Here is a 44,280-nt window from a genome sequence, read left to right on the forward strand (position 1 = left end):
GCATCCCAACGCAGGCCGTTCTGAGTCTGGAAACCGGCGGCGTACGTTTACAAGAAGCGAACCTGGGCCTGGCGGCGATTGCCGATATCCACGCGGCGATTGTTGACCTGCGTCGTTATACCCCGGTGGTTGGCATTGTGGCCGGTACCGTGGGCTGCTTCGGTGGGATGTCCATCGCGGCGGCGCTGTGTAGCTATCTGATTGTGACCCGCGAAGCGCGTCTCGGCCTGAACGGCCCGCAGGTTATCGAACAGGAAGCCGGTATTGAAGAGTATGACTCCCGCGATCGTCCGTTTATCTGGAGCATGACCGGTGGCGAAATTCGCTACCAAAGCGGCCTGGTGGAAGCACTGGTTGGCGACGGCGTCAACGCAGTCAAAGCGGCGATGCATGAGGCGCTGGCGAAAGGCGTTCCGGCGAAACATCGCACCGATAACTATGCCTGGTATCTCGACCGTCTGACGAATTTCGATACCCGCAAACAGGCGGATACCGAACAGATTCATGCGCTCTTCGCCCGGGAGGTGAAATGATGAGTAACGCAATGAGCCGTGGCGAATTATGGCTGGAAACGCTGGTTCCGAACGCCAAACGAATCGAAGGGCTGTGCCCGTCTGTGCAGGCTGCTGACGGCGAACTTAACGGTGAAACGGTGCGTTTTGTTGCCGTGGTGCCGGATGCCAATAACCACTTCCCGCGCGCAGCGAAAGGGGAAGTCGGTCTGCTGGAAGGCTGGACGCTGGCAAAAGTGGTCAGTGAAACCATCGCCGCAGACGCTGATAAAGCGGTGAAACGTCCGATTGTGGCGGTGATTGATGTACCAAGCCAGGCCTACGGTCGCCGTGAAGAAGCTTTCGGTATTCACCAGGCGCTGGCCGGTGCCGCAGCGGCGTATGCCAACGCGCGTCTGGCAGGTCACCCGGTGATTGGCCTGATTGTCGGTAAAGCGATGTCCGGTGCGTTTCTGGCGCACGGCTACCAGGCGAATCGCCTGATCGCCTTCAACGACAAAGGCGTGCTGATTCACGCCATGGGTAAAGAGTCGGCGGCGCGTATCACCCTGCGTACCGTTGACGCGCTGGAAAAACTGGCGGCGACGATTCCGCCAATGGCGTATGACATCAGCAACTACGCCACGCTGGGGCTGCTGGAAAATCTGCTGGATATCAGCAATCCGGATGCGCCATCTGCAAACGATCTGACGCTGGTGGTGAACACCTTGCAACAGGCCATCAAAGACGCTCGTCAGGACCCGACGCTGAAAAGCCGTCTGGGCGCTGACAATCGCCGCAGCTCTGCCCTCGTACGCGAACGCATGCGGGCAAGCTGGTAAGAAAAAAGAGACCTGCCGGATGTACGGCTCCATGGGCGCTTCCCAGCGCCCATGCGGGCACTTGCATCTGAAAAATAATAATCATCGCGCCAGTGCTAACTTTTTTTCATTACAGGTGAAATATGACTTACGTAATTGTTCATGCTCTTGCTCCGATTTTCGTCATCATGCTGCTGGGATTCTGGGCCGGGAAGGCCAAAATGGTCGATAACAAAAATGTCTCCCTGCTCAATATCTTCGTGATGGACTTCGCGCTGCCCGCCGCGCTGTTTAGCGCTACCGTACAAACGCCGTGGGCCGGCATCGTGGCGCAGTCACCGCTGATTGTGGTGCTGACGCTGGCAATGTGGATTACCTATGCCGCTATCTACTTTATGGCGACCAAGTTGTTCAATAAATCACCGCAGGATGCCGCCGTGCTGACCCTGACCGTGGCGCTGCCAAACTACGCTGCGCTGGGCCTGCCGATTCTGGGGAGCGTGCTGGGTGAAACCTCGTCTACATCGCTTTCCGTTGCCGTTTCCATCGCTTGTGGTTCTGTGTTGATGACGCCGTTCTGCCTGCTGATTCTGGAACGTGAAAAAGCGCGTGCGGAAGGTGGCAACTCCGGTTCTACGCTGTCTATGCTGCCGGTACTGATGTGGCGTTCAATTAAAAAACCGATCGTAATGGGCCCGCTGCTGGGGGTTATTCTCTCCGCAATTGGCATCAAAATGCCGGACCTGGTGCTGGCGGCGATCAAACCGCTGGGCCTGTCTGCGACCGCGGCTGCGCTGTTCCTGACCGGGGTGATTCTGTCTGCACGTAAATTGCAGATCAACACCGTCGTGATTACCTCAACCCTCGCTAAGCTGCTGATTCAACCGGCGATTGCCTGGGCTATCGTTCTTGTTCTCGGCCTGCATGGCTCGGTGGCGATTACCGCGATCCTGATGATTGCGCTGTCTGCCGGTTTCTTCGGCGTGGTATTCGGTAACCGCTTTGGCGTGCAGTCGCCGGATGCAGAAGCCGTGCTGCTGTTGAGCTCCGTACTGTGTATCCTGTCGCTGCCGCTGTTTATCTCGCTGACTTCAGGAATCTAAATCATGAGCACAACATTACGTCCACACGACCTTATCTGGCTGAATGCGCGCGACGCGCTTGAAGATGTCACGGAATCCTGGGTGGATACCGTCTGGCATAGCGGCTTGCCGGTAGTGGTGCGACGTGATGTTGATGCGCAGGGGCGCATTCCGGTGGGCGTCCGCGGGATGAAGCGCGACCAGCGCGCCGCCGGTTGGGTGAAAGCAGAGGCGGTCGTCCGCGTCTGCTCGCCGGAATCGCTGGTGGACCCGATGTCGCTGCTGCGCTCGCCCTTTATCTCTCAGCCACCGGTTCAGGTGGCTTTGTTATTGGCGCAGCAGGCATGGCCGTGGACGTGGGGGATTACCGGCAGTACTGGCTATGCGCTGGCGACCGGGATCCCGGTTATCCATGCCGCAAGCGATCTGGATCTGTTGATCCGCGCGCCGCAGCCGCTCTCCCGTGAAGCGCTGGAAACGTGGCAGCAGCAGCTCACCGCCGGACTTTGCCGGGCGGATACCCAGGTGGATACGCCGCGCGGCGGCTTTGCCCTCAATGAATGGCTGCGCGATGGAAAAGCACTATTAAAAACCTCGCAGGGGCCGCAGTTGGTTCGCGACCCGTGGGGCAGGGAGGAGTGATGAAAATTCTGTTTACCTTCCCGGGGCAGGGAACGCAGCACGCAGGAATGCTGCAAAACCTTCCGGGGACGGAACTGGCCCAGGCGCGTGAGGTGCTTGGCGCTGAGGTTGATACGCTGGATACCCCTGAGGCGCTCAAACATACCCGAGCCGTTCAACTGTCTCTGCTGATTGCTGGCGTTGCATGGGCGCGCGAGCTAGAGCGTCGTGGTGTAGCGCCTGATATCGTCAGTGGACTCTCCATTGGCGCGTACCCGGCGGCGGTGGTTGCCGGTGCGCTCGACTTCGCCGACGCGCTGACGCTGGTCGCGCTGCGCGGTGACTTAATGGAGCTGGCCTACCCGCACGGCTACGGCCTGACGGCAATTATGGGGCTGACGCTGAGTCAGGTGGAAAGCCTGGTAGAAGGCAGCGGCACTTATATCGCTAACCTGAACGCTGAAACGCAGATTGTGATTGCCGGTCCTGATGACGCGATGGCCGACGTGGCGAAACGCGCGATGGCCAAAGGGGCCAGTAAGGCACCTCGCCTGGCGGTGAGCGTGCCGTCGCATTGTGCACTGTTGGCCGAGCCCGCGCACAAGCTGGTTGAGGCGTTCAGCCATGTAACGCTTTCCCGTCCGCGCTACGCCTACCTGAGCGGTAGCACCGGTCGCGTGCTGTGGCAGCCGGAACGTATCGCTGACGATCTGGCGATGAATATGGCGCGCACGGTGCGTTGGCAGGAGGCGGTGATTTCCGCCAACGAACGTGAAGCACGGCTGGCGATTGAAATGCCGCCCGGTGGCATACTGACCTGCTTAACGCGTCAGGCGGCGTGGGAAGGGGAGTCGATTTCTCTGGAGCGCAGCGGCGTGGATGTGGCTGTGCACCTGGCGAAGCGTCTTCGTGCGTGATGTGATTGCCCGATGGCGCTGCGCTTATCGGGCCTACAGGCTGTGTCGTTTGTAGGCCGGTAGCATCGCCATTCGGCAATCAGGCGTTGGGGTTGAGGCTACGCGCATACATGCGGCCTTCGGCGGCCAGCGCCAGCAAGCTAGGGTCGCGTTCGCGGTTACGGGCAAAGACAATCGCAATCAGCTGCCGCATTTGATACGGGTCCGCCAGTTTTTGCAGATGCACCGTATTTTCATACATCTTTTTCATTCGCCCCGGCATCAGGGTAAACCCGACGCCTGCCTGCACCAGACTCAGCATTGAGAAAATATCGTTTACGCGGGTCACAATTTCCGGTTCGAACCCGGCGATATGAAACGCTTCCTGGAATCCGGCATAGGTGGCGAACCCTTCGGCCAGTGAGACAAACTTCTCGTTGCGATAATCGCGCAGATCCGCCGTTTTATGCGTATCCAATGTCGAAGTGATCGGCGCAGCAAGGTAAATATCATCGTGAAACAGCGGCAGTACTTCCAGGCTGTTACGATCGATTTCGCTTTCTGAAATGGAGATCAGAATCGCATCGAGGGTGCCGTCTTCCAGCATCTTCAGCAGGGCTTCATTTGAACCCATCGTGAGACCCATCTCGAGATCCGGACGACGCAGTTTCATCCCCATAATCAGCCGCGGCACCGTCTCCAGCGTCAGCGAATACAGCGTGCCAACGCGCAGACGGCCTTGTCCGACGCCTGCCGTTTTGCGAGCTTCTTCCAGCCCGCGTTCCATCAGTTGCGTCACTTCCTGACAGTATTCCAGCAGCGTCCACGCCGCCGGTTGGGCAAGCAGATTACGCCCTTTGTGCACGAACAGCGGACAACGCACGTTCTCTTCCAGCGTATGCAGCGCCCGGTGCACGCTGACGCCGCTGATATTCAGCGCCTCAGCGGTACGGGCGATGTTGCCCTTCTCCATAAAGGTCATGAAGATGGTGAGCTTGCGGAAGGTAATGTCGTCGGTGATTGACAGGTTCATCGTCCGCCCTTCTTGTCAGTCGTTTTGCATCATTTGTTCGAGCTGCTCCTGCGCCTCGAGCCACGCCATTTCGCACTCCTCCAGCCCGGATTTGGCGCTGGCCTGAAGCTGCAGGCATTCGGTCATTTCGGCTTTGCGGCTCGGATCGTAAAGGCTGCTGTCACCCAGCTTTTCTTCCGCCTGCGCCAACTGGGCATTGAGTTTCTCCATCTCTTTTTCCAGGCGGGTAATCTCTTTGCGCAGCGGCTGGGTCAGCGTGCGTAGCTCGGCTTCACGGCGCTTCTGGTCTTTACGCGATTGAGCGCTGTTGGCGTTGTTTTCTTTTGGCGCTTCGTCGGCCTGGTTTTCCTGTTTTTGCACGTCGCTCAGCCACTGCTGATAATCTTCCAGGTCGCCGTCGAATGGCTCGACCTTTTTGTCGTGCACCAGATACAGATCGTCAGTGGTGGAGCGGATCAGGTGGCGATCGTGCGAGACCACGACCAGCGCGCCTTCGAAATCGATCAGCGCTTCGGTCAGCGCCTGGCGCATATCGAGATCCAGGTGGTTAGTCGGTTCATCGAGCAGCAGCAGGTTCGGGCGCTGCCAGACGATCAGCGCCAGCACCAGACGGGCTTTCTCGCCGCCAGAGAAACGGGCGGTGTGTTCGGTCACTTTGTCGCCCTGGAAGCCGAAGCCGCCGAGGTAGTCGCGTAGCTTCTGCTCCAGCTCCTGTGGCGCCATACGCGCCAGATGCTGCAACGGCGATTCGTCCGCGCGCAGGAATTCCAGCTGATGCTGGGCGAAGTAACCGAGCTTAATGCCTTTGGCGAGGCCGATTTCGCCGTGCAGCGGCTCCAGTTCGCCCGCCAGCAGCTTAATCAGCGTCGATTTACCCGCGCCGTTGCGGCCCAGCAGGCCGATACGCGAGCCCGGCACCAGGTTCAGCTTGATGGATTCGAGGATCGTGCGATCGCCGTAACCCGCGCTGACCTTTTCCATTTTCAGCAATGGGTTCGGCAGGCTTTCCGGCGCGCGGAAGCTGAAGTGGAACGGGTTATCGACGTGGGCCGGGGCAATTAGCTCCATACGCTCAAGCATCTTGATACGGCTCTGTGCCTGCTTGGCCTTCGTAGCCTTCGCACGGAAACGGTCGATATAGCTTTGCAGATGCGCCACGCGCTCCTGCTGGCTTTCGTACATCGCCTGTTGCTGCGCCAGGCGCGTCGCGCGCTGTACTTCAAACGAGCTGTAGTTGCCGGTGTACTCGAACATCGTTTCTTGTTCGATATGAATAATTTTGTCCACCACCGGGTCGAGGAAGTCGCGGTCGTGGGAAATCAGAATCAGCGTGCCCTGGTAGCTCTTCAGCCATCTCTCCAGCCAGATCACCGCATCAAGGTCGAGGTGGTTAGTCGGTTCATCGAGCAGCAGCAGGTCGGAGCGGCAAATCAGCGCCTGCGCCAGGTTAAGGCGCATACGCCAGCCGCCCGAGAAGTCGCTGACCGGGCGGTCGAGCTGTTCGTTGCTGAAGCCCAGACCGTGCAGCAGGCTGGAGGCACGAGAGCGGATAGTCCACGCGTCAATCGCGTCCAGCTTGCCGTGAACGGTGGCAATGGCGTGGCCATCATCGCGTTCGTTAGCATCGTTGAGCTGAGCTTCAAGCTGGCGATATTCGCGGTCACCGTCAATGACATAGTCCAGAGCGGGCTGAGGCAGCGCAGGGGTTTCCTGGTTTACCCACGCCAGTTGCCAGCTGCTGGGATAGGTAAAGTTGCCGCCGTCGGCGCTTATCTCGTTTTTCAGCAGCGCGAGCAGCGTGGATTTGCCACAGCCGTTTTTCCCCACCAGGCCGACTTTCTGCCCTGGGTTGATGGTGGCCGATGCGTTATCCAGCAGGACACGCACGCCGCGACGAATTTGTAACGAGGAGAAAACAATCATAAGGCGCCGTATGTTCTGAATATGTTAAATTGTCATTGTGGTAATGTAATGTGGTAAGCGAATCGCTAGACCGGGCCGCAATGGTAGCCCAAAACGATGACTATACACAAAATCATTCAGGTTGCGTTTAGCGACCCGAAAGAGGATGTGATTGACGCCCGGGAGGGGAATAATGACGCAGACGGCGAAAGTATTGCTGATCTATGCCCATCCGGAATCACAGGACTCGGTCGCTAACCGGGTTTTGCTCAAGCCGGCTTTGCAGTTAAGTAACGTGACCGTGCACGATCTGTACGCGCACTATCCTGATTTTTTTATTGATATCCCGCGCGAGCAGGCGCTGCTGCGCGAGCATGATGTCATTGTCTTCCAGCACCCGCTTTATACCTACAGCTGCCCGGCGCTGCTCAAAGAGTGGCTTGACCGCGTACTCAGCCGCGGCTTTGCCAGCGGTATTGGTGGCAATCAGCTGGCAGGAAAGTATTGGCGCAGCGTTATCACAACCGGTGAACCGGAAAGCGCCTATCGTCATGACGGGCTCAACCGTTATCCGATGAGCGATATTCTGCGCCCGTTTGAACTCACCGCCGCTATGTGCCATATGCACTGGATGAGTCCGATAATTGTTTATTGGGCGCGACGTCAGCCGCCTAATGAACTGGCAAGCCAGGCGAAAGCCTACGCCGACTGGCTGGCGGCGCCGATAACGGCAGGAGGGCGATGATGGAAGGCTCTGATTTATTGCTTGCGGGCGTACTGTTCCTCTTTGCGGCGGTCGCCGCGGTGCCGTTGGCAGCGCGGCTTGGGATCGGTGCGGTGTTAGGTTACCTGCTGGCGGGGATAGCAATTGGCCCCTGGGGGCTCGGGTTTATTAGCGACGTTGACGAAATTCTCCATTTCTCTGAACTGGGCGTGGTGTTCCTGATGTTTATCATCGGCCTGGAGCTGAACCCGGCCAAGCTGTGGCAGCTGCGGCGGCCCATTTTTGGCATCGGGGCCGCTCAGGTTATTTTCAGCGCGGCAATCCTCGGCGGTCTGCTGATGCTAACTAACTTCTCGTGGCAGGCGGCGGCAATTGGCGGGATTGGTCTGGCGATGTCGTCAACGGCGATGGCCCTGCAGCTGATGCGTGAAAAGGGCATGAATCGCAGCGAAGCGGGGCAGCTCGGCTTCTCGGTGCTACTGTTTCAGGATTTGGCGGTGATTCCGGCGCTGGCGCTGGTGCCGCTGCTGGCGGGGGCCGGTGACGAGCATTTTAACTGGCAGACCGTGGGGCTGAAGGTGCTGGCTTTTGCCGGCATGCTGATCGGCGGGCGCTACCTGCTGCGTCCGGTATTCCGCTTTATTGCCAGCTCAGGCGTGCGCGAGGTGTTTACCGCCGCCACGCTGCTGTTGGTGCTGGGCTCGGCGCTGTTTATGGATGCGCTGGGGCTGTCGATGGCCCTGGGGACCTTTATTGCGGGCGTGCTGCTGGCGGAAAGCGAATACCGTCACGAGCTGGAAATCGCCATTGAGCCGTTTAAAGGGCTGCTGTTGGGCCTGTTCTTTATTTCGGTGGGCATGTCGCTCAATCTCGGCGTGCTTTACAGCCACCTGCTGTTGGTCATTGGCTGCGTGACGCTGCTGGTAGCGGTGAAAACGATGGTGCTGTATCTATTGGCCCATCTTAACGGGATGCGCAGCGCGGAGCGGATGCAGTTTGCCGGCGTGCTGAGCCAGGGCGGGGAGTTTGCCTTTGTGCTGTTCTCCGCGGCATCGTCGTTTAAGGTCTTTAAGGGCGACCAGATGTCGCTGCTGCTGGTGACCGTCACCCTATCAATGATGACGACACCGCTGTTGATGAAGGTGGTTGACCGGGTGCTGGCGCGCCGCTTTAACGGGCCGGAAGAAGAGGATGAAGCGCCGTGGGTGGATGACGATAAACCGCAGGTGATCGTCGTAGGTTTTGGTCGTTTTGGTCAGGTAATAGGGCGCCTGCTGATGGCTAACAAGCTGCGCATTACCGTACTTGAGCGCGATATCAGCGCCGTTAAGTTGATGCGTAAATACGGCTACAAGGTGTATTACGGCGATGCGACTCAGGTTGAGCTGCTGCGTTCGGCTGGGGCCGAGCAGGCGCAGTCGATCGTTATCACCTGCAACGAGCCGGAAGATACCATGAAGCTGGTGGAGATCTGCCAGCAGCACTTCCCGCACCTGAAAATTATGGCCCGTGCGCGAGGACGTGTGGAGGCGCACGAACTGTTGCAGGCGGGCGTGGTACAGTTTTCCCGCGAGACCTTCTCCAGTGCGCTTGAGCTGGGGCGTAAGGCACTTATCTCGACCGGTATGCATCCGCATCAGGCACAGCGCGCGCAGCTACATTTTAAGCGGCTGGATATGCGTATGTTGCGTGAACTCATGCCGGTACACAGCGACACCCAACAAATTTCGCGCGTGCGGGAAGCGCGGCGCGAGCTGGAGGAGATCTTCCAGCGTGAAATGCAGCAAGAGCGACGGCAGCTGGACGGCTGGGATGAATTTGAATAGAAGGTGAAGCATGGCGGTACGTAAACGTTTTATCGCGGGCGCAAAATGCCCGTCGTGTCAGGCGCAGGACTCGATGGCGATGTGGCGCGAAAATAATATTGATGTAGTTGAATGTGTTAAGTGCGGGCATCAGATGCGCGAGGCCGATAAAGAGGCGCGCGATCATGTGCGCAAAGAGGAACAAGTGATCGGTATTTTTCATCCGGAGTAGCGATCCGTGCTGTCTTTTTTTAAGCTTATGGGTACACGGGTGTAGAATTCCGCTACAATCTGCGCCACTAAAATATTCCCATGCTCAGGAGATATCATGAAAGTAGCAAAAGACCTGGTGGTCAGCCTGGCCTATCAGGTACGTACAGAAGACGGTGTGTTGGTTGATGAGTCTCCGGTAAGTGCTCCGCTGGACTACCTGCATGGTCACGGTTCCCTGATCTCCGGCCTGGAAAACGCGCTGGACGGTCACGAAGTGGGTGATAAATTCGACGTTGCTGTTCAAGCTAACGACGCTTACGGTCAGTATGATGAAAACCTGGTGCAGCGCGTTCCTAAAGACGTGTTCATGGGCGTTGACGAACTGCAGGTTGGCATGCGCTTCCTGGCAGAAACCGACCAAGGTCCGGTTCCGGTTGAAATCACCGAAGTGGAAGACGATCACGTTGTGGTTGACGGCAACCACATGCTGGCTGGCCAGAACCTGAAGTTCAACGTGGAAGTTGTCGCTATCCGCGAAGCAACCGAAGAAGAACTGGCTCACGGCCACGTACACGGTGCGCACGATCATCACCACGATCACGGTGAAGATGGCTGCTGTGGCGGTCACGGCCATGACCACGGTCACGACCACGGCGGCGAAGGCTGCTGCGGCGGTGGCGGTAAAGGCAACGGCGGCTGCGGTTGCCACTAAGCCGTCTGTTTGCCTGATGGCGCTGCGCTTATCAGGCCTACGGCAGGCCGGATAAGACGTTGACGTCATTATCCGGCACAAAAAAAGCGGGGAAACCCGCTTTTTTTACGCCTCAATAATGGGGCGGCGGCGTCTCTTCGGATTGAGACGCGATATTTGACGGCTGGCTGGCTTTCAGCTTTTCCGTCAGCAGGCGCAGATGCTCGCGCAGTTTGGCCATTTCCATTTCATGGGCAGTGACCGTCTGGTTGAGGTCATCAATGGTGATTTCCTGGAAGGCCAGTCGGCTTTCCAGCTCAGCCAGACGCGCCTCGATTGTCGTTTCCTGCATGATGTCTCTCTCCCCTGTTATCGGCAAAAGCGTTACCGCCGCGGCGGATTCTACGCAACTTTATCCACCCGTGCAGCACTGCCGTACGTGAGCGGAAACTTATTTAAACAAAAAGAGTCTGAAAAGGGTCGATATAAGGCGCGTTCGTATGTAGATTTCCTCTACAACGTTCTATAGTACGCTTCTCATTTTGTTAACATGGGGCGAGAGGCCCCGGCCCTGGAGAGATGGATGAAATCACTGTTTAAAGTAACGCTTCTGGCAACCACAATGGCCGTTGCACTGAATGCGCCGATGACCTTCGCGGCTGACGCGGCGGCGAAAGCAGCACCGGCAGCAGAGAGCAAAGCGTCATTCAAAAATGACGACCAGAAATCTGCTTATGCGCTGGGCGCATCGCTGGGTCGTTACATGGAAAATTCCCTGAAAGAACAGGAAAAACTGGGTATCAAACTGGATAAAGACCAGCTGATCGCCGGCGTTCAGGACGCGTTTGCTGACAAGAGCAAACTGTCCGATCAGGAAATCGAACAAACTCTGCAGGCCTTTGAGACTCGCGTGAAGGCCTCCGCTCAGGCGAAGATGGAAAAAGACGCCGCTGACAACGAAGCGAAAGGCAAAGCCTTCCGTGAGAAGTTTGCTAAAGAGAAAGGCGTGAAGACCTCTAAAACCGGTCTGCTGTTCAAAGTAGAGAAAGAAGGCACCGGCGAAGCGCCGAAAGACAGCGATACCGTGGTGGTAAACTACAAAGGTACGTTGATCGACGGTAAAGAGTTCGATAACTCCTACACCCGCGGTGAGCCGCTGTCCTTCCGTCTTGATGGTGTTATCCCTGGCTGGACTGAAGGCCTGAAAAACATCAAGAAAGGCGGTAAAATCCAGCTGGTTATCCCACCAGATCTGGCCTACGGTAAAACCGGTGTTCCGGGTATTCCGGCTAACTCAACGCTGGTCTTCGACGTTGAGCTGTTAGACGTGAAACCGGCACCGAAAGCCGAAGCGCAGCCTGAAGCTGCACCGGCAGACAAGGCCGCTGCCGCGAGCAAAAAATAATAGTCAGATTGCCGCCGCCCACTGGGCGGCGGCTTTTTATTATCGGCAGGGTATAATTAATGCTGGAAAGCGCCTTATGCGCTGTATTACTTTAGATGCCCCTAATAGTGATGAGCCTGCCCTGACAACATAACGACAGGCTCCTGAAAAGGAGTGCTTTTTTTCATGTCCAGGTCGCTTTTAACCAACGAAACCAGTGAGCTTGATTTACTGGATCAACGTCCTTTCGATCAAACCGACTTCGATATCCTGAAATCCTATGAAGCGGTAGTGGACGGGTTGGCGATGCTCATTGGTTCCCACTGCGAAATCGTGCTGCATTCACTTCAGGATCTCAAATGTTCGGCTATTCGTATCGCCAACGGCGAACATACCGGGCGTAAAATTGGCTCGCCCATTACCGACCTCGCGCTGCGGATGCTGCATGATATGACCGGGGCGGATAGCAGCGTTTCCAAATGCTACTTTACTCGCGCCAAAAGCGGCGTGCTGATGAAGTCGGTTACCATCGCCATTCGCAATCGCGATCAGCGCGTGATTGGCCTGCTGTGCATCAATATGAATCTTGATGTACCGTTCTCGCAGATCATGAATACCTTTATTCCGCCTGAAACACCGGAAGTCGGCTCTGCGGTTAACTTTGCTTCCTCGGTTGAGGACCTGGTCACCCAGACGCTGGAATTCACCATTGAAGAGGTGAATGCCGATCGCAACGTTTCCAATAACGCCAAAAACCGCCAGATCGTGCTCAACCTTTACGAGAAGGGTATCTTTGATATCAAAGACGCTATCAACCAGGTCGCCGATCGTCTGAACATCTCCAAACACACCGTCTACCTCTACATTCGCCAGTTTAAGAACGGCGATTTCCTGGGACAGGATAAGTAATGCGTTTTGCCCTGATGGTGACCGGCCCGGCCTACGGCACGCAGCAGGCCAGCAGCGCGCTGCAGTTCGCGCAGGCGGCGCTGGCGGAAGGTCATGAGATAGCCTGCGTCTTTTTCTATCGTGAAGGGGTGTATAACGCCAATCAGCTGACGTCTCCTGCCAGCGATGAGTTTGATTTAGTTCGCGCGTGGCAGTCGCTGCATGATACGCATGGCGTGGCGCTGCATATTTGCGTGGCGGCGGCACTGCGTCGCGGTGTGTCCGATGAAACGCAAGCCGCCCAGCTTGGCCTGCCCATGTTTAACCTACAGCCGGGTTTCTTGCTAAGCGGATTGGGTTCGCTGGCTGAAGCTGCGCTGACCTGCGATCGAATGGTGCAGTTCTGATGAAACGCGTTGCGTTTGTTTTTTCCAGCGCGCCGCACGGCAGCGCTGCGGGCCGTGAAGGGCTGGATGCGCTGCTGGCGACGTCGGCCTTGAGCGAAGATTTAGGCGTCTTTTTCATCGGCGACGGCGTGTTTCAGCTGCTCAGCCAGCAGACGCCTGGCGTTATTCTGGCCCGAGACTACATCGCCACGTTCAAACTGCTGGCGCTCTACGATATTGAAAACTGCTGGATTTGCGCCGCCTCGATGCGTGAGCGTGGTCTGGCGGCAGAGACGACGTTTGTCGCCGACGTTGAGCCGTTAGAACCGGATGCCCTGCGCGACCGGCTTAACGGTTACGATGTGATTCTGCGCTTCTGAGGCCCTTATGCTGCATACGCTCAGTACTTCTCCCTGGCATTCAGACATCGCGGGCATGATCCGCATGATGGCTGAAGGCGACGACCTGCTGCTGATCGCCGACGGCGTGTTGGCGGCGGTTGAAAACAGCCACTTCCTTGAAATTCTGCGCGCTGCCCCCATATCCATCCACGTGTTGAATGTAGATGTGCAAGCGCGCGGTCTTTGTGCTCAAATTTCGAGCGATGTCATCATGGTCAGCTATACTGACTTCGTCAGGTTAACGGTAAAACACCCGGTTCAGATGTCCTGGTAATGCCATACCGTTGTATATTTCTTGACACCCTTTCGGCATGGCCCTAAAATTTCGCGTCCTCATATTATATGAGGCGATTTATTACGTGTTTACGAAGCAAAAGCTAAAACCAGGAGCTATTTAATGGCAACAGTTAACCAGCTGGTTCGCAAACCACGTGCTCGCAAAGTTGCAAAAAGCAACGTGCCTGCACTGGAAGCCTGCCCGCAGAAACGTGGCGTATGTACTCGTGTATATACTACCACTCCTAAAAAACCGAACTCCGCACTGCGTAAAGTTTGCCGTGTTCGTCTGACTAACGGTTTTGAAGTGACTTCCTACATCGGTGGTGAAGGTCACAACCTGCAGGAGCACTCCGTGATCCTGATCCGTGGCGGTCGTGTAAAAGACCTTCCGGGTGTTCGTTACCACACCGTTCGTGGTGCGCTTGACTGCTCCGGCGTTAAAGACCGTAAGCAAGCTCGCTCCAAGTATGGCGTGAAGCGTCCTAAGGCTTAATGGTTCTCCGTTAAGTAAGGCCAAACGTTTTATATTAATGTCAAACTAAACTCTTTGAGTTTTGGACAATCCTGAATTAACAACGGAGTATTTCCATGCCACGTCGTCGCGTCATTGGTCAGCGTAAAATCCTGCCGGATCCTAAGTTCGGATCAGAACTGCTGGCTAAATTTGTTAACATCCTGATGGTAGATGGTAAAAAATCTACTGCAGAATCAATCGTATACAGCGCGCTGGAGACCCTGGCTCAGCGTTCTGGTAAAAATGAACTGGAAGCATTCGAAGTTGCGCTCGAAAACGTGCGCCCGACTGTCGAAGTTAAGTCCCGCCGTGTAGGTGGTTCTACTTATCAGGTTCCAGTTGAAGTTCGTCCGGTTCGTCGTAATGCCCTGGCAATGCGTTGGATCGTAGAAGCTGCTCGTAAACGCGGTGATAAATCCATGGCTCTGCGCCTGGCGAACGAACTTTCTGACGCTGCAGACAACAAAGGTACTGCAGTTAAGAAACGTGAAGACGTTCACCGTATGGCAGAAGCCAACAAGGCGTTCGCACACTACCGTTGGTAATCCCTTCGGAGTATTAGTCACCAGGCGGGCGCTTCAGCGAAGCAGCCCGCTTTGGGTTACTTAACTGAACGCCTAAAAAGATAAACGAGGAATCAAATGGCTCGTACAACACCCATCGCACGCTACCGTAACATCGGTATCAGTGCGCACATCGACGCCGGTAAAACCACTACTACCGAACGTATTCTGTTCTACACCGGTGTAAACCACAAAATCGGTGAAGTTCACGACGGCGCCGCTACCATGGACTGGATGGAGCAGGAGCAGGAACGTGGTATTACCATCACTTCCGCAGCGACTACTGCATTCTGGTCTGGTATGGCTAAGCAGTATGAACCGCACCGCGTAAACATCATCGACACCCCGGGGCACGTTGACTTCACTATCGAAGTAGAACGTTCCATGCGTGTTCTTGATGGTGCAGTAATGGTTTACTGCGCAGTTGGTGGTGTTCAGCCACAGTCTGAAACCGTATGGCGTCAGGCTAACAAATATAAAGTTCCACGCATCGCGTTCGTTAACAAAATGGACCGTATGGGTGCTAACTTCCTGAAAGTTGTTGGTCAGATCAAAACCCGTCTGGGCGCGAACCCGGTTCCGCTGCAGCTGGCAATTGGTGCTGAAGAAGGTTTCACCGGTGTTGTTGACCTGGTGAAAATGAAAGCCATCAACTGGAACGATGCAGACCAGGGCGTTACCTTCGAATACGAAGATATCCCGGCTGACATGCAGGAACTGGCTGACGAATGGCACCAGAACCTGATCGAATCCGCTGCTGAAGCTTCTGAAGAGCTGATGGAGAAATACCTGGGTGGTGAAGAACTGACTGAAGAAGAGATCAAAAAAGCTCTGCGTCAGCGCGTTCTGAACAACGAAATCATCCTGGTAACCTGTGGTTCTGCGTTCAAGAACAAAGGTGTTCAGGCGATGCTGGATGCGGTAATTGATTACCTGCCATCCCCGGTTGACGTACCTGCGATCAACGGCATCCTGGACGACGGTAAAGATACCCCGGCTGAGCGTCACGCAAGCGACGACGAGCCGTTCTCTGCACTGGCGTTCAAAATTGCTACCGACCCGTTCGTGGGCAACCTGACCTTCTTCCGTGTGTACTCCGGTGTGGTTAACTCTGGTGATACCGTACTGAACTCCGTGAAAACTGCACGTGAGCGTTTCGGTCGTATCGTTCAGATGCACGCAAACAAACGTGAAGAGATCAAAGAAGTTCGCGCGGGCGACATCGCTGCTGCAATCGGTCTGAAAGACGTAACCACTGGTGACACCCTGTGTGACCCGGATGCGCCGATCATTCTGGAACGTATGGAATTCCCTGAGCCGGTAATCTCCATCGCAGTAGAACCGAAAACCAAAGCTGACCAGGAAAAAATGGGTCTGGCTCTGGGCCGTCTGGCTAAAGAAGACCCGTCATTCCGCGTATGGACCGACGAAGAATCTAACCAGACCATTATCGCCGGTATGGGTGAGCTGCACCTCGACATCATCGTTGACCGTATGAAACGTGAATTCAACGTTGAAGCGAACGTCGGTAAACCTCAGGTTGCTTACCGTGAAGCGATTCGCGCGAAAGTTACCGATATCGAAGGTAAACACGCTAAGCAGTCTGGTGGTCGCGGTCAGTACGGTCATGTTGTTATCGACATGTACCCGCTGGAGCCGGGTTCCAACCCGAAAGGCTACGAGTTCATCAACGACATTAAAGGTGGTGTAATCCCTGGCGAATACATCCCGGCCGTTGATAAAGGTATCCAGGAACAGCTGAAATCTGGCCCGCTGGCTGGTTACCCGGTTGTTGACATGGGTGTTCGTCTGCACTTCGGTTCTTACCATGACGTTGACTCCTCTGAATTGGCGTTTAAACTGGCCGCTTCTATCGCCTTCAAAGATGGCTTTAAGAAAGCAAAACCAGTTCTGCTTGAACCGATCATGAAGGTTGAAGTAGAGACTCCGGAAGAGAACACTGGTGACGTTATCGGTGACTTGAGCCGCCGTCGTGGTATGCTCAAAGGTCAGGAATCCAACGTGACTGGCGTTGTGATCCACGCTGAAGTTCCGCTGTCCGAAATGTTCGGTTATGCAACTCAGCTGCGTTCACTGACCAAAGGCCGTGCTTCTTACTCCATGGAGTTCCTGAAGTACGACGATGCGCCGAACAACGTTGCTCAGGCCGTTATTGAAGCCCGTGGTAAATAATCCACAGGATTAAAACCTAAGTCCCGTGCTCTCTCCAAAGGGGAGAGCACTATAGTAAGGAATATAGCCGTGTCTAAAGAAAAATTTGAACGTACAAAACCGCACGTTAACGTCGGCACCATCGGCCACGTTGACCACGGTAAAACTACCCTGACCGCTGCAATCACCACCGTACTGGCTAAAACCTACGGCGGTGCTGCTCGTGCTTTCGACCAGATCGATAACGCGCCGGAAGAAAAAGCTCGTGGTATCACCATCAACACTTCTCACGTTGAATATGACACCCCGACTCGCCACTACGCACACGTAGACTGCCCGGGCCACGCCGACTATGTTAAAAACATGATCACCGGTGCTGCGCAGATGGATGGCGCGATCCTGGTTGTTGCTGCGACTGACGGCCCGATGCCGCAGACTCGTGAGCACATCCTGCTGGGTCGTCAGGTAGGCGTTCCGTACATCATCGTGTTCCTGAACAAATGCGACATGGTTGATGACGAAGAGCTGCTGGAACTGGTTGAAATGGAAGTTCGTGAACTTCTGTCTCAGTACGATTTCCCGGGCGACGACACTCCGATCGTTCGTGGTTCTGCTCTGAAAGCGCTGGAAGGCGAAGCAGAGTGGGAAGCGAAAATCATCGAACTGGCTGGCTTCCTGGATTCTTACATCCCGGAACCAGAACGTGCTATCGATAAGCCGTTCCTGCTGCCGATCGAAGACGTATTCTCCATCTCCGGTCGTGGTACCGTTGTTACCGGTCGTGTAGAACGCGGTATCATCAAAGTTGGCGAAGAAGTTGAAATCGTTGGTATCAAAGAGACTGCTAAGTCTACCTGTACTGGCGTTGAAATGTTCCGCAAACTGCTGGACGAAGGCCGTGCTGGTGAGAACGTTGGTGTTCTGCTGCGTGGTATCAAACGTGAAGAAATCGAACGTGGTCAGGTACTGGCTAAGCCGGGTTCTATCAAGCCGCACACCAAGTTCGAATCTGAAGTGTACATCCTGTCCAAAGACGAAGGCGGCCGTCATACTCCGTTCTTCAAAGGCTACCGTCCGCAGTTCTACTTCCGTACTACTGACGTGACTGGTACCATCGAACTGCCGGAAGGCGTTGAGATGGTAATGCCGGGCGACAACATCAAAATGGTTGTTACCCTGATCCACCCGATCGCGATGGACGACGGTCTGCGTTTCGCAATCCGTGAAGGCGGCCGTACTGTAGGTGCGGGCGTTGTTGCTAAAGTAATGAGCTAATTATTGCTTAATTAGCTTTGAGCTTAAAAAGGGCGCTTCGGCGCCCTTTTTGCTTTTCTGATGTTTATTACTGCGCATTTTTAACCGCTCTCTTTATCTCTTTCGTGCTGCAATTTGCATGTCGCTATTGTAATCATAATTATTCTCACTTACACTTTGTTCAGAAATTGAACGGGAGTGGGTATGTACGTTTGTTTATGTAATGGCGTCAGCGATAAAAAAATTCGCCAGGCAGTACGCCAGTTTCATCCGCAGTCTTTCCAGCAGTTAAGAAAATGTATTCCTATTGGAAATCAATGCGGTAAATGCGTTCGTGCGGCCCGTGAGGTGATGGAAGACGAATTAATGCAAATGCCAGAGTTCAAAGAGATTGCCTGAGCCCGGATTTCTTTTTTGACATCCCTGTAGTCCGTTCTACGCTTCAATATGTGGAAGCGGAGGGTCTATAAAATGAAAGGTGATGTTAAGATAATAAATTATCTCAATAAATTATTGGGAAACGAGCTTGTCGCAATAAACCAATACTTTCTCCACGCGAGAATGTTCAAAAACTGGGGCCTGATGCGCCTCAACGATATTGAGTATCACGAATCCATCGATGAAATGAAACACGCCGATCGCTACATCGAGCGTATTCTGTTTCTTGAAGGGATCCCCAATCTGCAGGACCTGGGCAAGCTGCATATCGGCGAGGACGTCGAGGAGATGCTGCAGTCTGACCTTAAGCTTGAGCTGGACGGCGCGAAAGATCTCCGTGAAGCGATAGCCTATGCCGATAGTGTTCATGATTATGTCAGTCGCGATATGCTGATCAATATCCTGACTGAGGAAGAACATCACATCGACTGGCTGGAAACCGAGCTGGATTTGATTAGTAAAATTGGCCTGCAGAACTACCTTCAGTCGCAGATCAAAGTCGAAGATTAAACCCCGACACGCCGGCAACAATAAAACCCGCAGCCCCCAGAAATGGACCGAACGGCAGCGGGTTTTTTATGCCCGCCAACGAGCGTTGCCAGCAGGCTGTGCTGAATACGTATATCGCAGCCATCGTGCTGGCCGTTAGCACTAAAACCGGCAGCGATGGCCAGCCATGCCACGCTCCCAACGCCGCCAGATATTTTACGTCGCCGTAGCCTAATCCCTCACGCCCGCGAAGCCCCCGGCATCCCCAATAAATCATGGCCATGGCACCATAGCCGGCAAAAATTCCCCATAGTGCATCATTAACGTTAGCCGGCCGCAGGCTCAGCTGAAAGAGCAGCCCCGCCCACAGGAGAGGGCAGGTGAGACGGTCGGGCAGCAACCCCGTGCGAGCGTCATGCCAGCACAGGGCGCTGCTCAACAGCACGTAGGCAATAAAGAAAGGAAAGGCGATAAGCGTCATTGTTTGGATACCGGTCTGGAAATATTGGGCGAGTGTGGCGGGAGGGGAGAAGGGTGGCAAACGGCAACATCACGCTGTGCGAGGCGTTATCCAGAAAAATTGCGCGGCTTGCCGTTTTGCAGGCTGCTTTGCGCCTCTTTCCGCAGAATAAGGTGACTATTTAATAAACGCGACTTGCTTCACATGGGCATTTGTGTATAATGCGCGGGCTTGTCTAATATTGACAGGCGGTTCAATCTGAACCAGGTACTGCGAAAGCGATACCAGACAATGTTCCCAATTGGGGAACTCTGTAAGAACGGTTACACTCTCCCATCAATCGTAATGGGTTTGAGGAGTAACTATTTCGTCTATAAAATAATTGGAGCTCTGGTCTCATGCAGAACCAAAGAATCCGTATCCGCCTGAAAGCGTTTGATCATCGTCTGATCGATCAATCAACCGCGGAAATCGTCGAGACTGCTAAGCGCACTGGTGCGCAAGTCCGTGGTCCGATCCCGCTGCCGACCCGCAAAGAGCGTTTCACCGTTCTGATCTCTCCGCACGTTAACAAAGACGCGCGTGATCAGTACGAGATTCGTACTCACAAGCGTCTGGTTGACATCGTTGAGCCAACTGAAAAAACCGTTGATGCTCTGATGCGTCTGGACCTGGCTGCCGGTGTAGACGTGCAGATCAGCCTGGGTTAATCAGGTCATCGAGCGATTGAGAGGTTGATACAATGATTGGTTTAGTCGGTAAAAAAGTGGGTATGACCCGCATCTTCACTGAAGATGGCGTATCTATCCCAGTAACCGTTATCGAAGTTGAAGCAAACCGCGTTACTCAGATCAAAGATCTGGCTAACGATGGCTATCGCGCTGTTCAGGTTACCACTGGTGCTAAAAAAGCTAACCGTGTAACTAAGCCGGAAGCTGGCCACTTCGCTAAAGCTGGCGTAGAAGCCGGTCGCGGCCTGTGGGAATTCCGTCTGGCTGATGGTGAAGAATACACCGTAGGTCAGAGCATCAGCGTAGAACTGTTTGCTGACGTTAAAAAAGTTGACGTAACCGGTACCTCTAAAGGTAAAGGTTTCGCTGGTACCGTTAAGCGCTGGAACTTCCGTACCCAGGACGCTACTCACGGTAACTCCTTGTCCCACCGCGTTCCGGGTTCTATCGGTCAGAACCAGACTCCGGGCAAAGTGTTCAAAGGCAAGAAAATGGCAGGTCAGCTGGGCAACGAACGCGTCACTGTTCAGAGCCTGGACGTAGTACGTGTTGACGCTGAGCGCAACCTGCTGCTGGTTAAAGGTGGTGTTCCGGGTGCGACCGGTTGCGACCTGATCGTTAAACCAGCTGTGAAGGCGTAAGGGGATAGCAATGGAATTAGTATTGAAAGACGCGCAGAGCGCGCTGACTGTTTCCGAAACTACCTTCGGTCGTGATTTCAACGAAGCGCTGGTTCACCAGGTTGTTGTTGCTTATGCAGCTGGTGCTCGTCAGGGTACTCGTGCTCAGAAGACTCGTGCTGAAGTAACTGGTTCTGGTAAAAAACCATGGCGCCAGAAAGGTACCGGCCGTGCGCGTTCAGGTTCTATCAAGAGCCCGATCTGGCGTTCTGGTGGCGTGACCTTCGCTGCTCGTCCGCAGGACCACAGTCAAAAAGTTAACAAAAAGATGTACCGCGGCGCGCTGAAAAGCATCCTGTCCGAACTGGTACGTCAGGATCGTCTGATCGTTGTCGAGAAGTTCTCTGTTGAAGCGCCTAAAACTAAGCTGCTGGCACAGAAACTGAAAGACATGGCTCTGGAAGATGTGCTGATCATCACCGGTGAGCTGGACGAAAACCTGTTCCTGGCTGCGCGCAACCTGCACAAGGTTGACGTACGCGATGCAACTGGTATCGACCCGGTTAGCCTGATCGCCTTCGACAAAGTCGTAATGACTGCTGATGCTGTTAAGCAAGTTGAGGAGATGCTGGCATGATTCGTGAAGAACGTCTGCTGAAGGTGCTGCGCGCACCGCACGTTTCTGAAAAAGCGTCTACTGCGATGGAAAAAACTAACACCATCGTTCTCAAAGTTGCTAAAGACGCGACCAAAGCAGAAATCAAAGCTGCTGTGCAGAAACTGTTTGAAGTCGAAGTCGAAGTCGTTAACACCCTGGTTGTTAAAGGGAAAGTTAAACGTCACGGACAGCGTATCGGTCGTCGTAGCGACTGGAAAAAAGCTTACGTCACCCTGAAGGAAGGCCAGAATCTGGACTTCGTTGGCGGCGCTGAGTAAGTCGGAGGAGTAATACAATGGCAGTTGTTAAATGTAAACCGACATCTCCGGGTCGTCGCCACGTTGTTAAAGTGGTTAACCCTGAGCTGCACAAGGGCAAACCTTTTGCTCCGCTGCTGGAAAAAAACAGCAAATCCGGTGGTCGTAACAACAATGGCCGTATCACCACTCGTCACATTGGTGGTGGTCACAAGCAGGCTTACCGTATTGTTGACTTCAAACGCAACAAAGATGGTATCCCGGCAGTTGTTGAACGTCTTGAGTACGATCCGAACCGCTCCGCGAACATCGCGCTGGTTCTGTACAAAGACGGCGAGCGCCGTTACATCCTGGCCCCGAAAGGCCTGAAAGCTGGCGACCAGATTCAGTCTGGCGTTGATGCTGCAATCAAAGCAGGTAACACCCTGCCGATGCGCAATATCCCGGTTGGTTCTACCGTTCATAACGTAGAAATGAAACCAGGTAAAGGCGGTCAGCTGGCACGTTCCGCTGGTACTTACGTTCAGATCGTTGCTCGTGATGGTGCTTATGTCACCCTGCGTCTGCGTTCTGGTGAAATGCGTAAAGTCGAAGCAGACTGCCGTGCAACTCTGGGCGAAGTTGGCAATGCTGAGCATATGCTGCGCGTTCTGGGTAAAGCCGGTGCTGCACGCTGGCGTGGTGTTCGTCCGACCGTTCGCGGTACCGCGATGAACCCAGTCGATCACCCACATGGTGGTGGTGAAGGTCGTAACTTTGGTAAGCACCCGGTATCCCCGTGGGGCGTTCAGACCAAAGGTAAAAAGACCCGCAGCAACAAGCGTACTGATAAATTCATCGTACGTCGCCGTAGCAAATAATTTTAGAGGATAAGCCATGCCACGTTCTCTCAAGAAAGGTCCTTTTATTGACCTGCACTTGCTGAAGAAGGTAGAGAAAGCGGTGGAAAGCGGAGACAAGAAGCCCCTGCGCACTTGGTCCCGTCGTTCAACGATCTTTCCTAACATGATCGGTTTGACCATCGCTGTCCATAATGGTCGTCAGCACGTTCCAGTCTTTGTTACCGACGAAATGGTTGGTCACAAACTGGGTGAATTCGCACCGACTCGTACTTATCGCGGCCACGCTGCTGATAAAAAAGCGAAGAAGAAATAAGGTAGGAGGAAGAGATGGAAACTTTAGCTCAACATCGCCATGCTCGTTCTTCTGCTCAGAAGGTTCGCCTTGTTGCTGACCTGATTCGCGGTAAGAAAGTGTCGCAGGCACTGGAAATTCTGACCTACACCAATAAGAAAGCGGCTGTACTGGTCAAGAAAGTTCTGGAATCTGCCATTGCTAACGCTGAACACAACGATGGCGCTGACATTGACGATCTGAAAGTTACGAAAATTTTCGTAGACGAAGGCCCGAGCATGAAGCGCATTATGCCGCGTGCGAAAGGTCGTGCAGATCGCATCCTGAAGCGCACCAGCCACATCACTGTGGTTGTGTCCGATCGCTGAGACTCTGGAGACTAGCAATGGGTCAGAAAGTACATCCTAATGGTATTCGCCTGGGTATTGTAAAACCATGGAACTCAACCTGGTTTGCGAACACCAAAGAATTCGCTGACAACCTGGACAGCGACTTTAAAGTACGTCAGTACCTGACTAAGGAACTGGCGAAGGCGTCCGTATCTCGTATCGTTATCGAACGTCCGGCTAAGAGCATCCGTGTGACAATTCACACTGCTCGCCCGGGTATCGTGATCGGTAAGAAAGGTGAAGACGTAGAAAAACTGCGCAAAGTCGTAGCTGATATTGCTGGCGTTCCTGCCCAGATCAATATCGCCGAAGTGCGTAAGCCTGAACTGGACGCAAAACTGGTTGCTGACAGCATCACTTCTCAGCTGGAACGTCGCGTTATGTTCCGTCGTGCTATGAAGCGTGCTGTACAGAACGCAATGCGTCTGGGCGCTAAAGGTATCAAAGTTGAAGTTAGCGGCCGTCTGGGCGGCGCGGAAATCGCACGTACCGAATGGTACCGCGAAGGTCGCGTACCGCTGCACACTCTGCGTGCTGACATCGACTACAACACCTCTGAAGCGCACACCACTTATGGTGTAATCGGCGTTAAGGTATGGATCTTCAAAGGTGAGATCCTGGGTGGTATGGCTGCTGTTGAACAACCGGAACCGGCTGCTCAACCTAAAAAGCAGCAGCGTAAAGGCCGTAAATAAGGAGCGTCGCTGATGTTACAACCAAAGCGTACAAAATTCCGTAAAGTGCACAAAGGCCGTAACCGCGGTCTGGCGCAGGGTACGGATGTTAGCTTCGGCAGCTTCGGCCTGAAAGCTGTTGGCCGTGGTCGTCTGACTGCCCGTCAGATCGAAGCAGCACGTCGTGCAATGACCCGTGCAGTTAAGCGTCAAGGTAAGATCTGGATCCGTGTATTCCCGGACAAACCGATCACCGAAAAACCGCTGGCAGTGCGTATGGGTAAAGGTAAAGGTAACGTGGAGTATTGGGTTGCCTTGATCCAACCGGGCAAAGTCCTGTATGAAATGGACGGTGTTCCGGAAGAGCTGGCCCGTGAAGCATTCGGCCTCGCTGCAGCGAAACTGCCGATCAAAACCACCTTTGTAACTAAGACGGTGATGTAATGAAAGCAAAAGAGCTGCGTGAAAAAAGCGTTGAAGAGCTGAACGCTGAGCTGCTGAACCTGCTGCGTGAGCAGTTCAACCTGCGCATGCAGGCTGCAAGTGGCCAGCTGCAACAGACTCACCTGCTGAAGCAGGTTCGTCGTGATGTTGCACGCGTTAAGACTTTACTGACTCAGAAGGCGGGTGCGTAATGACCGATAAAATCCGTACTCTGCAAGGTCGCGTAGTTAGCGCAAAAATGGAGAAATCCATTGTTGTTGCTATCGAACGTATGGTGAAACACCCGGTATACGGCAAATTCATCAAACGTACGACCAAACTGCACGTACATGACGAGAACAACGAATGCGGCATGGGCGACGTGGTTGAAATCCGCGAATGCCGTCCGCTGTCCAAGACTAAATCCTGGACGCTGGTTCGCGTTGTAGAGAAAGCGGTTCTGTAATACAGTACTCGTTCTCGATACGAATAAACGGCTCAGCGATGAGCCGTTTATTTTTTCTACCCTTATCGTTGAAGCGGTGTTATAATGCCGCGCCCTCGATATGGGGCTTTTTAACGACCTGAATTCGGGTCTCAGTAGTAGTTGACATTAGCGGAGCACTAAAATGATCCAAGAACAGACTATGCTGAACGTCGCCGACAACTCCGGTGCACGTCGCGTAATGTGTATCAAGGTTCTGGGTGGCTCGCACCGTCGCTACGCAGGCGTAGGCGACATCATCAAGATCACCATCAAAGAAGCAATTCCGCGTGGTAAGGTCAAAAAAGGTGATGTGCTGAAGGCGGTAGTGGTGCGCACCAAGAAGGGTGTTCGTCGCCCGGACGGTTCTGTCATTCGCTTCGATGGTAATGCATGCGTTATTTTAAACAATAACAGCGAGCAGCCTATCGGTACGCGTATTTTTGGGCCGGTAACTCGTGAACTTCGTAACGAGAAGTTCATGAAAATTATCTCTCTGGCACCAGAAGTACTCTAAGGAGCGAATCATGGCAGCTAAAATCCGTCGTGATGACGAAGTTATCGTGTTAACCGGTAAAGATAAAGGTAAGCGCGGTAAAGTAAAAAATGTTCTGTCTTCCGGCAAACTTGTCGTTGAAGGTATCAACCTGGTTAAGAAACATCAGAAGCCGGTTCCGGCCCTGAACCAACCGGGTGGCATCGTTGAAAAAGAAGCCGCTATTCAGGTTTCCAACGTTGCAATCTTCAATGCGGCTACCGGCAAGGCTGACCGTGTAGGCTTTAGATTCGAAGACGGCAAAAAAGTCCGTTTCTTCAAGTCTAACAGCGAAACTATCAAGTAATTTGGAGTAGTACGATGGCGAAACTGCATGATTACTACAAAGACGAAGTAGTCGCTAAACTCATGTCTGAGTTTAACTACAATTCTGTCATGCAAGTCCCTCGGGTCGAGAAGATCACCCTGAACATGGGTGTTGGTGAAGCGATCGCTGACAAGAAACTGCTGGATAACGCAGCAGCTGATCTGACAGCAATCTCCGGTCAAAAACCGCTGATCACCAAAGCACGCAAATCAGTTGCAGGCTTCAAAATCCGTCAGGGCTATCCGATCGGCTGTAAAGTAACTCTGCGTGGCGAACGCATGTGGGAGTTCTTTGAGCGCCTGATCACTATTGCTGTACCGCGTATCCGTGACTTCCGTGGCTTGTCCTCTAAGTCTTTCGACGGTCGTGGTAACTACAGCATGGGTGTCCGTGAGCAGATCATCTTCCCAGAAATCGACTACGATAAAGTCGACCGCGTGCGTGGTTTGGATATTACCATTACCACTACTGCGAAATCTGACGAAGAAGGCCGTGCTCTGCTGGCTGCCTTTGACTTCCCGTTCCGCAAGTAAGGTAGGGTTACTGAATGGCTAAGCAATCAATGAAAGCACGCGAAGTAAAGCGCGTAGCTTTAGCTGATAAGTACTTCGCAAAACGCGCTGAACTGAAAGCTATTATCTCTGATGTGAACGCGACCGACGAAGATCGTTGGAACGCAGTTCTCAAGCTGCAGTCTCTGCCGCGTGATTCCAGCCCGTCTCGTCAGCGTAAACGCTGCCGTCAAACAGGTCGTCCGCATGGCTATGTGGGCAAGTTCGGGTTGAGCCGTATTAAGCTTCGTGAAGCCGCTATGCGCGGTGAAGTACCGGGCTTGAAAAAGGCTAGCTGGTAATTACCAATTGAATCACGGGAGTAAAGACAGATGAGCATGCAAGATCCGATCGCGGATATGCTGACCCGTATCCGTAACGGTCAGGCCGCGAATAAAGCTGCGGTCACCATGCCTTCCTCCAAGCTGAAAGTGGCAATTGCCAACGTGCTGAAGGAAGAAGGTTTTATTGAAGATTTTAAAGTTGAAGGCGACACCAAGCCGGAACTGGAACTGACTCTTAAGTATTTCCAGGGTAAAGCTGTTGTAGAAAGCATTCAGCGTGTCAGTCGCCCAGGTCTGCGCATTTATAAGCGTAAAGACGAGCTGCCGAAAGTTATGGCAGGCATGGGTATCGCAGTTGTTTCTACCTCTAAAGGTGTTATGACTGATCGTGCAGCGCGCCAGGCTGGTCTTGGTGGCGAAATTATCTGCTACGTAGCCTAATCGGAGGAAAAAATGTCTCGTGTTGCTAAAGCACCGGTCGTTGTTCCTGCCGGCGTTGATGTAAAAATCAACGGTCAGGTTATTACGATCAAAGGTAAAAACGGCGAGCTGACTCGTACTCTCAACGATGCTGTTGAAGTTAAACATGCAGATAATGCTCTGACCTTCGGTCCGCGTGATGGTTACGTAGACGGTTGGGCTCAGGCTGGTACCGCGCGTGCCCTGCTGAACTCAATGGTTATCGGTGTTACCGAAGGCTTCACTAAGAAGCTGCAGCTGGTTGGTGTAGGTTATCGTGCAGCGGTCAAAGGGAACGTAGTAAACCTGTCTTTAGGTTTCTCTCACCCGGTTGAACATCAGCTGCCAGCAGGTATTACTGCTGAATGTCCGACTCAAACTGAAATCGTGCTGAAAGGCGCTGATAAGCAGGTGATCGGTCAGGTTGCAGCGGATCTGCGCGCCTACCGTCGTCCTGAGCCTTACAAAGGCAAGGGTGTTCGTTACGCCGACGAAGTCGTGCGTACCAAAGAGGCTAAGAAGAAGTAAGGTAACACTATGGATAAGAAATCTGCTCGTATCCGTCGTGCGACCCGCGCACGCCGCAAGCTCCAGGAGCTGGGCGCAACTCGCCTGGTGGTACATCGTACCCCGCGTCATATTTACGCACAGGTAATTGCACCGAACGGTTCCGAAGTTCTGGTAGCTGCTTCTACTGTAGAAAAAGCTATCGCTGAACAACTGAAGTACACCGGTAACAAAGACGCTGCTGCAGCTGTGGGTAAAGCTGTCGCCGAACGCGCTCTGGAAAAAGGCATCAAAGATGTGTCCTTTGACCGTTCCGGGTTCCAATATCATGGTCGTGTCCAGGCACTGGCAGATGCTGCCCGTGAAGCTGGCCTTCAGTTCTAAGGTAGAGGTGTAAGATGGCTCACATCGAAAAACAAGCTGGCGAACTGCAGGAAAAGCTGATCGCGGTAAACCGCGTATCTAAAACCGTTAAAGGTGGTCGTATTTTCTCCTTCACAGCTCTGACTGTAGTAGGCGATGGTAACGGTCGCGTTGGTTTTGGTTACGGTAAAGCGCGTGAAGTTCCAGCAGCGATCCAGAAAGCGATGGAAAAAGCCCGTCGCAATATGATTAACGTCGCGCTGAATACTGGCACCCTGCAGCACCCGGTTAAGGGTACTCACACGGGTTCTCGTGTATTCATGCAGCCGGCTTCCGAAGGTACCGGTATCATCGCCGGTGGTGCAATGCGCGCCGTTCTGGAAGTCGCTGGAGTTCGTAACGTTCTGGCTAAAGCGTATGGTTCCACTAACCCGATTAACGTGGTTCGTGCAACTATCGACGGTCTGGAAAATATGAAATCTCCGGAAATGGTCGCTGCCAAGCGTGGTAAATCCGTTGAAGAAATTCTGGGGAAATAAACCATGGCAAAGACTATTAAAATTACTCAAACCCGCAGTGCAATCGGTCGTCTGCCGAAACACAAGGCAACGCTGCTTGGCCTGGGTCTGCGTCGTATTGGCCACACCGTAGAGCGCGAGGATACTCCTGCTGTTCGCGGTATGGTCAACGCGGTTTACTTCATGGTTAAAGTTGAGGAGTAAGAGATGCGTTTAAATACTCTGTCTCCGGCCGAAGGCTCTAAAAAGGCGGGTCGCCGTCTGGGTCGTGGTATCGGTTCTGGCCTCGGTAAAACCGGCGGTCGTGGTCACAAAGGTCAGAAGTCTCGTTCTGGCGGTGGCGTACGTCGTGGTTTCGAGGGTGGTCAGATGCCTCTGTACCGTCGTCTGCCGAAATTCGGCTTCACTTCTCGCAAAGCAGCGATCACAGCGGAAATCCGTCTGTCTGACCTGGCGAAAGTGGAAGGCGGTATTGTTGACCTGAACACGCTGAAAGCAGCTAACATTATCGGTGTCCAGATCGAGTTCGCGAAAGTGATCCTGGCTGGTGAAGTTTCTACTCCGGTAACTGTTCGTGGCCTGCGTGTTACTAAAGGCGCTCGTGCTGCTATCGAAGCTGCTGGCGGTAAAATCGAGGAATAAGTAGCAGATGGCTAAACAACCGGGATTAGATTTTCAAAGTGCCAAAGGTGGCTTAGGCGAGCTGAAACGCAGACTGTTGTTTGTAATCGGTGCGCTTATTGTGTTCCGTATTGGCTCTTTTATTCCGATCCCTGGTATTGATGCCGCTGTACTTGCCAAACTGCTTGAGCAACAGCGAGGCACCATCATTGAAATGTTCAACATGTTCTCTGGTGGTGCTCTCAGCCGTGCTTCTATTTTTGCTCTGGGGATCATGCCGTATATTTCGGCGTCGATCATTATCCAGCTGCTGACGGTGGTTCATCCAACGCTGGCTGAAATCAAGAAAGAAGGGGAGTCTGGTCGTCGTAAGATCAGCCAGTACACCCGCTACGGTACTCTGGTGCTGGCGATATTCCAGTCGATCGGTATTGCTACCGGTCTGCCGAATATGCCTGGTATGCAGGGCCTGGTAATCAATCCAGGCTTTGCATTCTATTTCACCGCTGTTGTAAGTCTGGTTACAGGGACCATGTTCCTGATGTGGCTCGGCGAACAGATCACTGAACGCGGTATCGGTAACGGTATCTCGATCATTATCTTCGCTGGTATCGTTGCGGGACTCCCGCCAGCCATTGCCCATACTATCGAGCAAGCGCGTCAAGGCGACCTGCACTTCCTCCTGTTGCTGTTGGTTGCAGTATTAGTGTTTGCAGTGACGTTCTTTGTTGTATTTGTTGAACGTGGTCAACGCCGCATTGTGGTAAACTACGCGAAACGTCAGCAGGGTCGTCGTGTCTATGCTGCACAGAGCACACATTTACCGCTGAAAGTGAATATGGCAGGGGTAATCCCGGCAATCTTCGCTTCCAGTATTATTCTGTTCCCTGCGACCATCGCGTCATGGTTCGGGGGCGGTACCGGTTGGAACTGGCTGACAACAATTTCGCTGTATTTGCAGCCTGGGCAACCGCTTTATGTGTTACTCTATGCGTCTGCAATCATCTTCTTCTGTTTCTTCTACACGGCGTTGGTCTTCAACCCGCGTGAAACAGCAGATAACCTGAAGAAGTCCGGTGCATTTGTACCAGGAATTCGTCCGGGAGAGCAAACGGCGAAGTATATCGATAAAGTAATGACTCGCCTGACACTCGTTGGTGCATTGTATATTACTTTTATCTGCCTGATCCCGGAGTTCATGCGTGATGCAATGAAAGTGCCGTTCTACTTCGGTGGGACATCGCTACTGATCGTTGTTGTCGTGATTATGGACTTTATGGCTCAAGTGCAAACTCTGATGATGTCAAGTCAGTACGAGTCTGCATTGAAGAAGGCGAACCTGAAAGGCTACGGCCGTTAATTGGTCGCCCGAGAAGTTACGGAGAGTAAAAATGAAAGTTCGTGCTTCCGTCAAGAAATTATGCCGTAACTGCAAAATCGTTAAGCGTGATGGTGTCATCCGTGTGATTTGCAGTGCCGAGCCGAAGCATAAACAGCGCCAAGGCTGATTTTTTCGCATATTTTTCTTGCAAAGTTGGGTTGAGCTGGCTAGATTAGCCAGCCAATCTTTTGTATGTCTGTACGTTTCCATTTGAGTATCCTGAAAACGGGCTTTTCAGCATGGTGCGTACATATTAAATAGTAGGAGTGCATAGTGGCCCGTATAGCAGGCATTAACATTCCTGATCAGAAACATGCTGTGATCGCGTTAACCTCGATCTACGGCGTCGGTAAGACCCGTTCTAAAGCCATTCTGGCTGCAGCGGGTATCGCTGAAAATGTTAAGATCAGTGAGCTGTCTGAAGGACAAATCGACACGCTGCGTGACGAAGTTGCCAAATTTGTCGTTGAAGGTGATCTGCGCCGTGAAATTAGCATGAGCATCAAGCGCCTGATGGATCTTGGTTGCTATCGCGGTTTGCGTCATCGTCGTGGTCTCCCGGTTCGCGGTCAGCGTACCAAGACCAACGCACGTACCCGTAAGGGTCCGCGCAAACCGATCAAGAAATAATCGGGGTGATTGAATAATGGCAAAGGCACCAATTCGTGCACGTAAACGTGTAAGAAAGCAAGTCTCTGACGGCGTGGCTCATATCCATGCTTCTTTCAACAACACCATCGTTACCATTACTGATCGTCAGGGTAACGCGCTGGGTTGGGCAACAGCCGGTGGTTCCGGTTTCCGTGGTTCGCGTAAATCCACTCCGTTTGCAGCTCAGGTTGCAGCAGAGCGTTGCGCTGACGCCGTTAAAGAATACGGCATCAAGAATCTGGAAGTTATGGTTAAAGGTCCGGGTCCAGGCCGCGAATCTACTATTCGTGCTCTGAACGCCGCTGGTTTCCGCATCACTAATATTACTGATGTGACTCCGATCCCTCATAACGGTTGTCGTCCGCCGAAGAAACGTCGCGTATAACGCTTCGTTTTCCAGGTTTGTTGGAGAAAGAAAATGGCAAGATATTTGGGTCCTAAGCTCAAGCTGAGCCGTCGTGAGGGCACCGACTTATTCCTTAAGTCTGGCGTTCGCGCGATCGATACCAAGTGTAAAATTGAACAAGCTCCTGGCCAGCACGGTGCGCGTAAACCGCGTCTGTCTGACTATGGTGTGCAGTTGCGTGAAAAGCAGAAAGTTCGTCGTATCTACGGCGTGCTGGAGCGTCAGTTCCGTAACTATTACAAAGAAGCAGCACGTCTGAAAGGCAACACCGGTGAAAACCTGTTGGCTCTGCTGGAAGGTCGTCTGGACAACGTAGTATACCGTATGGGCTTCGGCGCCACTCGTGCAGAAGCACGTCAGCTGGTTAGCCATAAAGCAATCATGGTAAACGGTCGTGTTGTTAACATCGCTTCTTATCAGGTTAAAGCGAATGACGTTGTTAGCATCCGTGAGAAAGCGAAAAAGCAATCTCGCGTTAAAGCCGCTCTGGAGCTGGCTGAACAGCGTGAAAAGCCAACCTGGCTGGAAGTTGATGCTGGCAAGATGGAAGGCACGTTCAAGCGTCAGCCTGAGCGTTCTGATCTGTCTGCGGACATTAACGAACACCTGATCGTCGAGCTTTACTCCAAGTAAAGCTTAGTACCAAAGAGAGGACACAATGCAGGGTTCTGTGACAGAGTTTCTAAAACCGCGCCTGGTAGATATCGAGCAAGTGAGTTCGACGCACGCCAAGGTGACCCTTGAGCCTTTAGAGCGTGGCTTTGGCCATACTCTGGGTAACGCACTGCGCCGTATTCTGCTCTCATCGATGCCGGGTTGCGCGGTGACCGAGGTTGAGATTGATGGTGTACTTCATGAGTACAGCACCAAAGAAGGCGTTCAGGAAGATATCCTTGAAATCCTGCTCAACCTGAAAGGGCTGGCGGTGAGAGTTCAGGGTAAAGATGAAGTTATTCTTACCTTGAATAAATCTGGCATTGGCCCTGTGACCGCAGCCGATATCACCCATGATGGGGATGTCGAAATCGTCAAGCCGCAGCACGTGATCTGCCACCTGACCGATGAGAACGCCGCTATTAGCATGCGTATCAAAGTTCAGCGCGGTCGCGGTTATGTGCCGGCTTCTGCCCGAATTCATTCGGAAGAAGATGAGCGCCCGATCGGCCGTCTGTTGGTCGACGCCTGCTACAGCCCTGTAGAGCGTATTGCCTACAATGTTGAAGCAGCGCGTGTAGAACAGCGTACCGACCTGGACAAGCTGGTCATCGAAATGGAAACCAACGGCACAATCGATCCTGAAGAGGCGATTCGTCGTGCGGCAACCATCCTGGCAGAACAACTGGAAGCTTTCGTTGATTTACGTGATGTACGTCAGCCGGAAGTGAAAGAAGAGAAACCAGAATTCGATCCGATCCTGCTGCGCCCTGTTGACGATCTGGAATTGACTGTCCGCTCTGCTAACTGCCTCAAGGCAGAAGCTATCCACTATATCGGTGATCTGGTACAGCGTACCGAGGTTGAGTTGCTGAAAACGCCGAACCTGGGTAAAAAATCTCTTACCGAGATTAAAGACGTGCTGGCTTCACGTGGTCTGTCTCTGGGCATGCGCCTGGAAAACTGGCCGCCGGCAAGCATTGCTGACGAGTAACCGGATCACAGGTTAAGGTTTTACTGAGAAGGATAAGGTCATGCGCCATCGTAAGAGTGGTCGTCAACTGAACCGCAACAGCAGCCATCGCCAGGCTATGTTCCGCAACATGGCAGGTTCTCTGGTTCGTCATGAAATCATCAAGACGACCCTGCCTAAAGCGAAAGAACTGCGTCGCGTAGTTGAGCCGCTGATTACTCTTGCCAAGACTGATAGCGTTGCTAATCGTCGTCTGGCATTCGCCCGTACTCGTGATAACGAGATCGTGGCAAAACTGTTTAACGAGCTGGGCCCGCGTTTCGCGAGCCGTACCGGTGGTTACACTCGCATTCTGAAGTGTGGCTTCCGTGCAGGCGACAACGCGCCGATGGCATACATCGAGCTGGTTGATCGTGCTGAGCCGAAAGCAGAAGCAGCTGCAGAGTAATTTGCAGTAAAGTAAAAAAACCCGCCTCGGCGGGTTTTTTTATATCCCCTCTTCCCCCATCCTATCTACAATAGCCGTATTGTTTTTGTTCAATTCAACGGAGTCGAATGATGTGGCTACTGGACCAATGGGCTGAACGTCATATCAGCGATGCCCAGCGTAAAGGCGAATTTGATAACCTTCCTGGTCAGGGTGAACCTCTGAGCCTAGATGATGATTCCGCCGTACCGGCAGAACTGCGTTCCGGCTACCGGCTGTTGAAGAATGCAGGCTGTTTACCTCCTGAGCTTGAACAACGTAAAGAGGCGATGGCGCTGGCCGACCTGCTGAAAGGCATTCGTCGGGAGGACGGGCGTTACCATGAGCTGAGCCGTAGGCTGGCGCTGATGGAGCTAAAGCTCCAGCAGGCGGGACTGAGCACCGAGTTTTTGCGCGGTGATTATGCCGATAAACTCATGCAAAAAATTAACGAGGAGTAGCAATGTACCGAATTGGCGAGCTGGCAAAACAGGCAGGCGTCACGCCTGACACCGTCCGTTATTATGAAAAGCAGCAGATGATGAGCCATGATGTACGCACCGAAGGCGGGTTCAGGCTCTATACTGCCGACGATCTTCAACGTCTGAAGTTCATTCGTTATGCGCGGCAGCTTGGTTTTACACTCGAATCGATCCGCGAATTGTTGTCGATCCGTGTGGATCCGGAACACCATACCTGCCAGGAATCTAAGAGCATTGTCCAGGCCAGACTCAGCGAAGTGGAGTTGCGTATTGAAGAGCTGCAGTCGATGCAGCACGCGCTCAAACAGCTGAATGATGCCTGCTGTGGAAGCGCGCACAGCAGTGAATTTTGCTCCATTCTCAGTATTCTTGAACAGGGCGCTGGGGCGTCGTGAAATCATTGTTGAATTTTTGAACCATGAGATCTACACTCGCCGCGTATCAATAACCCCAACTGGAGATATTTTATGAGCCGCTATCAGCATACGAAGGGGCAGATTAAAGATAATGCGCTTGAAGCGCTGTTGCATGACCCGCTGTTTCGTCAGCGCGTTGAGAAAAACAAAAAAGGGAAAGGGAGCTACTTACGTAAGGAAAAACACGGTAAACAATATGGTTGGGAGGCCAGTGGCAAACAAGCAATGTGCTTTTTTACCACTGGCTTTCTGCTTTCTGCGGCCTGATTAAGAACGGTTATTCTGTTCTTTCAGCAGATCGCGAATTTCGGACAGCAGCACTTCTTCTTTTGTTGGCGCCGGAGCGGCAGCCGGTTCTTCTTTCTTACGGTTAAGCTTGTTCATCAGCTTAATGGCCATAAAGATAGCGAAAGCGACAATAATAAAATCAAATACGTTCTGGATGAATACGCCGTAATGCATGACCACGGCAGGAATATCACCCTGTGCGTCACGCAGCGTCACTGCAAACTGTTTGAAATCAATCCCACCGATTAAAAGACCCAGCGGCGGCATGATGATGTCTGCGACGAGAGATGACACAATCTTGCCAAACGCCGCACCAATAATGACACCCACTGCCAAATCAACAACATTTCCCCGCATCGCGAATTCGCGAAACTCTTTAATAATGCTCATTTTATTCTCCCTTGTGCTAGCTGACGTTTATAAGTTTAACAAATGTTTATCTAATTTCCATTGGTGATAATAAATATGACGGCATTAATTAACCCTGAAATATGAGAGGGTTAATAAAAAGGCGCCCTTTTGAGCGCCTTTGGAAAATTAAAGGAAGAAGGGGCTGGGCTGGAACAATCGCTCTACGTCGGAAATATATTTTTTGTCGGTCAGGAACATAATGACGTGATCGCCTTGTTCAATGCGCAAATTATCATTGGCAATCATAACGTCATTCCCGCGGACCACTGCGCCGATAATCGTACCCGGCGGCAGTTTGATTTCGTCAATCACGCGCCCAACCACCCGCGATGTGCTTTCATCACCGTGAGCAACGGCTTCAATTGCCTCGGCAACGCCACGACGCAGTGACGAGACGCCAACAATATCCGCTTTGCGCACGTGGCTCAGCAGCGCAGAGATCGTGGCCTGCTGTGGCGAGATCGCAATATCGATAACGCTGCCCTGAACCAGATCGACATAGGCGCGGCGTTGGATCAACACCATCACTTTTTTGGCGCCCATCCGCTTGGCCAGCATTGCGGACATGATATTCGCTTCATCGTCGTTGGTGACGGCGATGAACAGATCAACTTGATCGATATGCTCTTCCGCCAGCAGCTCTTGATCCGATGCATCACCAAAGAAGACGATGGTATTTTGCAGCTTCTCTGCCAGTTCGGCCGCGCGCTGCTGATTACGTTCAATCAGCTTCACGCTGTAATCTTTTTCCAGACGGCGTGCCAGGCCGGCGCCGATATTGCCGCCGCCAACCAGCATGATGCGCTTATACGGTTTTTCCAGCCGCTGAAGCTCGCTCATGACCGCGCGAATATGCTGTGATGCGGCAATAAAGAACACTTCATCCCCGGCTTCCACGATAGTGGAACCCTGCGGACGAATAGGGCGATCATGACGGAAGATGGCCGCCACGCGGGTATCAATGTGCGGCATATGCTCGCGCATAGTCGACAGGGCATTACCCACCAGCGGGCCACCGTAATACGCCTTCACTACTGCCAGGCTGACCTTGCCTTCGGCGAAATTGACGACCTGCAGCGCACCCGGGTATTCGATCAGGCGGTAGATGTTGTCAATGACCAGCTGCTCAGGCGCGATGAGATGGTCGATCGGTACGGCGTCGCTCTGGAACAGCTTATCGGCGTCGCGCACATAGTCCGGTGAGCGGATTCGTGCGATACGGTTAGGCGTATTGAATAATGAGTAGGCGACCTGGCAGGCGACCATATTCGTTTCATCCGAACTGGTCACAGCAACCAGCATATCGGCATCGTCAGCACCCGCCTCGCGCAGCACGCGAGGATGTGAGGCATGGCCTTGCACAACGCGGAGGTCGAATTTGTCCTGCAGGCTGCGCAGGCGCTCGCCGTTGGTGTCAACGATGGTGATGTCGTTGTTTTCCCCGACCAGGTTTTCCGCCAGCGTGCCGCCGACTTGTCCGGCGCCCAGAATGATAATTTTCATCAGTTGCTACCCGTTATCTCATTACTTTTTGATTAGCTTAGCGTAGAAGAAGCCATCACCTTCTTCGGCACCGGGTAAATTCTGGCGGCCTGGCTGCTCGGGCGTGCCGGTCTCGCAGAGTACGGCATCCGGCGTACGGGCCAGGAATGCGGCAATTTGCTGTTGGTTTTCTTCCGGCAGAATGGAGCAGGTGGCGTACACCAGCGTACCGCCTGGTTTCAGATGCGCCCAGGTGGCATTGAGTATTTCGGCCTGTAGCTGGGCCAGCTCGGCGATGTCTCGATCCCGGCGCAGCCATTTAATATCAGGGTGGCGGCGAATGACGCCGGTCGCAGAACACGGCGCATCCAGCAGAATACGATCGAACTGCTGCTCGCCGCACCATTGCTCAGGATAACGACCATCGCCTTGTTTTACCGTCGCTTTCATTCCCAGGCGCTTCAGGTTGTCATAAACGCGTGAAAGCCGCTTTTCATCGACGTCCACCGCCATAACATCGGCCTGTGGTGCGACTTCCAGAATATGAGTTGTTTTACCGCCGGGCGCACAGCACAGATCGAGGATCTGTTCGCCGTTTTCCGGCAGCAGATAGTTTATACACCCTTGAGCGGACGCATCCTGTACGGTCACCCAGCCTTCGTCAAACCCCGGCAAGGCGTGCACGGGTGCTGGCGTTTCCAGACGCACGGCATCCGGATACTCTGGATGGGGGTAACCCGTCATGCCGGCTTCCGCGAGCAGGCCAAGCCAGGCGTCACGCGTATGATGGTTGCGGTTGACGCGCAACCACATTGGCGGGCGCTGATTATTGGCCTCGAGAATGGCTTCCCACTGCTGGGGATAGGCAGACTTAATACGCTTCACCAGCCAGGAAGGATGAAGGAAACGCAAATCGCTTTGCGCGAATTCGGCCAGTAGCTCTTCCTGGCGGCGCTGGAACTGACGCAGCACGCCGTTGATTAGCCCTTTCAACTGAGGACGCTTAATGACGACCGCACCCTCAACGGTTTCGGCCAGCGCGGCGTGTGGGGGAATACGGGTATGCAGCAGCTGGTAAAAACCAACCATGATCAGGTAGTGAACCGTGCGCTGTTTGCCCGTCATCGGGCGTTCCATCAGCTGTTGGATCATCCACTCAAGCTGCGAAAGCGTGCGCAGCACGCCGAAGCACAGTTCCTGCAGCAGCGCTTTATCTTTATCGGCCACTTTTTGCTGTAATGCCGGTAGCACGTTGCTTAGAGACTGCCCTTTTTCGACAACCTGTTCAACGGCCTGGGCCGCCATACTGCGTAAATTAAGATATTTTTTCATAACCGTAAAAATAAAAATGCCCGGAGACTCCGGGCTTTAAAAAGGTACGAACCGTCAGAGCAGACGGTTTCCGGGCTCGAACCACTCCCGGCGTGAATTCAGCAGATCCTGGGCGCTCATGGCTTTCTTACCTGCTGGCTGCAGCGAGAGAAGATTCAGGATGCCGTCACCTGTGGCGACCTGTATCCCCTGGCGGCTGGCTTCAAGAATGGTCCCTGGCTCGGCGTTTGCAGGCTTATCAATTACCGTTGCTTGCCAGATTTTGACCGGCTGTTCGTCAATGACGATATAGCTCATCGGCCATGGGTTAAAGGCGCGGATGCAGCGTTCTAGCTGAGCAGCGCCCAGCGTCCAGTCTACCCGGGCTTCTTCTTTGCTGAGCTTTTCGGCATAGCTCACCAGCGCTTCATCCTGAACTTCAGGCTTCGCCGTACCGGTGGCCAGCAGATGCAACGTATGCAGCAGACCCTGTGGGCCGAGTTCAGCCAGCTTGTCATACAGACTGGCGCTAGTATCGTCAGCGGTAATCGGGCAGGAAAGCTTGTGCAGCATGTCGCCAGTGTCCAGACCTACGTCCATCTGCATGATGGTGACGCCTGTTTCGCTGTCACCGGCCCATAGCGAGCGCTGAATCGGCGCCGCGCCGCGCCAGCGCGGCAGCAGGGAACCGTGAACGTTGATGCAGCCGAGGCGTGGCATCGCCAGCACGGCTTTCGGCAGGATGAGCCCGTAGGCGACCACGACCATGACGTCGGCCTGCAGGTCAGCAACCAGCTTCTGGTTTTCTTCTGGGCGCAGGGAAACCGGCTGGAAGACGGGGATCCCTTTCTCTTCTGCCAGGACTTTGACCGGGCTCGGCATCAGCTTCTTGCCGCGACCGGCAGGGCGATCGGGCTGGGTAAACACGCCAACGACCTGATGCTCAGACGACAGCAGCGCGTCAAGATGACGCGCTGCAAAATCGGGCGTACCCGCGAAAATAATACGTAGGGAGTCTGACACGTTAATCCTTATCCTTAGGCACGCGCGTTCAGGCGATCCAGTTTTTCAACTTTCTGACGAATACGCTGCTGTTTTAACGGCGACAGATAATCGATAAACAGCTTACCGACCAGGTGGTCCATCTCGTGCTGAATACAGATAGCCAGCAGGCCATCGGCTTCCAGTTCAAACGGCTTACCGTCACGGCCGATAGCGCGAATTTTAACACGCTCGGCGCGCGGTACGAGTGCACGCTGCTCGGGAATAGACAGACAGCCTTCTTCAATACCTGTATCGCCGTCTTTTTCCAGCAGCTCCGGGTTGATCAGCACCAGCTGCTCGTCACGATTCTCAGAAACATCGATAACGATAATACGCTGATGAATATCGACCTGGGTCGCGGCCAGGCCAATACCTTCTTCGGCGTACATGGTTTCGAACATATCGTCGACAATACGCTGAATTTCGTCATTTACTTCTTTTACCGGGGCGGCGACTTTGCGAAGACGCTCGTCCGGGATATGTAATACTTGCAAAACTGCCATAAATATCCAGAGTTCTGTTCAGGAGTAGGAAACATTATTACCTCTATTCTAGACAAAACCCCCTCTAATTGACAGAGTCACTGACCAATCGCAAAGATTGCTCATGCCGCATGTGGCAAGGGGGAAAGGATGTCACCCGAGGAATTGGCCTTTCGTTTGTTGAAGGTAAATGATTTATACGGCGACGGTATGCTGCATGTGCTGTGCGCGCTGCGCCAGCAGGCCGCTATTACCCGCCAGACGCTTTGTTCGCTGGGCTTTACCGTGAAACAGGCTGAGCGCTTTTTCGCTTTTTCCTCAACTGAGATGGTTGAGGCCAACCGCTGGCTCGCAGAACCAGGCAACCATCTTCTCTATGCGGATTCGCCACGCTATCCAGAGGCGCTGCGATCGATTGCTGATTATCCGGCGGTGTTGTGCGTGCGCGGCAATTTGCCGCTGCTGTCGTCGCCGCAGCTTGCCGTTGTCGGCAGCCGGCAGCATTCACTCTATGGTGAACGTTGGGGGCGCTATCTTTGCGAAGCGTTGGTAAAACGCGGCATGACGATTACCAGCGGGCTGGCTCTGGGTATTGACGGCGTGGCTCATCGTGGTGCGCTGCGGGCGGGAGGCGGTACGATCGCCGTCCTTGGCAGCGGGCTGAACCATATTTATCCTCGTCGGCATCGTGCTCTGGCTGACGATATTGTTGCGTGCGGCGGCGCGCTGGTGTCTGAATTCCCTCTGGCGGCTACGCCTGCGCCGTACCATTTCCCACGACGAAATCGCATCATCAGCGGGCTAAGCCATGGCGTGCTGGTTGTGGAGGCGGCGCTGCGCAGTGGTTCGTTAGTGACTGCACGCTGTGCGCTTGAGCAAGGCAGAGAGGTTTTCGCCATTCCAGGCCCGATCGGCCACCCGGGAATGGAAGGGCCACATTGGCTGATTAAACAGGGCGCCGTGATGGTGACGGAGCCTGAAGATGTTCTGGCATTTTTTCAGGGCCTAAACAAACAGTTGCCTGATTGTGCCGAAATGACAAATTATTGTGCAGATAAGGAATCCGTAGCATTGCCATTTCCTGAGCTCCTGGCTAACGTAGGAGATGAGGTAACACCTGTTGACGTCGTCGCTGAACGTGCCGGCCAACCTGTGCCAGTGACCGTGGCCCAGCTACTTGAACTGGAGTTAGCAGGATGGATCGCAGCTGTACCCGGCGGCTATGTCCGATTAAGGAGGGCAGGCCATGTTCGACGTACTAATGTATTTGTTTGAGACCTACATCCATAACGAAACAGACATGCGCGTAGATCAGGACAAACTGACTCGGGATCTCACCGATGCAGGGTTCGAACGTGAAGATATCTTCAACGCGCTGATATGGCTGGAAAAGCTCGCCGACTATCAGGAAGGCCTCGCTGAACCGATGCAACTTGCGTCCGATCCTCTCTCCGTGCGTATTTTTACTCAGGAAGAGAGCCAACGTCTGGATGCCAGCTGTCGCGGGTTCCTGTTATTTCTCGAGCAGATTCAGGTGCTAAACCTCGAAACGCGGGAAATGGTTATTGAGCGCGTGATGGCTCTGGATACCGCAGAGTTTGAGCTGGAAGAGCTGAAATGGGTCATTTTAATGGTGCTATTCAATCTTCCAGGCTGTGAAAACGCGTATCAACAAATGGAAGAATTACTCTTCGAGACGAATGAAGGTATGCTGCATTAATTCATTATGCGGCATCAAGAGTTGTTATGGTCAAATCAGCACTGTTTTCGGTGCCTAAACACGAGCCCTGCCCACAGTGCGGGGCCGAACTGGTCATACGGTCCGGCAAGCATGGGCCGTTCCTGGGCTGCTCTCATTATCCGGAATGCGATTATGTCCGTCCCCTGAAAAGCCAGGCGGACGGACATATCGTGAAGATTCTGGAGGGGCAGCTGTGTCCCGCGTGTGGTGCCGTGCTGGTGCTGCGTCAAGGGCGTTTTGGTATGTTCATCGGATGTAGCCAGTATCCGGAATGTGAGCATACTGAAGTTATTGATAAGCCAGATGAAACGGCAATTTCCTGTCCGGCCTGTCAGCAAGGCAAGCTGGTGCAGCGTCGTTCCCGCTATGGCAAAACCTTTCATTCTTGCGATCGCTATCCGGAATGTCAGTTCGTCATTAACTTCACTCCGGTTGCGGGAGAGTGCCCTGAGTGCCACTACCCGCTGCTTATCGAAAAGAAAACGGCGCAGGGCGTAAAACGTTTTTGTGCCAGTAAACAATGTGGAAAGCCGGTTCCGGCGAAACAAATCAGTGAATAAAAACCTGCCCTCAGAGGCCGTACAGCGTGCGGTTGTTGCTCTGAATAATAAAGAAGTCATCGCTTATCCGACCGAAGCCGTGTTCGGCGTCGGCTGCGATCCTGATAGTGAAGAAGCGGTTATGCGTCTGCTGGCGCTGAAGCAGCGCCCGGTTGAAAAAGGATTAATCCTCATTGCCGCTAGCTTTGAACAGCTCCAACCGTATATTGACGACAGCCTGCTAACCGAAGCGCAGCGCGCAACGGTCTTCGCTCGCTGGCCGGGGCCGGTGACGTTTGTCTTCCCGGCGAAGCCAACGACGCCTGCCTGGCTGACCGGCCGCTTTAACTCTCTGGCCGTGCGTGTTACCGATCACCCTGTCGTGATTGCGCTCTGCAAGGCCTATGGTAAACCACTGGTGTCGACCAGTGCTAACCTGACGGGTCTGCCTCCGTGCCGCACTACGGCGGAAGTGCTCACGCAATTTGGCGATGACTTCCCCGTTGTTGATGCGCCAACCGGGGGGCGGATGAATCCGTCAGAAATTCTTGATGCCCTGACGGGTGAACGTTTTCGCCAGGGGTAACGTATGGAAAGCTACGTCGTTTTTGGTAACCCGATTGCACACAGCAAATCGCCGTTTATTCATCAGCAGTTTGCCGAACAGCTCAAGATTGCGCACCCGTATGGCCGCATGCTGGCGCCGTTAGATTGTTTTGTTCCGACGCTGGAAGCCTTTTTCCAGCAGGGCGGTAAAGGGGCGAACGTTACGGTTCCTTTTAAAGAAGAAGCATTCGCTCGTGCCGACGAGCTGACTGAGCGCGCCGCTCTGGCAGGCGCAGTCAATACGCTCAAGCGTCTCGATGATGGGCGTATTCTCGGTGATAACACCGACGGCATCGGCCTGTTGAGCGATCTGGAACGGCTTCATCTGATTAAACCGGGCTGTCGTGTTTTACTGATTGGTGCTGGTGGCGCGGCGCGCGGCGTGCTGTTGCCGCTGCTCTCGCTCGACTGCCATGTCACCATCACTAACCGTACATATGCGAGAGCGCAAACGCTCGCTGAACTGTTTCGTCATACCGGCAGCGTGAGCGCGCAGCCGATGTCTGAGCTAGCTGAGCATGCATTTGATCTGATCATTAATGCGACATCCAGCGGAATTTCAGGTGAGATACCATCAATTCCGGCGTCGTTGGTGGGCCCGCAGGTTTGCTGTTACGACATGTTTTATCAAAAGGGTAATACGGCCTTTCTGGCCTGGTGCATTCAGCATGGCGCAAAACGTTATGCAGATGGATTAGGGATGCTGGTGGGCCAGGCGGCGCATGCGGTTCTGCTGTGGCATGGCGTTTTACCAGACGTTGAACCGGTCATTGCATCTCTCAAACGTGAGCTAGGCGCATGAATCAGGCGATCCAGTTTCCTGACCGCGAAGAGTGGCGTGCTGACCTCCAGGCGGTTTGTTTTCCAGCGCTGGTGAATGGTATGCAGTTAATGTGTGCTTTAAGTGCGGAAACCATGGTTCGTCGCTTTGGCGGGGACGAACCTCGGCAGTGGCTGGCGCTGTTTAGCGAGAATCGCTGGGATCTGGAAGAAGAAGCCAGCGATCTTATTCGCGACCAACAGGAGGACGATCAGGGCTGGGTCTGGCTTTCCTGATCCAGATAGTCGTCTTTCCACTTCACATAGTTATTGGCCGAATAGCGCAATCCTTCCAGTTCGGCCTCTTTCAACGGTCGAATCTGTTTGACCGGGCTTCCCAGATAAAGATAACCGCTTTCCAGACGTTTATGCTGAGGCACCAGGCTACCAGCACCAATCATGACGTCGTCTTCAACGATTACGCCGTCCAGTAGAATAGAACCCATACCGACCAATACCCGATTACCAATGGTGCAGCCGTGCAGCATCACTTTATGACCGACGGTAACGTCTTCGCCGACGATCAGCGGATTGCCTACCGGGTTCTTTTCTGACTTATGCGTCACATGGAGCACGCTGCCGTCCTGAATATTGCTGCGCGCGCCGATCTGGATGTAGTTAACGTCGCCGCGTGCGACAACCAGTGGCCAGATGCTGACATCGTCGGCCAGGCGGACGTCACCTACGATCGCGCAGGTAGGATCAATCATCACGCGATCGCCGATGACGGGGAATAAATCTTTATAGCGGCGTAAAACGGCTGACATGTTTACCTCATTAAAACGGTGTCATGGTGGAATAGCTGTTCATTATCAGCTCAATTTGTCGGTTTCTCATCTCAAAAATTAAGCAAATTGAACACTTACAGCGCGAAAAGTGTGAAAAAACGACACTTAGAAAAAAAGTTGAGAAAAGGGGTTGTGCAAAAAGCAAAGTTCCCTATAATGCGCACCCACTGAGACGGCAAACGTGAATCACTTCACACTAAATAGCCGGTTCGGTTGAAGAGAAAAAATCCTGAAAATCAGGGTTGACTCTGAAAGAGGAAAGCGTAATATACGCCACCTCGCAACAGTGAGCGAAAG

The 44,280-nt window shown here is 53.5% G+C and carries 67 protein-coding genes (1 of these 67 cut by a window edge); 57 read left to right on the forward strand and 10 right to left on the reverse strand.

Annotated elements, in window-relative coordinates; genetic code table 11:
* From V6942_RS20780 to mdcH, 5 genes are all read left to right on the forward strand, one after another.
* Positions 1-533 carry the 3' portion of a biotin-independent malonate decarboxylase subunit beta gene (locus tag V6942_RS20780; protein WP_106925158.1) on the forward strand. The gene continues 301 nt to the left of window position 1, outside the view, so 533 of the gene's 834 nt are visible here — the last part of the coding sequence; its start codon lies off the left edge, out of view; its stop codon occupies positions 531-533.
* Positions 533-1,333 (forward strand): biotin-independent malonate decarboxylase subunit gamma, encoded by an 801-nt coding sequence (gene mdcE / locus V6942_RS20785; RefSeq protein WP_106925159.1) that lies wholly within the window; start codon positions 533-535, stop codon positions 1,331-1,333. Before V6942_RS20780 ends, mdcE begins: the two co-directional genes overlap by 1 nt.
* 122 nt (positions 1,334-1,455) lie before the next feature.
* Entirely contained in the window at positions 1,456-2,415 is a 960-nt protein-coding gene (locus V6942_RS20790) for an AEC family transporter (protein WP_106925160.1), read from the forward strand.
* A gap of 3 nt (positions 2,416-2,418) precedes the next feature.
* Positions 2,419-3,036 carry a malonate decarboxylase holo-ACP synthase gene (locus V6942_RS20795; protein ID WP_182966884.1) on the forward strand — a complete coding sequence of 206 codons (618 nt, stop codon included), beginning with the start codon at positions 2,419-2,421 and terminating at the stop codon, positions 3,034-3,036.
* Positions 3,036-3,932, forward strand: coding sequence for a malonate decarboxylase subunit epsilon (gene mdcH, locus V6942_RS20800; RefSeq protein ID WP_182929917.1), 897 nt, complete (start codon positions 3,036-3,038; stop codon positions 3,930-3,932). The genes V6942_RS20795 and mdcH overlap by 1 nt, the downstream gene beginning before the upstream one ends.
* Before the next feature lie 79 nt (positions 3,933-4,011).
* Here mdcH and V6942_RS20805 read toward each other — a convergent pair whose 3' ends face one another.
* Positions 4,012-4,944, reverse strand: coding sequence for a LysR family transcriptional regulator (locus V6942_RS20805; protein WP_333501767.1), 933 nt, complete (start codon positions 4,942-4,944; stop codon positions 4,012-4,014).
* 15 nt (positions 4,945-4,959) lie between these two features.
* A complete protein-coding gene (locus V6942_RS20810; protein WP_106925163.1) occupies positions 4,960-6,867 on the reverse strand; it encodes an ABC transporter ATP-binding protein in 1,908 nt (635 codons plus the stop codon).
* Between the two features lie 172 nt (positions 6,868-7,039).
* On the opposite strand from V6942_RS20810, the gene kefG reads away from it, so the two are divergent.
* The 4 genes from kefG (at position 7,040) to slyD (ending at position 10,300) form a co-directional block, all read left to right on the forward strand.
* Entirely contained in the window at positions 7,040-7,591 is a 552-nt protein-coding gene (kefG, locus tag V6942_RS20815; RefSeq protein ID WP_146145698.1) for a glutathione-regulated potassium-efflux system ancillary protein KefG, read from the forward strand.
* Positions 7,591-9,396, forward strand: coding sequence for a glutathione-regulated potassium-efflux system protein KefB (kefB, locus tag V6942_RS20820; RefSeq protein WP_106925164.1), 1,806 nt, complete (start codon positions 7,591-7,593; stop codon positions 9,394-9,396). Before kefG ends, kefB begins: the two co-directional genes overlap by 1 nt.
* Positions 9,397-9,406: 10 nt before the next feature.
* Entirely contained in the window at positions 9,407-9,607 is a 201-nt protein-coding gene (locus tag V6942_RS20825) for a YheV family putative zinc ribbon protein (RefSeq protein WP_106925165.1), read from the forward strand.
* 96 nt (positions 9,608-9,703) lie between these two features.
* Positions 9,704-10,300 (forward strand): peptidylprolyl isomerase, encoded by a 597-nt coding sequence (slyD, locus tag V6942_RS20830; protein ID WP_106925166.1) that lies wholly within the window; start codon positions 9,704-9,706, stop codon positions 10,298-10,300.
* A 112-nt stretch (positions 10,301-10,412) separates the two neighbouring features.
* Here the strand turns inward: slyD and V6942_RS20835 are convergent, their stop codons facing one another.
* Complete coding sequence (locus tag V6942_RS20835; protein WP_106925167.1) at positions 10,413-10,631, reverse strand: protein SlyX; 219 nt, start codon at positions 10,629-10,631, stop codon at positions 10,413-10,415.
* A 231-nt stretch (positions 10,632-10,862) separates the two neighbouring features.
* Between V6942_RS20835 and fkpA the strand changes: the two genes are divergently transcribed.
* From fkpA to bfr, 11 genes are all read left to right on the forward strand, one after another.
* Positions 10,863-11,684: an FKBP-type peptidyl-prolyl cis-trans isomerase gene (gene fkpA, locus V6942_RS20840; RefSeq protein WP_106925168.1), complete on the forward strand. Its 822-nt coding sequence runs from the start codon at positions 10,863-10,865 to the stop codon at positions 11,682-11,684.
* A 165-nt stretch (positions 11,685-11,849) separates the two neighbouring features.
* Complete coding sequence (locus V6942_RS20845) at positions 11,850-12,572, forward strand: helix-turn-helix transcriptional regulator (RefSeq protein WP_064541597.1); 723 nt, start codon at positions 11,850-11,852, stop codon at positions 12,570-12,572.
* On the forward strand, positions 12,572-12,958 hold the full coding sequence (gene tusD, locus V6942_RS20850; protein WP_182929918.1) for a sulfurtransferase complex subunit TusD: 387 nt from the start codon (positions 12,572-12,574) through the stop codon (positions 12,956-12,958). Before V6942_RS20845 ends, tusD begins: the two co-directional genes overlap by 1 nt.
* Positions 12,958-13,317: a sulfurtransferase complex subunit TusC gene (gene tusC / locus V6942_RS20855; protein WP_106925170.1), complete on the forward strand. Its 360-nt coding sequence runs from the start codon at positions 12,958-12,960 to the stop codon at positions 13,315-13,317. The genes tusD and tusC overlap by 1 nt, the downstream gene beginning before the upstream one ends.
* Positions 13,318-13,324: 7 nt before the next feature.
* On the forward strand, positions 13,325-13,612 hold the full coding sequence (gene tusB, locus V6942_RS20860; protein WP_106925171.1) for a sulfurtransferase complex subunit TusB: 288 nt from the start codon (positions 13,325-13,327) through the stop codon (positions 13,610-13,612).
* A gap of 123 nt (positions 13,613-13,735) precedes the next feature.
* Complete coding sequence (gene rpsL / locus V6942_RS20865; RefSeq protein ID WP_000246815.1) at positions 13,736-14,110, forward strand: 30S ribosomal protein S12; 375 nt, start codon at positions 13,736-13,738, stop codon at positions 14,108-14,110.
* A gap of 95 nt (positions 14,111-14,205) precedes the next feature.
* Positions 14,206-14,676 carry a 30S ribosomal protein S7 gene (rpsG, locus tag V6942_RS20870; protein ID WP_035894363.1) on the forward strand — a complete coding sequence of 157 codons (471 nt, stop codon included), beginning with the start codon at positions 14,206-14,208 and terminating at the stop codon, positions 14,674-14,676.
* 96 nt (positions 14,677-14,772) lie between these two features.
* Positions 14,773-16,887 (forward strand): elongation factor G, encoded by a 2,115-nt coding sequence (gene fusA / locus V6942_RS20875; protein WP_106925172.1) that lies wholly within the window; start codon positions 14,773-14,775, stop codon positions 16,885-16,887.
* A 69-nt stretch (positions 16,888-16,956) separates the two neighbouring features.
* Positions 16,957-18,141: an elongation factor Tu gene (tuf, locus tag V6942_RS20880; protein WP_003031109.1), complete on the forward strand. Its 1,185-nt coding sequence runs from the start codon at positions 16,957-16,959 to the stop codon at positions 18,139-18,141.
* Positions 18,142-18,324: 183 nt separating this feature from the next.
* Complete coding sequence (bfd, locus tag V6942_RS20885) at positions 18,325-18,519, forward strand: bacterioferritin-associated ferredoxin (protein WP_035894970.1); 195 nt, start codon at positions 18,325-18,327, stop codon at positions 18,517-18,519.
* 72 nt (positions 18,520-18,591) lie between these two features.
* Complete coding sequence (gene bfr / locus V6942_RS20890; protein WP_106930832.1) at positions 18,592-19,068, forward strand: bacterioferritin; 477 nt, start codon at positions 18,592-18,594, stop codon at positions 19,066-19,068.
* Here bfr and V6942_RS20895 read toward each other — a convergent pair.
* The gene (locus tag V6942_RS20895) at positions 19,052-19,528 is read right to left on the reverse strand and encodes an A24 family peptidase (protein ID WP_333501768.1); all 477 of its coding nucleotides are present in this window, start codon (positions 19,526-19,528) and stop codon (positions 19,052-19,054) included. The genes bfr and V6942_RS20895 overlap by 17 nt on opposite strands.
* A 377-nt stretch (positions 19,529-19,905) precedes the next feature.
* Between V6942_RS20895 and rpsJ the strand changes: the two genes are divergently transcribed.
* The 31 genes from rpsJ to V6942_RS21050 all read left to right on the forward strand — a co-directional run bounded on the left by rpsJ (position 19,906) and on the right by V6942_RS21050 (position 34,739).
* Positions 19,906-20,217 carry a 30S ribosomal protein S10 gene (rpsJ, locus tag V6942_RS20900; RefSeq protein WP_001181005.1) on the forward strand — a complete coding sequence of 104 codons (312 nt, stop codon included), beginning with the start codon at positions 19,906-19,908 and terminating at the stop codon, positions 20,215-20,217.
* Positions 20,218-20,249: 32 nt separating this feature from the next.
* Positions 20,250-20,879, forward strand: coding sequence for a 50S ribosomal protein L3 (gene rplC, locus V6942_RS20905; protein WP_064541630.1), 630 nt, complete (start codon positions 20,250-20,252; stop codon positions 20,877-20,879).
* Between the two features lie 10 nt (positions 20,880-20,889).
* Complete coding sequence (gene rplD, locus V6942_RS20910) at positions 20,890-21,495, forward strand: 50S ribosomal protein L4 (protein ID WP_000424395.1); 606 nt, start codon at positions 20,890-20,892, stop codon at positions 21,493-21,495.
* Positions 21,492-21,794, forward strand: coding sequence for a 50S ribosomal protein L23 (gene rplW / locus V6942_RS20915; RefSeq protein WP_000617546.1), 303 nt, complete (start codon positions 21,492-21,494; stop codon positions 21,792-21,794). Before rplD ends, rplW begins: the two co-directional genes overlap by 4 nt.
* A gap of 17 nt (positions 21,795-21,811) precedes the next feature.
* On the forward strand, positions 21,812-22,633 hold the full coding sequence (gene rplB / locus V6942_RS20920) for a 50S ribosomal protein L2 (protein ID WP_008457150.1): 822 nt from the start codon (positions 21,812-21,814) through the stop codon (positions 22,631-22,633).
* Positions 22,634-22,649: 16 nt separating this feature from the next.
* Positions 22,650-22,928 (forward strand): 30S ribosomal protein S19, encoded by a 279-nt coding sequence (gene rpsS, locus V6942_RS20925; protein ID WP_001138117.1) that lies wholly within the window; start codon positions 22,650-22,652, stop codon positions 22,926-22,928.
* Positions 22,929-22,942: 14 nt separating this feature from the next.
* The gene (gene rplV / locus V6942_RS20930; protein ID WP_035894978.1) at positions 22,943-23,275 is read left to right on the forward strand and encodes a 50S ribosomal protein L22; all 333 of its coding nucleotides are present in this window, start codon (positions 22,943-22,945) and stop codon (positions 23,273-23,275) included.
* Between the two features lie 17 nt (positions 23,276-23,292).
* Entirely contained in the window at positions 23,293-23,991 is a 699-nt protein-coding gene (rpsC, locus tag V6942_RS20935; RefSeq protein ID WP_006817277.1) for a 30S ribosomal protein S3, read from the forward strand.
* Positions 23,992-24,003: 12 nt separating this feature from the next.
* The gene (gene rplP / locus V6942_RS20940) at positions 24,004-24,414 is read left to right on the forward strand and encodes a 50S ribosomal protein L16 (protein ID WP_035894979.1); all 411 of its coding nucleotides are present in this window, start codon (positions 24,004-24,006) and stop codon (positions 24,412-24,414) included.
* The gene (gene rpmC, locus V6942_RS20945) at positions 24,414-24,605 is read left to right on the forward strand and encodes a 50S ribosomal protein L29 (protein ID WP_002919754.1); all 192 of its coding nucleotides are present in this window, start codon (positions 24,414-24,416) and stop codon (positions 24,603-24,605) included. The genes rplP and rpmC overlap by 1 nt, the downstream gene beginning before the upstream one ends.
* Positions 24,605-24,859: a 30S ribosomal protein S17 gene (gene rpsQ, locus V6942_RS20950; protein ID WP_035894980.1), complete on the forward strand. Its 255-nt coding sequence runs from the start codon at positions 24,605-24,607 to the stop codon at positions 24,857-24,859. The genes rpmC and rpsQ overlap by 1 nt, the downstream gene beginning before the upstream one ends.
* 163 nt (positions 24,860-25,022) lie before the next feature.
* Positions 25,023-25,394: a 50S ribosomal protein L14 gene (rplN, locus tag V6942_RS20955; RefSeq protein WP_000613954.1), complete on the forward strand. Its 372-nt coding sequence runs from the start codon at positions 25,023-25,025 to the stop codon at positions 25,392-25,394.
* A 10-nt stretch (positions 25,395-25,404) separates the two neighbouring features.
* Positions 25,405-25,719, forward strand: a complete 315-nt coding sequence (rplX, locus tag V6942_RS20960) for a 50S ribosomal protein L24 (RefSeq protein ID WP_003863287.1) — start codon at positions 25,405-25,407, stop codon at positions 25,717-25,719.
* A 14-nt stretch (positions 25,720-25,733) separates the two neighbouring features.
* Positions 25,734-26,273, forward strand: coding sequence for a 50S ribosomal protein L5 (gene rplE / locus V6942_RS20965; protein ID WP_106930836.1), 540 nt, complete (start codon positions 25,734-25,736; stop codon positions 26,271-26,273).
* A gap of 14 nt (positions 26,274-26,287) precedes the next feature.
* On the forward strand, positions 26,288-26,593 hold the full coding sequence (gene rpsN, locus V6942_RS20970; RefSeq protein ID WP_064541637.1) for a 30S ribosomal protein S14: 306 nt from the start codon (positions 26,288-26,290) through the stop codon (positions 26,591-26,593).
* Positions 26,594-26,623: 30 nt separating this feature from the next.
* Positions 26,624-27,016, forward strand: coding sequence for a 30S ribosomal protein S8 (gene rpsH, locus V6942_RS20975; RefSeq protein ID WP_003031127.1), 393 nt, complete (start codon positions 26,624-26,626; stop codon positions 27,014-27,016).
* A 12-nt stretch (positions 27,017-27,028) separates the two neighbouring features.
* Positions 27,029-27,562: a 50S ribosomal protein L6 gene (gene rplF, locus V6942_RS20980; RefSeq protein WP_106930838.1), complete on the forward strand. Its 534-nt coding sequence runs from the start codon at positions 27,029-27,031 to the stop codon at positions 27,560-27,562.
* Positions 27,563-27,571: 9 nt separating this feature from the next.
* On the forward strand, positions 27,572-27,925 hold the full coding sequence (gene rplR, locus V6942_RS20985; protein WP_000358960.1) for a 50S ribosomal protein L18: 354 nt from the start codon (positions 27,572-27,574) through the stop codon (positions 27,923-27,925).
* A 14-nt stretch (positions 27,926-27,939) separates the two neighbouring features.
* Positions 27,940-28,443: a 30S ribosomal protein S5 gene (gene rpsE / locus V6942_RS20990; protein WP_015962744.1), complete on the forward strand. Its 504-nt coding sequence runs from the start codon at positions 27,940-27,942 to the stop codon at positions 28,441-28,443.
* 3 nt (positions 28,444-28,446) lie between these two features.
* Positions 28,447-28,626, forward strand: a complete 180-nt coding sequence (rpmD, locus tag V6942_RS20995) for a 50S ribosomal protein L30 (protein WP_003863301.1) — start codon at positions 28,447-28,449, stop codon at positions 28,624-28,626.
* A gap of 3 nt (positions 28,627-28,629) precedes the next feature.
* Positions 28,630-29,064 (forward strand): 50S ribosomal protein L15, encoded by a 435-nt coding sequence (gene rplO, locus V6942_RS21000; protein ID WP_106930840.1) that lies wholly within the window; start codon positions 28,630-28,632, stop codon positions 29,062-29,064.
* A 7-nt stretch (positions 29,065-29,071) separates the two neighbouring features.
* A complete protein-coding gene (gene secY / locus V6942_RS21005) occupies positions 29,072-30,403 on the forward strand; it encodes a preprotein translocase subunit SecY (protein ID WP_015962746.1) in 1,332 nt (443 codons plus the stop codon).
* A 31-nt stretch (positions 30,404-30,434) separates the two neighbouring features.
* Entirely contained in the window at positions 30,435-30,551 is a 117-nt protein-coding gene (gene rpmJ / locus V6942_RS21010; RefSeq protein ID WP_000868187.1) for a 50S ribosomal protein L36, read from the forward strand.
* Positions 30,552-30,697: 146 nt separating this feature from the next.
* Positions 30,698-31,054: a 30S ribosomal protein S13 gene (gene rpsM / locus V6942_RS21015; protein WP_013364454.1), complete on the forward strand. Its 357-nt coding sequence runs from the start codon at positions 30,698-30,700 to the stop codon at positions 31,052-31,054.
* Between the two features lie 16 nt (positions 31,055-31,070).
* Positions 31,071-31,460 (forward strand): 30S ribosomal protein S11, encoded by a 390-nt coding sequence (gene rpsK / locus V6942_RS21020; protein WP_001029684.1) that lies wholly within the window; start codon positions 31,071-31,073, stop codon positions 31,458-31,460.
* Positions 31,461-31,493: 33 nt separating this feature from the next.
* A complete protein-coding gene (gene rpsD / locus V6942_RS21025) occupies positions 31,494-32,114 on the forward strand; it encodes a 30S ribosomal protein S4 (protein ID WP_038158499.1) in 621 nt (206 codons plus the stop codon).
* 25 nt (positions 32,115-32,139) lie between these two features.
* On the forward strand, positions 32,140-33,129 hold the full coding sequence (locus V6942_RS21030; protein ID WP_002919219.1) for a DNA-directed RNA polymerase subunit alpha: 990 nt from the start codon (positions 32,140-32,142) through the stop codon (positions 33,127-33,129).
* 40 nt (positions 33,130-33,169) lie between these two features.
* On the forward strand, positions 33,170-33,556 hold the full coding sequence (gene rplQ / locus V6942_RS21035) for a 50S ribosomal protein L17 (protein ID WP_064541646.1): 387 nt from the start codon (positions 33,170-33,172) through the stop codon (positions 33,554-33,556).
* A gap of 110 nt (positions 33,557-33,666) precedes the next feature.
* Entirely contained in the window at positions 33,667-34,035 is a 369-nt protein-coding gene (locus V6942_RS21040) for a DUF1992 domain-containing protein (protein ID WP_106930842.1), read from the forward strand.
* Between the two features lie 2 nt (positions 34,036-34,037).
* Positions 34,038-34,451, forward strand: coding sequence for a Zn(2+)-responsive transcriptional regulator (gene zntR / locus V6942_RS21045; RefSeq protein ID WP_106930844.1), 414 nt, complete (start codon positions 34,038-34,040; stop codon positions 34,449-34,451).
* Positions 34,452-34,523: 72 nt separating this feature from the next.
* Positions 34,524-34,739: an alternative ribosome-rescue factor A gene (locus V6942_RS21050; protein WP_333501769.1), complete on the forward strand. Its 216-nt coding sequence runs from the start codon at positions 34,524-34,526 to the stop codon at positions 34,737-34,739.
* Here V6942_RS21050 and mscL read toward each other — a convergent pair whose 3' ends face one another.
* From mscL to def, 5 genes are all read right to left on the reverse strand, one after another.
* Complete coding sequence (gene mscL, locus V6942_RS21055) at positions 34,740-35,150, reverse strand: large-conductance mechanosensitive channel protein MscL (protein WP_064541658.1); 411 nt, start codon at positions 35,148-35,150, stop codon at positions 34,740-34,742.
* A 147-nt stretch (positions 35,151-35,297) separates the two neighbouring features.
* The gene (gene trkA / locus V6942_RS21060) at positions 35,298-36,674 is read right to left on the reverse strand and encodes a Trk system potassium transporter TrkA (protein WP_106930850.1); all 1,377 of its coding nucleotides are present in this window, start codon (positions 36,672-36,674) and stop codon (positions 35,298-35,300) included.
* A gap of 21 nt (positions 36,675-36,695) precedes the next feature.
* On the reverse strand, positions 36,696-37,985 hold the full coding sequence (gene rsmB, locus V6942_RS21065) for a 16S rRNA (cytosine(967)-C(5))-methyltransferase RsmB (RefSeq protein ID WP_182929920.1): 1,290 nt from the start codon (positions 37,983-37,985) through the stop codon (positions 36,696-36,698).
* Between the two features lie 54 nt (positions 37,986-38,039).
* The gene (gene fmt / locus V6942_RS21070; RefSeq protein WP_106930854.1) at positions 38,040-38,987 is read right to left on the reverse strand and encodes a methionyl-tRNA formyltransferase; all 948 of its coding nucleotides are present in this window, start codon (positions 38,985-38,987) and stop codon (positions 38,040-38,042) included.
* A 14-nt stretch (positions 38,988-39,001) separates the two neighbouring features.
* Positions 39,002-39,511, reverse strand: a complete 510-nt coding sequence (gene def / locus V6942_RS21075) for a peptide deformylase (RefSeq protein ID WP_106930856.1) — start codon at positions 39,509-39,511, stop codon at positions 39,002-39,004.
* 129 nt (positions 39,512-39,640) lie between these two features.
* On the opposite strand from def, the gene dprA reads away from it, so the two are divergent.
* From dprA to V6942_RS21105, 6 genes are read left to right on the forward strand one after another with little or no spacing between them, the layout of a single operon-like run.
* Positions 39,641-40,765: a DNA-protecting protein DprA gene (gene dprA / locus V6942_RS21080; protein WP_106930858.1), complete on the forward strand. Its 1,125-nt coding sequence runs from the start codon at positions 39,641-39,643 to the stop codon at positions 40,763-40,765.
* Positions 40,737-41,210, forward strand: coding sequence for a DUF494 family protein Smg (gene smg / locus V6942_RS21085; RefSeq protein WP_106930860.1), 474 nt, complete (start codon positions 40,737-40,739; stop codon positions 41,208-41,210). Before dprA ends, smg begins: the two co-directional genes overlap by 29 nt.
* A gap of 26 nt (positions 41,211-41,236) precedes the next feature.
* The gene (locus V6942_RS21090) at positions 41,237-41,791 is read left to right on the forward strand and encodes a type I DNA topoisomerase (protein WP_106930862.1); all 555 of its coding nucleotides are present in this window, start codon (positions 41,237-41,239) and stop codon (positions 41,789-41,791) included.
* On the forward strand, positions 41,784-42,356 hold the full coding sequence (tsaC, locus tag V6942_RS21095; RefSeq protein WP_106930864.1) for an L-threonylcarbamoyladenylate synthase type 1 TsaC: 573 nt from the start codon (positions 41,784-41,786) through the stop codon (positions 42,354-42,356). The genes V6942_RS21090 and tsaC overlap by 8 nt, the downstream gene beginning before the upstream one ends.
* Before the next feature lie 3 nt (positions 42,357-42,359).
* Positions 42,360-43,178: a shikimate dehydrogenase gene (gene aroE, locus V6942_RS21100; protein WP_106930866.1), complete on the forward strand. Its 819-nt coding sequence runs from the start codon at positions 42,360-42,362 to the stop codon at positions 43,176-43,178.
* Positions 43,175-43,432, forward strand: a complete 258-nt coding sequence (locus V6942_RS21105; protein WP_106930868.1) for a DUF1488 domain-containing protein — start codon at positions 43,175-43,177, stop codon at positions 43,430-43,432. Before aroE ends, V6942_RS21105 begins: the two co-directional genes overlap by 4 nt.
* Here V6942_RS21105 and V6942_RS21110 read toward each other — a convergent pair.
* Complete coding sequence (locus V6942_RS21110; RefSeq protein WP_106930870.1) at positions 43,408-43,962, reverse strand: gamma carbonic anhydrase family protein; 555 nt, start codon at positions 43,960-43,962, stop codon at positions 43,408-43,410. The genes V6942_RS21105 and V6942_RS21110 overlap by 25 nt on opposite strands.
* Positions 43,963-44,280 lie beyond the last annotated feature (318 nt).

The organism is Kluyvera genomosp. 2 (assembly GCF_036759865.1).
Lineage (GTDB): Bacteria > Pseudomonadota > Gammaproteobacteria > Enterobacterales > Enterobacteriaceae > Kluyvera > Kluyvera ascorbata_B.

What these genes read in the sequence shown, in the direction of transcription:
- mdcE (WP_106925159.1), top strand. Translation starts at nt 533, where the DNA reads ATGAGTAACGCAATGAGCCGTGGCGAATTATGGCTGGAAACGCTGGTT.
- V6942_RS20790 (WP_106925160.1), top strand. Translation starts at nt 1,456, where the DNA reads ATGACTTACGTAATTGTTCATGCTCTTGCTCCGATTTTCGTCATCATG.
- V6942_RS20795 (WP_182966884.1), top strand. Translation starts at nt 2,419, where the DNA reads ATGAGCACAACATTACGTCCACACGACCTTATCTGGCTGAATGCGCGC.
- mdcH (WP_182929917.1), top strand. Translation starts at nt 3,036, where the DNA reads ATGAAAATTCTGTTTACCTTCCCGGGGCAGGGAACGCAGCACGCAGGA.
- V6942_RS20805 (WP_333501767.1), bottom strand. Translation starts at nt 4,944, where the DNA reads ATGAACCTGTCAATCACCGACGACATTACCTTCCGCAAGCTCACCATC.
- V6942_RS20810 (WP_106925163.1), bottom strand. Translation starts at nt 6,867, where the DNA reads ATGATTGTTTTCTCCTCGTTACAAATTCGTCGCGGCGTGCGTGTCCTG.
- kefG (WP_146145698.1), top strand. Translation starts at nt 7,040, where the DNA reads ATGACGCAGACGGCGAAAGTATTGCTGATCTATGCCCATCCGGAATCA.
- kefB (WP_106925164.1), top strand. Translation starts at nt 7,591, where the DNA reads ATGGAAGGCTCTGATTTATTGCTTGCGGGCGTACTGTTCCTCTTTGCG.
- V6942_RS20825 (WP_106925165.1), top strand. Translation starts at nt 9,407, where the DNA reads ATGGCGGTACGTAAACGTTTTATCGCGGGCGCAAAATGCCCGTCGTGT.
- slyD (WP_106925166.1), top strand. Translation starts at nt 9,704, where the DNA reads ATGAAAGTAGCAAAAGACCTGGTGGTCAGCCTGGCCTATCAGGTACGT.
- V6942_RS20835 (WP_106925167.1), bottom strand. Translation starts at nt 10,631, where the DNA reads ATGCAGGAAACGACAATCGAGGCGCGTCTGGCTGAGCTGGAAAGCCGA.
- fkpA (WP_106925168.1), top strand. Translation starts at nt 10,863, where the DNA reads ATGAAATCACTGTTTAAAGTAACGCTTCTGGCAACCACAATGGCCGTT.
- V6942_RS20845 (WP_064541597.1), top strand. Translation starts at nt 11,850, where the DNA reads ATGTCCAGGTCGCTTTTAACCAACGAAACCAGTGAGCTTGATTTACTG.
- tusD (WP_182929918.1), top strand. Translation starts at nt 12,572, where the DNA reads ATGCGTTTTGCCCTGATGGTGACCGGCCCGGCCTACGGCACGCAGCAG.
- tusC (WP_106925170.1), top strand. Translation starts at nt 12,958, where the DNA reads ATGAAACGCGTTGCGTTTGTTTTTTCCAGCGCGCCGCACGGCAGCGCT.
- tusB (WP_106925171.1), top strand. Translation starts at nt 13,325, where the DNA reads ATGCTGCATACGCTCAGTACTTCTCCCTGGCATTCAGACATCGCGGGC.
- rpsL (WP_000246815.1), top strand. Translation starts at nt 13,736, where the DNA reads ATGGCAACAGTTAACCAGCTGGTTCGCAAACCACGTGCTCGCAAAGTT.
- rpsG (WP_035894363.1), top strand. Translation starts at nt 14,206, where the DNA reads ATGCCACGTCGTCGCGTCATTGGTCAGCGTAAAATCCTGCCGGATCCT.
- fusA (WP_106925172.1), top strand. Translation starts at nt 14,773, where the DNA reads ATGGCTCGTACAACACCCATCGCACGCTACCGTAACATCGGTATCAGT.
- bfd (WP_035894970.1), top strand. Translation starts at nt 18,325, where the DNA reads ATGTACGTTTGTTTATGTAATGGCGTCAGCGATAAAAAAATTCGCCAG.
- bfr (WP_106930832.1), top strand. Translation starts at nt 18,592, where the DNA reads ATGAAAGGTGATGTTAAGATAATAAATTATCTCAATAAATTATTGGGA.
- V6942_RS20895 (WP_333501768.1), bottom strand. Translation starts at nt 19,528, where the DNA reads ATGACGCTTATCGCCTTTCCTTTCTTTATTGCCTACGTGCTGTTGAGC.
- rpsJ (WP_001181005.1), top strand. Translation starts at nt 19,906, where the DNA reads ATGCAGAACCAAAGAATCCGTATCCGCCTGAAAGCGTTTGATCATCGT.
- rplC (WP_064541630.1), top strand. Translation starts at nt 20,250, where the DNA reads ATGATTGGTTTAGTCGGTAAAAAAGTGGGTATGACCCGCATCTTCACT.
- rplD (WP_000424395.1), top strand. Translation starts at nt 20,890, where the DNA reads ATGGAATTAGTATTGAAAGACGCGCAGAGCGCGCTGACTGTTTCCGAA.
- rplW (WP_000617546.1), top strand. Translation starts at nt 21,492, where the DNA reads ATGATTCGTGAAGAACGTCTGCTGAAGGTGCTGCGCGCACCGCACGTT.
- rplB (WP_008457150.1), top strand. Translation starts at nt 21,812, where the DNA reads ATGGCAGTTGTTAAATGTAAACCGACATCTCCGGGTCGTCGCCACGTT.
- rpsS (WP_001138117.1), top strand. Translation starts at nt 22,650, where the DNA reads ATGCCACGTTCTCTCAAGAAAGGTCCTTTTATTGACCTGCACTTGCTG.
- rplV (WP_035894978.1), top strand. Translation starts at nt 22,943, where the DNA reads ATGGAAACTTTAGCTCAACATCGCCATGCTCGTTCTTCTGCTCAGAAG.
- rpsC (WP_006817277.1), top strand. Translation starts at nt 23,293, where the DNA reads ATGGGTCAGAAAGTACATCCTAATGGTATTCGCCTGGGTATTGTAAAA.
- rplP (WP_035894979.1), top strand. Translation starts at nt 24,004, where the DNA reads ATGTTACAACCAAAGCGTACAAAATTCCGTAAAGTGCACAAAGGCCGT.
- rpmC (WP_002919754.1), top strand. Translation starts at nt 24,414, where the DNA reads ATGAAAGCAAAAGAGCTGCGTGAAAAAAGCGTTGAAGAGCTGAACGCT.
- rpsQ (WP_035894980.1), top strand. Translation starts at nt 24,605, where the DNA reads ATGACCGATAAAATCCGTACTCTGCAAGGTCGCGTAGTTAGCGCAAAA.
- rplN (WP_000613954.1), top strand. Translation starts at nt 25,023, where the DNA reads ATGATCCAAGAACAGACTATGCTGAACGTCGCCGACAACTCCGGTGCA.
- rplX (WP_003863287.1), top strand. Translation starts at nt 25,405, where the DNA reads ATGGCAGCTAAAATCCGTCGTGATGACGAAGTTATCGTGTTAACCGGT.
- rplE (WP_106930836.1), top strand. Translation starts at nt 25,734, where the DNA reads ATGGCGAAACTGCATGATTACTACAAAGACGAAGTAGTCGCTAAACTC.
- rpsN (WP_064541637.1), top strand. Translation starts at nt 26,288, where the DNA reads ATGGCTAAGCAATCAATGAAAGCACGCGAAGTAAAGCGCGTAGCTTTA.
- rpsH (WP_003031127.1), top strand. Translation starts at nt 26,624, where the DNA reads ATGAGCATGCAAGATCCGATCGCGGATATGCTGACCCGTATCCGTAAC.
- rplF (WP_106930838.1), top strand. Translation starts at nt 27,029, where the DNA reads ATGTCTCGTGTTGCTAAAGCACCGGTCGTTGTTCCTGCCGGCGTTGAT.
- rplR (WP_000358960.1), top strand. Translation starts at nt 27,572, where the DNA reads ATGGATAAGAAATCTGCTCGTATCCGTCGTGCGACCCGCGCACGCCGC.
- rpsE (WP_015962744.1), top strand. Translation starts at nt 27,940, where the DNA reads ATGGCTCACATCGAAAAACAAGCTGGCGAACTGCAGGAAAAGCTGATC.
- rpmD (WP_003863301.1), top strand. Translation starts at nt 28,447, where the DNA reads ATGGCAAAGACTATTAAAATTACTCAAACCCGCAGTGCAATCGGTCGT.
- rplO (WP_106930840.1), top strand. Translation starts at nt 28,630, where the DNA reads ATGCGTTTAAATACTCTGTCTCCGGCCGAAGGCTCTAAAAAGGCGGGT.
- secY (WP_015962746.1), top strand. Translation starts at nt 29,072, where the DNA reads ATGGCTAAACAACCGGGATTAGATTTTCAAAGTGCCAAAGGTGGCTTA.
- rpmJ (WP_000868187.1), top strand. Translation starts at nt 30,435, where the DNA reads ATGAAAGTTCGTGCTTCCGTCAAGAAATTATGCCGTAACTGCAAAATC.
- rpsK (WP_001029684.1), top strand. Translation starts at nt 31,071, where the DNA reads ATGGCAAAGGCACCAATTCGTGCACGTAAACGTGTAAGAAAGCAAGTC.
- rpsD (WP_038158499.1), top strand. Translation starts at nt 31,494, where the DNA reads ATGGCAAGATATTTGGGTCCTAAGCTCAAGCTGAGCCGTCGTGAGGGC.
- V6942_RS21030 (WP_002919219.1), top strand. Translation starts at nt 32,140, where the DNA reads ATGCAGGGTTCTGTGACAGAGTTTCTAAAACCGCGCCTGGTAGATATC.
- rplQ (WP_064541646.1), top strand. Translation starts at nt 33,170, where the DNA reads ATGCGCCATCGTAAGAGTGGTCGTCAACTGAACCGCAACAGCAGCCAT.
- V6942_RS21040 (WP_106930842.1), top strand. Translation starts at nt 33,667, where the DNA reads ATGTGGCTACTGGACCAATGGGCTGAACGTCATATCAGCGATGCCCAG.
- zntR (WP_106930844.1), top strand. Translation starts at nt 34,038, where the DNA reads ATGTACCGAATTGGCGAGCTGGCAAAACAGGCAGGCGTCACGCCTGAC.
- V6942_RS21050 (WP_333501769.1), top strand. Translation starts at nt 34,524, where the DNA reads ATGAGCCGCTATCAGCATACGAAGGGGCAGATTAAAGATAATGCGCTT.
- mscL (WP_064541658.1), bottom strand. Translation starts at nt 35,150, where the DNA reads ATGAGCATTATTAAAGAGTTTCGCGAATTCGCGATGCGGGGAAATGTT.
- trkA (WP_106930850.1), bottom strand. Translation starts at nt 36,674, where the DNA reads ATGAAAATTATCATTCTGGGCGCCGGACAAGTCGGCGGCACGCTGGCG.
- rsmB (WP_182929920.1), bottom strand. Translation starts at nt 37,985, where the DNA reads ATGAAAAAATATCTTAATTTACGCAGTATGGCGGCCCAGGCCGTTGAA.
- def (WP_106930856.1), bottom strand. Translation starts at nt 39,511, where the DNA reads ATGGCAGTTTTGCAAGTATTACATATCCCGGACGAGCGTCTTCGCAAA.
- dprA (WP_106930858.1), top strand. Translation starts at nt 39,641, where the DNA reads ATGTCACCCGAGGAATTGGCCTTTCGTTTGTTGAAGGTAAATGATTTA.
- smg (WP_106930860.1), top strand. Translation starts at nt 40,737, where the DNA reads ATGTTCGACGTACTAATGTATTTGTTTGAGACCTACATCCATAACGAA.
- V6942_RS21090 (WP_106930862.1), top strand. Translation starts at nt 41,237, where the DNA reads ATGGTCAAATCAGCACTGTTTTCGGTGCCTAAACACGAGCCCTGCCCA.
- aroE (WP_106930866.1), top strand. Translation starts at nt 42,360, where the DNA reads ATGGAAAGCTACGTCGTTTTTGGTAACCCGATTGCACACAGCAAATCG.
- V6942_RS21105 (WP_106930868.1), top strand. Translation starts at nt 43,175, where the DNA reads ATGAATCAGGCGATCCAGTTTCCTGACCGCGAAGAGTGGCGTGCTGAC.
- V6942_RS21110 (WP_106930870.1), bottom strand. Translation starts at nt 43,962, where the DNA reads ATGTCAGCCGTTTTACGCCGCTATAAAGATTTATTCCCCGTCATCGGC.